The organism is Ideonella flava (genome assembly GCF_051857595.1).
Taxonomy (GTDB): Bacteria; Pseudomonadota; Gammaproteobacteria; order Burkholderiales; family Burkholderiaceae_C; genus Ideonella.
This window is the reverse complement of the sequence record NZ_JBPZHD010000008.1, coordinates 371,790-429,460: the sequence shown is the minus strand read 5'-3', so window position 1 is coordinate 429,460 and position 57,671 is coordinate 371,790. Positions and strand designations below refer to the sequence as shown.

The window sequence follows — 57,671 nt, the reverse complement described above, 5'->3', positions numbered from 1 at the left end:
TCTTGAGCCTGGGGCTGCCGTTGCCGTAGTAGCCGGCCGGGTTCTTGGGGTTGGTCTTGAGCTGGTACAGGTCGGCCGGCGACAGGTAGATGCCCAGCTTCACGCCGGCTTCCTTAGCCGCGTCGGCCACCTCGCGAACCAGGTCGCCCTGGCCGCCGCGCCAGGGGCTGGCGGCCGACGAATGCGCGGTATAGCGCGTGGGCCACATCGAGAAGCCGTCGTGGTGCTTGGCCACCAGCACGATCATCTTGCCGTCGAGCAGCTTGACGCTGCGCAGCCACTGCCTGGCGTCCAGAGCGCTGGGGTTGAAGATCGCCGGGTCTTCACGGCCCGTGCCCCATGTTGAAGGTATTGACGCCGAAATGCAGGAAGAAGGTGCGCTCCAGGCGCATCCAGTCGACCTGGTGGGCGCGCGGCAGCACCTTGGCGGCCTTCTCGGCGATCACGGCGGGGCTGTCGCCCGGCTCGACGATGTGCTCCTGCGCGTAGGCAAGCGGGGCGGCCGCCTGGGCGGCGCCCAGGCAGAGGCTGAGGGTGAGTGCGCTGAGCACGCCGGGATGGAAATTCATGTCAGTTGCAGCGCAGCAGTCCCCGTCCCGAGGCGGCCCCCGCGAACACCAGGCCATAGGTGCCCTGGTCCGCTGCCAGCAGGCTCATGCCGCCGTACTGGTGCTGGTCGTCGTTGATGCGGGTCCAGCTGGCGCCGGCATCGTCGGAGCGATAGACGCCCCACACCCCGCCCACGGTGCCCACCATGTACACCGCGGCGGTGTACGAGCCCCCCGCCTTGGCCTTGCCCAGCGCCACGGTCGACGCACCGAACAACTGGGGCGTCATGTAGCTGGGATTGCTGCCCCAGACTGACGCCATCGTGGTGAGCTTCGTCCAGCTCACACCGCCGTCCACCGAGTGATAGAGGTTGCTGCCGTCGGCCAGCCACACATCGCCCTCCGCATAAGGGTTGACCGCGATCGACGAGGAGTAGAAGGTGTTCCTGCGCAGGTCGGCGAGCACCGGGTCGCTGCTGGCCCTGAAGCTGTGGCCCCCATCGGTGGAGTAGTACACCCTGGGAGCGTCGTTGCCCCACCATGCGCCGCCCGAGTCGTAGGCGTAGACCCGGTTCGGGTTCCGTCGGTCGGCCACGACCCGGTAGCTGCGGTTGAGGGTCAGTGCGGCCAGGGCCGGCAGGTTGGTGGCATGCCAGGTGGCGCCGTTGTCGGTGGTGTAGCAGGGCACCGAATTGGCGGGCGCCCAGACGGCGTTGTTCTTCTGCGTGACCGCGATGTTCGATTCGCCGCTGAGCTGCGCCATCGCGTCCGGGTGGCTGCTCGCGAAGCCCGTCCAGGTCCGGCCGGAATCGGTGGAGTACACCCCGGCCGCCTGGGTCGGCCGGCCGATGGCCACGATGTAGCTCGGGTCGGACCAGGCCATGTCGGCCGAGAAGCCGCTGCCGAACGCCAGGTTGTCCTTGGGGCCCAGCGTGGGGCGCTGCGCGAGGTCGGTGTGGACCATCACGCCCACGTCGAGCGAGCTGCTGAGCAGCTTGTACGAGGCGCCAGCGGGCGGTGTCATGAGCGCGGTGGGAGCGATCTCCTCGATGCCTTCGACGATCATGGCCCACGCTGGAGCGGCCGCCGATGCGTTCGTGGTCTCCCACACGCCCCCGCCCGACACGTAGAGGATGCGGTCGGGGTTGGCCGGGTCGATCTCGACATCGTCCGGCCAGCCGGCGTCCGACGTGGTGGTCAGCTCGCGCCAGGTCACGCCGGCGTCGTCCGACAGAGCCACCGTGGGTCGATCCTTCCAGGTGCCCCAGGAGTTGGTGACACCGAGCGCGATGCGCGTGGCGGCACCGGAGCCCGAGACCGAGAGTCCGCCCATGCCGAAGTTGGTCCACTGCGTGGGCGAGTAGCTCTTGAGCAAGGTCCAGTGGCTGCCATCGAACCGGTACAACGAGCATGGGCCATTGGCGCCAGGCCCGGCACTTTCGGTGAAGGCCAGGTAGAACAGGCCGTCCGAGGCACGCACCATGTGCGGGATGTGTTGGCCCGTGACGGGCGTGGCAACGCCGCTCCAGCTGCCGCCGCCATCGGTGGACTTGTAGAGGCTGAAACTCAGCCCCGCCGCATTCGCGTAGTCGGGTGCCACCGTGGCATAGAGGTTCTGCGTAGCTGTGCCACTGCCCTGGGTGGGGGTGTCGAAGACCAGCTGTTCTATGCCCTTGGTGCCATTGTTGGTGTCGGTGGTGACGGTGGCGGTCAAGGACGACACCTGGCTCCAGGTCACGCCGCGGTCGCCGCTCTTCCACAGGCCGGCGGTGCGGGTGGCGTAGTAGAGGGTGGAGGGCAGGTTGGGATCGACGACCAGGCGTTCGCCGATGGCCCGGCCGTCGTGATTGGCGCCGGCGGGGAAGGGCAGTTCGATCTTCTGCGGCCAGTGGTCGCCACGGTCGTTGGAGATGTACAGGCGCGCGTTGCCGGCCCAGGTGTACAGACCCGTGGCCATGTAGACCAGGTGATCGTCGTTGGGATCGAGCGCGATGCTCTCGACCCCCATGAAGCGATCCTCGAGGACGCCGAACGCGTCGTTCAGAGGCAGCCAGGTCCTGTTGGCCGCGTTCCAACGGTAGGCACCGCCAATGTCGGTGCGGGCATACAGCAGTTCGGGCGTGCCCGGATGGAAGATCAAGCCGGGCACGTAGCCGCCGCCACCGTACTTCACGCTGGTCCAGGTGTTGGACAAGGTGCCGGATCCATCGCCGCCACCGCCGCCGCCGCCATCACCGCCGCCATCACCGCCACCGTTGCCGCCACCGTTGCCGCCACCGTTGCCGCCACCGCCACCGCCGCACCCGGGCAGCAGGCCCACCAGAGAAGCGGTGAGTATCGAAAATGCTCTTCTATCCATTCGTATGTCCTTCGGCGTGGCCGGTCCAGGTTGCGCGGTGTGGTTTCGAGGGGCCCGCGCGTCACTTCACAAAGCGGGCCAGCAGTCGGATGTAGTTGACTTGATAGCCATTGGAGGGCTCGCTGATCGGCCAGGAGTTCAGCGGCCATCCGTCGTTGAAGTCCTTGTAGGACTTCTGAGGCGGCTGGCCGTAAGGCGGGGTCGGCCGCGCGTCGCCGCAGAGGCTGTCGACACCAGGGCAGCGCTCGTCCCAATCCCACTGGCCGTAGTTCGGCCCGCCGGTGAGGAAGCCCGGTGGAGGGCCGTAGGTGGACGTCGCCACGCTGCCCCACTTGGCGTTGCCATGGAAGAACCAGGTATGGAAGATCTCGTTCACGGAGTTCTCCGCGCCGAAGCTGGTCATGTTGGTCAGGTAGACCTTGCCCAGCGGGTTCACGCCATGCAGGTAGTGCAGGTAGTCGGCCGCAGCGTTGGAGACCTGGTCCGGCGTGTGCCGGCTGATGCCGTAGTAGGACTCTTCCGTGAACAAGGTGCCTGAACCGGCAATCGCGCCAGTGCTGCCCCAGGTGTACTGGCCCATGCGGGCCCGGTAGGGACTGCGCTCGGATTCGATGGCGCCCCATCCGTCATAGTCGGCACGGCCCCACATGTCGAGGAAGCGCGAGCGGATGGCGTCCCGGACGCTGGCGGTCGCGGTCGGCTGGCCGGCGTAGTACAGCAGGTTGCGCGTGATGCCGGCATTGAAGCCCGAGACGTACCACTGGCTGAACATCGGCGCCTCCTGGTAGTGGGCGTCGACGTACTGGCGATAGACGTCCTCACCGGTGGCGCCGAACAGCTTGATCGCGGCGACCAGCTTGCCCTCGCGGCGAGCGCCGTCGTCCTCGCTGTCCTGCTTGCCGGATCCGAGGCCCTGCGTGCCCACGCTGGCGTCGTTGTTGACGAAGATGGTTCTGGGGTTCTGCTCGGCCCATGCCCAGGCTCGCCTGGCCCGATCGAGCAGGTCGGCTCCGTAAGCCTTCATCGCCATGCTGTTCAGGCCGCTGTAGACCTTGGCTCCATGCGCGAAGGCCGCGGCCGCGCCCAGCGCGGAAACGGTATTCGGTTCGCCGTAGTAGCTCGGGTCGGTGGCGGCCGAGGGCGGGCTGGCATGGCCGATGCCGAGGATGGACTGCACGGAGCCGTCCGGGTTCTGCATGCGCACCAGCCAGTCCATGCCCCACTTCACTTCGTCGAGCAGGTCAGGCACTCCGTTGCCGGATTCGGGCAGGTTGAAGTCGTCCGTCCAGGCCGAGGGGTACTGGATGTAGGCGTCCAGCAGTTCCTGGACGTAGCTTGCGGTCCAGGGGGTGTACTTGTTGTAGTCGCCGGCGTCGAACCAGCCGCCGCGCATGTTGCGCGAAGTGCCGGCGTTGTTCTTGTCGTACCAGCGCCGCGCCTGCGTGTCCTGGCCCGCCTTCAAATGGCTCGCCACGTCAGCCCAGCCGGCGCCCGCCTGGGCCGCGTTCTTGTCCTGGCCGGCACGCTGGTAATAGAACATGCGTACCGCCTGGATCAGCACATTGCGGTAGATGTTGTCGCCAATCTCGAAGCGGGCCGAACGCTGGTTGGACGCGACGTCGACGAGCTCGTAGGTACCCGGTGCCGTGATCTGGCTGAAATCGACCGTCCACGCCTGGTCACCCGACCAGCCGCCATCGTTCGCCAACTGGTCGATCTGCCCGTTCTTCCAGGGCTGCGCAGAAAGGTTGTCGAGGACCACGGCTCCGGTGGCCGAGTTCACGACCTGCAGCCGGCCCGGCTGGTAGTACTGGCCGGCGTCGTAACCCACGCGCGGGTAGCGCAGCACGGCCACCTTCTTCATGGTCGGCAGGTAGCCGAACTGGTCGACCATGATGAACTTGGCGGTGTTGGCCGTGGGAGCCGGCCACACCGTGAAGGTATAGGCCTGCGGCGTCCTGGCACCGCAGCTGTTGGTGTAGACCGCCGTGGCGGTGCAGCTGCCACTGAGCTTGAGCGTCTGCTCACGCGACGTGCCCGAAGTGTCGCAGCCGCTCCATGACCAGTTGCCCGTGATCGGCTGCGGGCCCAGAAGAACGCGCGAGCCGGCGTTGAGCGAAGCCGAAGCCTTGGCGGACCAGCTGTTGGTGCCGTTGAGATTGAGGTAGGGCGTGACCGTGCTGGGTACGCAGGCGCTGCCCGACATCACCGCGGAGGCGCCCGAGTTGAAGCTGCCGGCAGCGTTGAAGAACTTGATCCAGTACCAGTACGAGGTGCCCACGGTGGCGCTGTCATCCGTGTACGCCAGTGTCCCGACCGGAGGCACTGCGATGCGGACTCGCCCATTCGGGTTGGGATCGATGTCGCGGTAAACCTCGATGCGGCTGACCGCACTGCCGGCGACCGTCCAGCTGAGCTGGACCTGCCCGTTGGCGGTGGTGGACGAGCTCAGGCACACCTCGGTGCCTCCGCCGCTGCCGCAGCTCTGTGCGTGGGCACTGGCGCAGAGCGCCAGCAGCAAGGGGGATAGCCAGTTCTTCATCGCTTGCTGTCTCCTTCTCATGGACGCTGAAAGCATGGGGTCGCAGGAACGCCGGAATGCCGCGGGCACCGGCATGGCGCGCCCGGCCCCCGGTGGGGCCAGGGCCTTGCCGTGGCAGGACAGGCTCCAGGCCGGCTACTTCGTGGCGCCGACGATCGCGCTGATCACGTCGGGGGCGGACTGTGTGAGGGTGCCGCGATTGATCAGCCCGCCGGTGTGGTTGCCGACACCGCCCTCGTCCCACCACACCGGCACCAGGCTGCGCTGAAAGGCCGAGCGGGTGACGTACTGCGCCCAATACCTGCGCCACGTGCCGGCGGGGTCGAGGTCGGTCTTCGAGATCGCCCCGTACTCGCCCAGGATCACGGGGGTGCCCTTCTTGACGATGAAGTTGGTGTTCATCTTCTGGAACTGCCCGTCCATCCACGCCTCGGTGGCCCACTTGCCGTCAGGGTCGGTGGAGCCGGAGCCCCAGGTGTAGGTGGGGCTCTTGTCGTCCAGCGCCATCTTGTAGGGATCGTAGAAGTGCACTTCGACGAACAGCTTGTTGACGGCGCTGTCCCTGGGCATCACGAAGTACTGGTCGGCGATGTCGATGTTGGTGGCGTAGGCGGGCGCGATCAGGTAGCGCTGCGCGTTGTTGCCGCCCGTGTCGCGCACGGCATCGACGAACACCTGGTTGAAGGTGTTCTGCACGTCCAGCCATTCGGCCGAGGGCGTGCCCCAGGTGTCGGGCATCGCGGTCTCGTTCTGGGCCGCGAACAGCAGATGGTCGTCGTAGTCCTTGAAGGCCGTCGCGATCTGCGTCCAGAACAACCTCAGCTTGGCGTTGCTCGCCGGCTGGGCGGCATAGGTCGGGTTGTACATCCACCCCCCGTCCCAGTGGATGTTGATCATCACGTCGAGGCCTGCGTTGCGGGCATAGCCCACCACCTCCTTGACGTGATTCATCCACAGCGGGCTGATGATGTTGTCGCGGTTGGCGTACTGGCTCCAGGACGCGGGGATGCGCACGAACTTGAAGCCCGCAGCCTTCACTGCGTTCATCAGCTCCTGCGTGGGAATGGGATTGCCCCAGTCCGTTTCCTTGAACGTCGTGCTGCCCCACTTCCACAGGTGGTCCGGCCGGATCTCGACCGCTTCCAGCGTGTTGCCCAGGTTCCATCCGGGCGACATCGTCTTGGACGCCTCGAGGCTGCTGATGTTGCGCATGCCCTGCGAGACGGTGATGGGGAAGGCCTTCGTCGTCTGGGCTCCGCAGCTGTTGGTGAAGGTCACCTTGGCGGTGCAGCTGGTGCCTATGGTCAGCCACTGCTCGCGCCCGCTGCCGGTGGCGCCGCAGGTGCCGCTCCAGGACCAGCTGCCGTTGTCAGCCGCCTGCGGGCCCAGGCCGATCGTGGTCCATGGAGCGACCGAGTTGGCGGAGGATGGGGTCCACACGCCGCCCTGGTTCATGTACGGGGTCACCTCGGTCGCCGTGCAATTGCGTGCTGCCGTGGCCGGGTTGGTGGTGAAGGTGCCGGCGCTGTTGGTGAACTTCACCCAGTACCAGTAGGGCCGGGCGCTGGCCACGCCGCTGTCGGTGTAGCTGCGAATGGTGCCGCCGAGCTGGGCGACCCGGACACGGCCGTTTGGATCGCTGTCGGTGTCTCGATAGACCTGCACCGCGGTGACGGGGCCGTCAGCGGCCCAGGTCAGCTGGATGTTGTCGGGCGTGCCCGTGGCGGTGAGGCAGATGGTGGCGCCTCCGCCGGTGCCGCAGCTGGTCTGCGCCTGGGCGTTCGCCCCGGCTCCTAGGGCCAGTGCGCAGAGCACGGTCGTTGTCAAGGACTTCATCGATGGATCTTTTCTGGCTGAACGATGGCCCGTTGTCTCTCTGCGGGCCCGCTGACGGCAAGTGAACATTTGGTCAGTCCAGTACGGTCATGTACCGATAAATGAACGCCAAAAACAAAAAGCGGTCAGACCACTTGCGAAATATAGAGGCGATGGGCGGCGATGAAGCTAAGGGATCACCCTAGCCACGGCAGCGGACAAAAGCGAACGCATTCAGGCGATGAAGAGCGGCGAGCGCCTGGGTTCAGCCAGCGTCCCGCCCGAGATGGTTTCGGGCGCCAGCACGATGTTGGACGGCCCCCCATACGGCTCCCCGCGGCGGGTGGCCTCGATGAGATGCATCAGCACCTCGACGGCTTGCCGGCCCATCTCATGCAAAGGCTGGCGGACCGCGGCCATGTGCAGCGTTCGAGCCAGCAAGGTGTAGTCGAAGCCCACGATGGAAATGTCTGCAGGGATGTGCAGCCCACGCGCTGCCAGCACCTGCATGCAGCCCGCGGCAATGCCGTCATTGCCGCCAAACACGGCGTCGGGCAGCGGTTGGCCGCGGTGACACTGCAGCCAGGACTCCATCGCCTCGCCGCCGCCTTCAGCGCTGAACGACGCACGCTGCACATAGTCGGGTGGGGGCGTCACGCCTGCCTCGGCAAGCGCCCGGAAGTAGCCGTCGACCCGCTGGTCGGCCCCCGGGTAGCCCGCCGGTCCGCCCACATGCAGGATGCGGCGATGTCCCAGGGCGAGCATGTGACGCACCATCTCGTAGGCGCCGGCTTCGTCATCGGACTCCAGGTTCACCCCGCCTATGCGCCAATCCCGACTGGCATGCACGGAGACCATCGGCGTGTTCTCGGGCAGCCAGGTCTCGCCGTCGTCCTCCAGCCGCGGTGCAAGCACGACGAGGCCATCGACGCGCCCGTCGCACAGGGCAGGTATGCGCGTCGGCGCTTCATCCCAACTGCCAAGCGTGAAGACTGAGGTCGTTTGCCCGGCCTCTGTCGCGCCCTGGACGACGCCATCGAGCACTTCCATGCAGTACGGGTTCGGCACCTTGCCCATGAGGTTGGTGACGAAGCCGATCGCGTTGGTGCGCCGGTGGATAAGGGCAAGCGCATTGGCGTTCGGTCGGTACCGCAGACTCGCCGCTGCCGCCATGACCCGCTCCTGCGTCTCAGCCGAGACGCGCGACGAACCCTGGTTGCCGTTGAGCGCCGCCGAAGCCGCCATCTTGGAGACTCCCGCTTCGCGCGCCACGTCGGCCAGTGTCGGCGCGCTGCCGGGACGACCGGTCTTCAGGGGAGCATCGGCCGACTTCGACGTCGAGGTGGACAAGGACTGGCCCGGCGGAGCGATGAGGGGCGAGCACTGTAGCATCGGCCTCGATTCCAACGTCGTCTGCGCATCTGGGCGCCAGCAGGGCTTGCTTCGATGTCCGGAGCCTCGCGGGCTGATGCCGAAACGATGTTGGGCGTCCGCAGCGCGCGTCGCCACTGAGCGATGTCGGATGGCAAAGCGAGCGCATCCGCGAAGCGCAGACGCTGGGCCAGGTCGATGCCGGGAAAGCGATCGCCATCCAGTGCCAGTGGATTCGGCTTTGTCTTCTCAGCCTGGTACCAGACAACAAGCTTAGAGACCCGCTTGGAACCGGTCGGGAGCATCGCCTGGTTGTAGACCGTCTCGTGACTATCAAAGTCCGGCAATCCCAAGGGGCCGAGCATCCATGCCCGCAACCACTGCGACCTCACGCCGGCAGCCGCCTCGAGTTGCGCCAGGTTTGCTTGCCAATCCTGACCCTCCTTCAACTCGGCCTGCGACAACAACTCGACCACGCGCCCGAGGACCGGCGGTTCTCCGACGTGACGAATGACGCCGAGCCATTGCTGACCCTCAGACACGAGGAGCTGCAGGAACGCCCACTCAAAGTAGATGTCGTGAACAAATCGAACGGTTTGTCCGACTCGGACGTCACGGACAATTCCATCTGCCTCGAGTTCAGCGACCGATTGAGGATCAAGGTTCAGCGAGGGAATGCGCCGACCAAGTGCTGCGGCCCCGGACCGCGCGAGTTCAACTAGGGCGCTGCGTCTTTGACAGGCCCGCGCTGCTTCCGCACCATAGCCTCCACCGATCCACCACGCGGTCGCCAATTCGACTTCGGACCTTGGGGCTGTCGTTTCATTGGCGTATCGCTTCGCCAGCACACTGGCAAAGAACGGACGCCGAACAATCGCCCTGACCTGGGCAGACCCGAACAAGAGGTCCTCAAGGGCCGGCCTTTGGACTGCAAGGGCCTTGGCCTCCTGCTCTTCGAGTTCCATGACCTCCACCGTCTTCGCGCCGGCGGCGAAAAGGCGGACGGGTAGCCAAGTCCTCACGTGCTCCATACCGGTGTCCCTGACCGTGACGAGCATCCGCAGACTGCCAAGTAGAGGTGAGTCCAGCATGGTGTTGACCACGTCCTTCACGACGCCGCGATACCGCATCTCCACTCTGTCCAGGCCGTCAATGAAGACAGTGGACGATCCAGCAGCCATCACCTCGACCAGCAGGTCCTCAAGGACAGCCCCGCCCATCCCGGTGTTCGTGGCGTACTGAGCCCAAGTCGCGCCTGTGAGGCGGTCGGATTTTAGAAATAGCGCTGTGCCCTTCTCCAACGTCTCATGCACCATCGTTCGCAGAACGGCTGACTTTCCGGTCCCCGGCAAGCCGCCAATCTGGACGAAACGGCACTCCGCCAGTGCTTCGCGGATGCTCAGGACAATCCGCTCTCTCGGGACGGCGTAACCGTCAATCGTGTTGCCGATCTCCGCCGCAGCCAATCGCGCCTCGTCCCCCAACGCCGTCAGCGCGCCCTGCATGGACGCGGCTCCTTTGAGTCTGACGGCGCCGTTGACCCTGGCAACAAGCGTCTTTCGGTCAAAGGAGGCCGCATGACCCTCTGCCACCCGCACCAGTGCAAGGAGTCGGCGCCACAAGTCGTCAGCCCGTGGCACGTCGGCCGGCGCCAGACAATTCGCCAAGCTGGCAACTGTGGTCGCTTCCGTCACCGACCCTTCATGAAGCATCTCGAATCGCATGAGCACAAAGTGCGACAGCAGCGACCAGGTCGCCTCGTCGAGACCTTGCTCATCGACGACGCCCGACAAAATGCTGCGGACATCGTCGAAATAGGCTTGCTTCTGTCCGGCTACACCCTCCGCTCGGAGCTTTTCAACCAGTCCGGCCGCATTACTTTCCGAGCGCGCCCACTCGCACAACGTCTCGAAGCTGCGCTTGCTTGCGTCCGAAATCTCGCCGGTGACTACGCCAACGCGGTCGACATCCAGGTTGAACTGCGAACCAACGTAGGTGGCGTAGGCTCGCAGGACGGCATCTCTGAGGTCAGTGTTGCTGGTAGCGTGACTTATCACCAAACTGCGTTTTACTTGGAGACTCAGACGCATTCGATTTGCGTCCGCTCCTTGCGCTTCCACGATCAGATCGTCCAGTGGATGGCCCAACGCCCCACGTTGGACGGATAGGCGCGTCACCTGCCTGCTTGGCAACCCCGGCGCCGTCGACTCACCGAGCAAGGCAGCTGCATAGACAGCAGCAACCGCATCCTCGAATGTGAAACCCGCGCCCCCAGTGAGCTCGGGGCTAGCCGCGGCTGAGCTGCCGGCTGTAGCCCCGAGATCGGAGCCCTCAGGAGTGCTCGCGGAATTGGTATTCATCGCGTCAGGATATCTTGCGGCGCCCCTGAGGCGAAGGTTGCCAACGTAGCCGTCTTCAGGGTTGCTGCAGTGCCGTCGAACCCTACGCTTCGGCCAGAGGTCACCGCACCATTGCGACGCAGGCGCGAAGCACGGCTGTATTCGTTCCGAACGCCCGCTTACGGCGCAAGATCGAACGCCTGCTCATGGCCGGTCCCGGTGGCCGCGAGTGGCTGCTTCGTGGATGCGAAACGCGTTGGGCCGAGGTCTGGCTATCGGGCAGCTTTGGAGCGCCGCGAAGGGCAGCTGAGGGTCGAGTCGAGCCCGTCGCGTAGAGAGGGACCGGTCGTTCACAGCCAGAGCCCCTGCGATGACGCCGCGGGCGTCGGCGTTGCTACGGTTTGCCGACGCTCACAGCATTGCCGGCCGTGGCAGTGAAGGTCAGGTTGTTGCAAGTGACCGTGAGTTCACCCGATGACCGCCACCGGCTGCAACCGCTGCAGACCTGCCGCTGACCTTCGAGGTCAGGCTTAGACTGAGTGCGGTCGGTCAGGCTCATCGACTTGAGCACCAGCAATCGCCTTGAACCTGCCATTCACCGTCCCACCAGGCAGATGACGGCTGCACTCCAAGCTGCCGACACTGATGACCAATCCGGCCTGCAGCGAGCACCGGCTGGCGGCACGGTCACTCGGTGCTGACCGAGTCTTTCGGGCATACGGCTCGGGCTCGGTAGAGTACGGCATGCGGTACACCTTCACCATGGCGTCGTTAGTCGTAGCGGTTACGGCGGCTGCGACAGAGTCACGCGACGCGTTAATGACCGAGTCCGCGCGTTGGCGCGACTTTGCCCGGCGAGTTGAGCAGAACTATTTCCGCGTCATCGACGTGAATGCTCTGGTCGCCACGTGCAGAAATGTTCTTGGTTCCACAGCTAACCGCTCCGAAGTCGATCCGGTCGATCTGTGCATCGAGACAGCGCTAACGACGCTTGACCGGGAGTCTTCCTACGTGCCGCCCAAGAAGTACGCGGACGCAAAGGCTGCACAGCCACTCGTCGGCATCGGCCTCGAGCTCGCAACTACGAAGCCGATCGGCCAGCCGCTGACTATCGTCACTGCTATCTCGGGCAGCCCCGCCGACCGAGGAGGCATCAGGCCTGGGGATCGGATCCTCGAGATCGACGGGTTGGACGTGCGCGCTCTGAACTTTGACGACGCGTACCGGGCGCTGCGCGGGGCCGCGGGGTCACACCTTGTGCTCAAACTGGAGCGCCGAGGGGAGCCCGCCCCCATCGAACTGTCGTTCACCCGTGAAGCGATCCAGATTTCTCGGGTTCGGGCCAGGCGGCTACCCGATAACAACGCTTGGGTGCGGGTGAGCTTCTTCGCCGAGAACGCAGCGGCGGAGTTCCTCAAACGACTGGATGCTGTGGCAGGTCCAGACACTTCCGGCTTGGTGATTGACCTGCGCACGAACCCAGGTGGCAGCTTCGATTCCATGATAGAGATTGCTTCACTCTTCTGCGAGCCTGGCTTTCAATTGCTGAAGGTGACGAGCCGCGGGGAGCAGAAGCCAGTCCTGAGCGTCGACGCCGGTTCACACAAGTGGCTGCGAAATGTGCCAGTCGTCGTTCTCGTCGATCGACTGACCGGCGGAGGTGCTGAGGCGCTGGCGCAGATTCTGCGCGAGCGACGCAAGGCAAAGCTGGTTGGGGAAGCAACCGCCGGGGCGGCGTTGATCACAACCCGATTCGACCTCGGCGGTACTTCGGCCGTGAGATTGGCGACTGCCCGCATGGATTCCGGGTTGGGGATGGCTTGGTTGGGGGAGGGCCTGCAAGTCGATGTTCCGGCTGCGGACACCAAGGGCATGGAGTTCGGGGATTCAAACGATGTGTCCATTGCGGCGGGGATGCGACAGCTGCTGGCGTACCGGCTTGATGCGCACCGATAGTTGGTAGTCGCACTTCCGGCGCCAGGACTGATGGAAGCAGGCGATCTAAGAGATGCAAGCAACCCAAGAATGGAACGCCAACCCTTAGCAGCGGCCTCTTGGCTCTGCGCGCCTCGCGCGGTCGAACGACTGCAAGGTGGCATGTACCGTACGTACGGCCACCCGGCGGCCAAGGACCGCTACCGCTGCATTGCAGCCCGTGGGAGCCTCAACTTGACCGGCAGCAAGGGGTCGACTCGAGCTGATCGCGGCCTGATGGAGCAGCCGTTCGGACCAGCGGGCGGTCGACGGCAGCTACCTGCCGCCTCCACGTCCTCACGGTCCCGGCCAGAAGCCGTCCGACGCGACGCATTCCAAATTCTTGCCGCGGCGACCCTGCGAACGGCAGGTTTCGGTCGACGAACAAGAGCCGCTCTTCGGCCCGACGCGGCCAACTCCAGTCACTGGCGACCGGCAGCTTTCCGGGCACCGGAAACCATCACCGACTGGGGTGCCACGACTGGCTGACTTGCGTGTACCCGTTCCAGCCCGACTCAAAGGTCCAGCACCAGCCGCGGTGTTCGTGCCCGCGAGCAGCAGGGTGTGAAGCGGTCATTGGCAGCCCACTCGGCGGGCGTGAGGAAGGCATCGCGGTGGTCCGGCGTGCCTTCGAGCACGCGGACGACGCAGGTGCCGCAGATGCCTTGCTCGCACGACAGGGGCAAGTCGATGCCGCTGGCATGCAGCATGTCTGCGACGGATCGGTCTGGCGGCACTCGAATGACGAGCCCCGACGATGCGATCTGCACTTCGAAGGCGCTCGCATCCGTGTTGTCGCTTGGCCGGACCGGCGCCGCGAAGTGTTCACGATGCAGGCGCGCTTCCGCCCATCCCGCTGCGCGGGCGGTCGCCAGCACCCACTCGATGTAGGCCCCCGGGCCACACACGTACAGATGCGTCGTCGCATCGCATCGAGCGAGGACGTCCGACAGCGGGAGACGCCGATCCGGCCCGTCTTCGTCGAAGTACAGATGAGCCCGCGTGCCGAACGATTCGCGGACTTCGCCCACGAACGCGGCGCGGTCCTGCGACCTGGCGCTGTAGTGCAGTGCGAACGATGCCCGCTGCCGCGACAGCCAGTGCGCCATCGCGAGCAGCGGTGTGATGCCGATGCCGCCGGCCAGCAGCAGGTGATGGCCTGCGTCAGGCGAAAGCTCGAAGTGGTTGCGAGGTGCACCGACGGCCACCACGTCGCCTTCGCGAAGCGCATGCACCGCCGCCGATCCGCCGCGCGAGGCCGTCTCGCGCAGCACGGCGATCCGGTAGCGCCTGTGCTCGCCCGGCGCATCGCACAGCGAGTAGGAGCGCACCAGTCCGCCGCGCAGGTGGACGTCGACGTGCGCACCGGGAGTGAACGCGGGCAGCAGGCGCTTGTCAGGCGCGACCAGTTCCAGCGAACAGACATCCGCCGCCTCCTGGCGACGGCGTGCGACCCGCAGTTCCAGCAAGTCCACCGTCAGCGGCCTTCCTGCTGCACCAGCGCATCGACGCGTCGCCGCGCCTTCACCGATGCGACGTCCGTCTGCAGCAGCACCGGCTTCAGCGAGAACAGGTCGGTCGTGCCCATCTGCTCCTGGCAGGCGGCGATCATTGGCTCGTCCTCCTCTTCGAAGGCGCGGCGCGCGAATTCCATCATCGCCTCGTGCGCCGCCGGCACGTCGATCGCGACATTGCGCGCGAGGGCGAAGAAGTAGTGCGTGTGGGATTCGTCGATCGGCGTCAGCAGGTGCAGCAGCGGCAGCACGACCCCGCTGCCATCGGGCTGGCCGGGCGGCGTCATCGTCAGGCGCATCGCGAGGGCGCTGCTCGGCTGCCAGCGCATGTGGATGCGGAAGTCGCCCGCCGGCAGCGGAAACAGCGGCTGCAGCTGGGGCGTGGGCGGCATGTCCGGCACGAAGTAGGTGGAGGTGACGCTCTGCTCGTCTTCCTCGAAACCGACGTGCATGCCACCCTGGATCGAGTCCTCCGGCCTTCCGCCCACGGTGTTGGGATGCACGTAGGGCGCGTGCGTCAGGTCCAGCAGGTTGTCCATCACGAGCAGGTAGTTCGCCTTGACCTGCAGGTCGCCGAAGCCGACGGCAAAGGTCTTCGCATCGCGCACGAAGGCCGTGTACTGGCTGTCGAGCACCGTCGCAGGATCTGCGCGCTCCGGGTCGCCCATCCAGATCCACACGATGCCATCGCGCTCGAACAGCGGGTAGGACTTCAGCTGCGCGGCCTTCGGAATGTGGCCGTCGCCGTGCGGGTTGTGGACGCAGCGACCGGTCGCGTCGAAGCGAAGCCCGTGGTACGGGCACTCGATGTCGTCGCCCTTCAGGCAGCCCTTGTGCATCGGTGCAAAGCGGTGCGGGCAGCGGTTGCTCAGCGCCACCGGATCGCCGCGCTCCGTTCGGTACAGCACGATCGTGTCGCCGAGGAACTTGCGTTGCATGGGCTGGCGCGTGAGGGTCTCGGACCACGCTGCGCAGTACCACGCGTTCTTGATGAGGGGCATCGCCTTGTCTCCAGACTGGTGCAAGGCCCGATTGCCCTGCGGATGGCGGCCGAGCATAGTGATCACGATGCGCGCCGGGATCGTCCATCTGCACCATTGGATTTCATGAGTGACCTGACCCTTGCCGAGCTGAGCGTGACGATCCGCCAGATTTACGCCGCCTCGCGATGCGGCGATGTCGCCGACTACCAGCGTCGCGCGCTCGAGGTCCTCGCCAGGCACATCGCGTTCGATGCGGCGTGGTGGGGCCGCGGCTCGTTCGGGCAGGGGGTGCACCATGTGCACTGTTCGTTCCCGTATCGCCTGCCGGTCGACATCGCCGAGCGGTTGAACCTGTCGGACCCCGACAACGTGGTGGCGCGGCGCGTCGTCGCCGATCCGGGGCGTGCGCACTACTTCAGCCAGAAGGACCTGCGGTCCCAGCCGAGCACGGCCACGCTGACCGACTACATGGGAATCGCGCAGTCGGTCTGCATCGCCGACGTCGATGCAGCGTTGGGCGTGTCCGGCTTCGTTTCGCTCGCGCGCAAGCGCGCGACACCGCGCTTCTCGTCAGGGGACCTGAAGGCCCTCGAGCTGTTCGGGCCGCATCTGGCCGCGGGGCTGGACATGGCGCTGGCCGACGAACTGACCCTGCAGCGCAATCCGGAACGCACGGCACTGCTGGCGACCGACACGATGGGGCTGCTGAGGGTCGGCGAGGTGTCGGCCACGGAGCTGCTCACGCTCGAGTGGCCGGGCTGGACGGGCCCGCGGCTGCCGGCGCCGCTGGTCGAGCGCATCGTCGCCAGAAAGCCGGATTTTCTCGGCCGTCAGCTGCACGCGGCCATCCACTGGATCGGCGACCACGTCGTCGTGTCGATGCGCCGGCGCGAGCCGCGCGACATGCTCACCCGCCGCGAGCGTGACGTCGCCAACGCGTTCGCCGCCGGCAACTCCTACCGCGAGGTGGCGACGGCGCTGGGCCTGTCACCGGCGACCGTGCGGCATCACCTGCGTTCGGCCTACGTGAAGCTCGGCGTCACCGACAAGGCCGCGTTCGCGACGCGCCTGGGCGCGTCCTAACGTTCAGGTCATCTCCAGCACGCGCAGCCCGTTGGTGGCCACCGCGATGCCCGGGGCGCTGAAGTCGATCATCTCCGCGCTGAGGTACTCCACGATCGGCAGGTCGGCGACGCCGTTGACCACGTGGTAGGTCGTGGGCAACTGCTCGAAGGTGGCGCGGTGCCACTGCACCGACCCCGAGGTGGCGCGCCACTTCCGGTAGCGGGCCTGGCCGAACGTGATCGTCTGGGGGCTGCGTTCCTCGCCGGGCAGCGGGTGCGGGCAGGTCACGTACGACACGTCGCAGCCGCCGCTGCCGAAGGGGCCGGTGCGCGGCATGTACTTGTAGAAGATCGGACCGCCTTTCGGACCGAGCAGGCGGCGGTCCTGCGGCGCGACCTCGACCTCCTTCAGCCCCTGCATCTGCATCTCGAAGAAGGTGTGCTCGAACCACGACGCGCGGCCGCCGATGCGGCCGCTGTCGGCATCGAGCCGCACGTCCGGGATGTCGGCATACAACTTCGGGAAGCCCAGTTCCTCGCGGCCGGTGGTGATGGCGTCCGGCCGCCCCTCCCACAGCACGAGGCACAGGCCGCCTTCGATGCGCTGGTCGCGCCCGGTGCACACGACGGGCAGCTCGACGTTGACGATGCCGTAGCCACGGCCGGCGAGCCAGTACAGGTCGCGGAAGAAGCCCAGCGTCACATGCACCACCGGCTCGGTCAGCGTGAAGCCGGGCGGCAGCAGTGCCTCCAGCCTGGCGGGGTCGGAGCGATAGGCGATCGTCGCCCACTGCACGTTCGCCGTGCCGCTTTCGTCGGCTCCCCAGGGCACGCCGTTGCCCTTCTGCCGCGGCCCGGGGGCCGGGCCGAACATCACGGGCATGCGGTAGCGCACGTTGGGCTTGAACTCGAAGCTCATGAGTGTCCTCGGTCGTTGGATCAGAAGGGGTAGTGGCGCGGCGTGGTCTGCACCGTCAGCCAGCGCAGCTCGGTGAACTCGTGCACGCCGGCGCGGCCGCCGAAGCGGCCGATGCCGCTGGCCTTCACGCCACCGAAGGGCATCTGCGCCTCGTCGTGCACGGTCGGGCCGTTGACGTGGCAGATGCCCGAGTCGATGCGGCGGGCGACCTCCAGGGCGCGCGCGGCGTCGCGTCCGAAGACAGCCGCCGAGAGCCCGTACTCGTTGTCGTTGGCACAGGCGATCGCGGCTTCGGTCCCTTCCACGCGCACGATGCCCTTGACCGGCCCGAAGGACTCCTCGCCGTAGATCTTCATCGCCGGCGTCACGCGATCCAGCAGCGTGGCCGGGAACAGCGTGTCCTGGGCCTTGCCGCCGCACAGCAGCGTGGCGCCCTTGGCCAGCGCGTCGTCGATCAGCGCGTTGCAGCGCGCCACGGTGGCCATGTCGATCACCGAGCCGAGGACCACGGGTGCCGGCCCGCGCGGGTCGCCGAGCGGCAGCGCCTTGACCTTGGCCACGAGCTTGTCGACGAAGGCGTCGGCCACCTTGGCATCGACGACGATGCGTTCGGTCGACATGCAGATCTGGCCCGAGTGCATGAACGCGCCGAAGGCCGCGGCATTCACCGCGGCATCGAGGTCGGCGTCGTCCAGCACGAGCAGCGGGGCCTTGCCGCCCAGTTCCAGGACCACCGGCTTGAGGTGCCTGGCGCAGGTCTGCGCGATGATGCGGCCCACGCGGGTCGAGCCGGTGAAGTTGACGCGGCGCACCGCGGGGTGGGCGACCATGGCCTCGACCACCTCCCCTGCATCGGCCGGTGCGTGCGTGATGAAGTTCACCACGCCGGCCGGCATGCCGGCTTCCTGCAGCGACTCGACGATCAGCTGGTGCGTGCGCGGGCACAGCTCCGAGCCCTTGAGCACCACCGTGTTGCCGCAGGCCAGCGGCGTGGCGATGGCGCGCACGCCCAGGATCACCGGCGCGTTCCACGGCGCCATGCCGAGCACGACGCCGACCGGCTGGCGCACGGCCATCGCCAGGCTGCCGGGCACGTCGGACGGGATGACCTCGCCGCTGATCTGCGTGGTCAATGCGGCGGCCTCCTGCAGCATGCCGGCGGCCAGATGCGCGTTGAAGCCGCCCCACATCGCGCTGGCGCCGGTTTCCGCGGCCACCGCTTCGATGAACTGCGGGGTCTTGGTCTCGACGATCGCCGCGGCCTTCAGCAGCAGGCTGCGGCGCGCGCCCGGGCCCTGGCGCGACCATTCGGGGAAGGCTGCGGCGGCCGCGTCGACGGCCGCGGACGCGTCCGCCGGGGTCGCCGCAGCGGCGCGCGTGACGATGGTCTCGGACAAGGGGTTGCGGCGCTCGAAGGTGGCGCCGGAGGACGCGGGGCGTGATTGCCCGGCGATCAGCAGTGGGACGTCGAACATGGTTTCTCCTTGCAGGGATGGAAGGGTCGGAGCGCGGTCGGGCTCCGATCGGGTTCTCGTCAACTCAGCCTTACGTCCGGCAGCGTGACGCAGAGGTCGCTTAGCACCACCGGCACCTGCGCCTGGCCGCGTTGTTCGTGGTGCAGGGTGAGGGTGAACGCGCCGCTGCCGGGCGCGAGGCCGTCGAAGCGGAAGTCGCCGAACGCGTCGGTGCGGGTCTGGGCCACGGTGCGCCCGCCTTGCGACAGGCTGGCCTCGGCGCCCTCCACACATTCGGTGCGGCCGCCGACGCTCGCGACGGCGCTGCCGGCGATGAACACGCGGTCGATGCGATGCAGGTTGCGGTAGTGCACATGCGGCCGCGTGCCGAGTTCGGGCTGCAGCACGCGCAGGCCGTCGCGCTGCGCGCGCTCGGCCATTGCCGCGTCGCTGGCACGCACGGCCTGCAGCGCACGCGTGGGGCACGCGGTGACGGCGCGTGGCGCGGTCCACCCCTGGTCCAGCAGATGGGCGTCGAAGAACCAGGTCTGCGGCAACTGCTGCTCTTCGTTCCACACCACGGCGCCATAGGGGCAGGCGTCGACGAGGTCGCGCCGGCCCCTGGCCTTCACCGGGTCGAAGATCACGATGCCGTCCTCCCGCTTGCGTACCGCGCCGTCGGCCCCGGCCTTCAGGCAGGGGCCGTCGTCGCAGTGGTTGCACAGGCGCGGCAGGTAGGCGACATCGCTGAGGTGGCCGCTGCCGCGCACGCGGCGCTCGATGCGGATCACCGCCGGGCCGTGGGCCGCATGCGGCGCGCTGTAGCCGGCGAAGGCGTTGCCGACGAATTCGTCCTTGGCCGACAGCACGCAGTTGTTGCAGTTGTGGCACTCGGCCACGTCGACGATCAGGTTCCACTTGTCCATGCGTCCGGCCTCAGGCGGTGGCTTCGACCAGGGGGTGGGCGGCCGACACCGGCTGCCCGAGGCGGCCGGTCCATTTCTCGACCTGCACCATGCAGGCGTTCGGCGCCATGCTGTGCGTGCCCTGCATCGCGGTGCGCGAGGGGACGAGCACGTTGAGACTCCCACCGATGTCGACCACGCCCTGGTCGGATTGCACCGGCGTGTAGCGCGCACTGGACTCGAAGGACTTCACCACGCCGGGCGCCACCAGGGGCGACACGTCGGCGGCGCACACCACCGCGCCGCGCGCGTTGTGCACCTTCACCAGGTCGTGGTGGGCGATGCCGCGGGCGGCAGCGTCGGCCGCGTTCATCCGCAGCACCCAGTACGGATGCCCGGCGATGCGCACGCGATGGTCCTCCACGTCGTCGAGGAAACCGCCCTTGCCGTCGACGTGGGTGTGGAAGCTGTAGCGCGAGTGCGTGGCGATGAGCTGCAGCGGCCAGGTGCGCGCATGCTCGCTGCGCGGCCCTTCCCACGACGGCATGTAGCGGTTGAGCACCGGCCGCTCGGGGTTGTGCGCATCGTGGCGTGCCAGCGTGGTGGGCATGAACTCCAGCTTGCCGCTGGGCGTCTGCAGTCCCTTGCCGAACTCGCCGGCCCACTGCGAGGGCAGCGGCTGCGCCTCGGCAATGTCCTTCATGCGGCCTTCGGCGAACCAGCGCAGCAGCACCGGCGAGCGCAGCGGCTCCTGCTCGGCCGGCACGACGTAGTAGCCCTTGCGGCAGAACTCCGCCCAGGAGATGTGCTGCGCGACGTCGGAGGATTCGAAGACACGCTTGCACCAGTCGAGCTCGCTGCAGCCTTCGGTGAACATCGCGCCCAGGCCCAGGCGCTGCAGGATCAGGCTGAAGATCTCGTAGTCGGACTTGGATTCGCCCAATGGCTCGATGCACTTGTGCTGCAGCGCGACGACGCGGTGGTTCACGTTGTTGAAGCCGTGCGGGAGGTAGCCGCCGCCGTTGCACCATTCGCCGATGTCGTAGCGCTCGAACTGCGTGCACGCCGGCAGGATCACGTCGGCGAACTGGGCTTCGCCTTCCATCCAGATCGACTGGTTGACGACGAACTCGATGCTCTCGTGGCGGTAGGCGGCCTCCATGCGCTTCGATTCGGTCAGCGTGCTGAACCACGAGCCGCCGTACTTGTAGATCATGTGGATGCGGGGGTAGCCCGGCATCGGGTACTCGAAGGGCGTGAACTGGATCTCGGTGGCCAGGCCGTCCCACAGGTAGCCGGTCGCGCGGCCCTCGAGGATGGCCTCGGGGAACTTCTGCTTGGGCACCAGCTGCCGCACTGGGTTGACGGTGATGACATGCGGCATCTTCTGGTAGTTGTTGACCGCGTTGCCGTTCCAGTTCAGTTCGCCGGAGATGCCGCCGTCGGCGTAGCCGGGGAAGTAGAACTCCAGGTCGAGCGGGGCCCCCGCCTCGAGGTTGCCGAAGTTGATGCCCGGCTTGCCGAGGCCGCGCATCGCCATCAGCATCACCATGCAGCGCGCCCACTGGGCGCCGGTGGCGCCGCGCCCGGCGCCGCCGAAACCGCCCCCGGCCGCACCCGCGGCGAGATACAGCTTCTTGCGCGCCATCAGGCGCGCCAGGGCGCGCGCGTCCTTGGCCGGCACGCCGGTCTCCGATTCCTGCCACTCGGGCGTCTTGGCCACGCCGTCGTCCACGCCCATCAGGTGGTCGCGCCAGGTGTCGAAGCCCGTGGTGCGCTGGGCCACGTAGTCCTTGTCGTAGAGGTCCTCGGCAACCCACACCTGCATGATCGCCTGTGCCAATGCGGCATCGGTGCCGGGCTTGATGGGCACCCAGCGCCCGCCCAGCCACGCCGCGGTCGGGTTCAGGTGCGGGTCGATGTGCACGAACTCGATGCCGAGCTCGCGCGCCCACTGGCGCCGCTCGGTGCCCTCGTGGGCCGAATACGCGCCGCGCGTCGATTCCGGGTCGCTGGACCAGAACACCATCAGCTCGGCTTCCTGCAGGCAATCCTCCACCGTGCCGTAGCTGCCGGCGATGCCCACGCGCTGCGCATGGCCCCAGTGGTGCATGGCGCCCCAGTACCAGCCTTCCCAGCTGTCGGGGTTGGCCGCCACGCGCGTGAAGCCGATCAGGTTGCCGAAGCGCAGCAGCGCGCTGAGGTAGTAGCCCACGTTGCCCCACTGGTGGTGCGAACCGTGGGCCAGCGTCATCGCGCCGGCGCCGTGGACCTGCTTCTGCCGCACGATCTCCCGGGCGACGAGGTCGAGCGCCTCGTCCCACGAGATCGGCACGTAGCCGCTCTTGCCGCGGTTGTGCGGATTGCGCTCGCCGTCGGGGTCGAAGTCGACGCGCTTCATCGGCGTGAGGATGCGGTCGGGCGAGTACACCGCCGACTTCAGCGCCAGCGCGTGCGAGGCGACCGTGGCGAGGCGGCGCGGCGTGAAGCGCCGGCCGCGCGCCGTCACGGACCAGCTGGCACCGTCCCGCGCATCGAACTCGATGGGCACCAGCCGCACGATGCGCCCCGCCTTGACGTGCACGAACAGCGGCCCGCCGTTGGTCATCATCGTGTAGCGGGTGCAGCCATCCGGCAGCGGCGTGCCCATCTTCAAGGCCGAGGTCTGCGACAGGTTCATCAGCTGCAATAACCAGGTGCACAGCGTGTCGGGCCCCATCACCATGACCTTGAAGTTCTTGGCCGCGTGCACCACCTCGCCCATGTCGGCCGCCGGCTTGAGCATGGCGAGTGCGGTGCGCAGGTCCTTGAACACCATGCGCACCGCGGGGTTCGGATGGGCGCCGGCGACAGAGCGCACCTTGCCACTTGCGATGACGAAGTGCCGCGCGACGCTGCCGTCCTTCAGGCCGATCTGGACCACCGCGTCGTGGCGCGACAGGAAGGCGCGGAACGCGGGGCGCCGCGCGGCGCGGTTGAGCATCGGCCCCAGCGCGAACAGGATGGTGCGGAGGACGGCGCGCTGCATCGCTCAGGCCTGCAGCGGCTCGCCATGTTGCGGTTCGGGCAGCACCGGGTTCTCGATGTGGCCCAGGCCCTCGATGGCCACCTTCACCACGTCGCCCGGCTGCAGGAACTTGCCCAGCGCGATGCCCACGTTGGCGCAGGTGCCGGTGGCGATCAGGTCGCCCGGCTCCAGCGTCATCACCTGGCTCAGCTCGTGGATCTGCTGCCAGATGTTGTAGATCATGCCGCCGGTGCTGGCCTGCTGACGCAGCTCGCCGTTGACCCACAGCTGCATCTGCAGCGCATGCGGGTCGGCGATCTCGTCGTCGGTGGTGATCCACGGCCCGATCGGGCCGTGGCTGTCGAAGCTCTTGCCCAGCGTGAAGGTCGGGCTCTTGAACTGCCAGTCGCGGGCCGTCACGTCGTTGCAGACGAAATAGCCGCCGACCACGCTGCGCGCCTGCTCGACGCTGACGTAGCGGCAGCGCTTGCCGATCACGACGCCCATCTCGGCCTCGTAGTCCATCTTGTCGGACACGCGCGGCTTGTAGATCGGGTCGAACGGGCCGGTGATGCAGCTCACCTGCTTGTTGAACCAGAGCTGGTTCTTGGGCACCGGCACGCCGGCGCGCGCGGCCTCCTCGGCGTGGTCGTGGTAGTTCATGCCGATGGCCAGGTACTTCTGCGCATCGGGAATCGGCGCTTCGAGCTTCACCTGCGCCAGCGGCGTGCCGCGCGGCGCGGCCTTCAGCGCCTGCGCGATGCGTGCGCGGCCAGCGGGCCCGGCAGCGAGCAGTTCGCGGATGCTGCGCGGGGCGGCGGGATCGAGCGTGGCGATCTCGATCACGTGATCATCGACGACGGCGCCGATCGTGGTCCGGCCGTCGCGGGTGTAGCGGGCAAGTTTCATGGAGTCGGTTGTCTCGTTCGAAAGGGGCCGGAGTCAGGCAAAGAACTCCGGGTCGAGGGGCGGGGCCCACTGGCGCAGTTCATCGGGCGTCACGGGGGCGTGACCGACCGGCGTGCCGTCGTTGACGAGGTCGCCGTCGGTCCAGTGTTCGATCTTGTGGCCGAAGGGGTCGCGCCAGTAGTCGAAGATCTGGCTGCCCTGGATGTGCCGACCCACGCCCCACGAATGCTTGTGGCCTCGCTGCTTGAGCCACTCGCCGCCCTGCACCACGTCGTCGAGGTCGATCACCTCGAAGGCGCTGTGGTCGAAGCGGCTCAAACCGTCCTGCGCGCCGATCAGCGCGAGCGTATGGTGGTCGGTCCACTGTTCGCCCAGGCCGCAGTGCATGAAGGCGGCGATCGTGTTGGCCTCGTTGCCGGCCCAGTAGGTGTCCGACGGCACGAAGCCGAGCACCTCGCGGTAGAAGGCCAGCGACTTCGGGAAGTCGGCCACCAGCAGCGCGACGTGGCCGAGCCGCATCACCGACGAAGGCTGCGGCTTCAGCCGAATCGGCTGGCCCAGTCGCCGGCGGCCGCTGGCGCCATTGAAGGCCAGCGGCTCGCGCACCGGCAGCGGCGCGTGCGTGGCCTGGCCGTGGATCACGTCGACGACGAAGCCGGCCGGATCGGTGAAGCGCACGCGCTGGCCGCCGCCCGGTTCCGGGTTCGTTTCCACGGGTCGGCCGGCGCGCGCCGCTACTTCGGCGAGCGCCTCTGCGCTGCGCGCCAGCAGGCCGAAACCCACCGTGGCGTTCTCGGGACCGAGCTCCGCGATGTGCACGTGATGCATGGCTCCGGCCGCGCGCGAGTACAGCGCATGCGGCGTGCGGGCGACGGTGTGCAGGCCGAAGTCGGCCAGGAAGGATTGCATCCGTTCCAGGTCGGTGACCTGGTAGCGGACGAAGGCGATGTCCTGGATGGGGCTCATGGGGCTCACGGCGGATCCTCGGTTCAGCGGCGGAAGCGGCCATCGGCCGCGAGGTAGGTCATGTCGACATAACGCGAGCCGCGGTGGTCGCCGGGTGCGAACTGCACGCGGTAGCCACCGAGGTCGATGGGGCGCGCCTCGAGCGCCGCGGCGATGCAGCGGCGGGTGACGTAGCGCGCGCAGCGATCCAGCGCCTCTTGCAGCACGCGGCCGTACACGTAGCCTTCGAGCCCGGCATAGCTCGGCGTGAGTTGGGCTGCGGTGGCGACACGCTGGTAATCGGCGACGACGGGCAGGTTCAGTCGCGTCGGCGGCGGCACGACCTGCGGCACGACCACGCCGGCGCCGGCCGCGCCGAGCCGCGTGCCGGCGTCGTTGGCGACATAGATCGCATGCGCGCAGCCGATGCGTCGCGCCTGCTGCACCGCGCCGGATGCGAGGCGGGCGTCGAGCATCAGCACGAGCGCTTGCGGGCGTTCGCGGCAGACGCTGTCGACAGCGTCGCGGACCGCGGCGGCGTCAGCGTCGGCGGAGAGCACCGCCTGGGCCACCGGCTTGATCGCCAGGCGCGCCAGCTCTGCGCGCAATCCCTCTCGGCCGGACCGGCCAAGTTCGTCGTCCCGGCTCAGGGTCGCGACGTCGGTGACGCCGGTGGTGTCCAGGTGCAGCACCATCGCCGCCGCTTCGTCTCGCCAACCGGCCCGCAGGTTGAACACCAGCGGATGCGCGGGCTCGCGCAGCGCCTCGGCTCCATGGGCCACGCCCACCAGCGGCGCACCCCCCGAGGCCAGCAGCGCCAGCAGGGCCGGCGGGGCCTCGTCGTAGCCGGTCAGCGCGAGCACGCCCGCGTCCAGCAGGGCTCGTGTGTGGGCCAGGCGACGCGCCGGGTCGCCCGCATCGTCGCGAACCAGCAGTTCGATCGGCCGATAGCCGACTGCACGGTGGGCCAGGCCCAGCCGCACACCGTCCACACGCTCGCGGACCTGCGCGCCCGCCGGGCCCGACAGTGCGGCGGACAGGCCAACCGGAATCGCCCCAGGCACCGGCTGCGCGGCCACCGTGCAGGCGCACACCAGCAGCGCAAGGAGCAGCGAGCGGCTTCTCACGCGGCGCCCCCCGCCCGCGGCGAAGGCCGCAGCACGAAGCAGGCGAGCGCCGGCAGCAGCACCAGCGCGCCGAGCATGTTCCACAGGAACATGAAGGCGAGCAGCACACCCATGTCGGCCTGGAACTTGATGGGGCTCGCGACCCAGGTGATGACGCCGATGGCCAGCGTCACGCCGGTCAGCATCACGACCTTGCCGGTGAACAGCAGTGCACGCTGGTAGCTCTGCGCGAGGCTGCGGCCCAGGCGCAGCTCGACCAGCACGATGGACAGGATGTAGAGCGCGTAGTCGACCCCGATGCCCACCCCCAGCGCGATCACTGGCAGGGTGGCGACCTTGACGCCCATGCCGAGCGCCACCATCAGCGCTTCGGCGAGGAACGAGGTGACGACCAGCGGCAGCACGGCCACGAGCACCGCCCGCCACGAGCGGAAGGTCGCGAAGCACAGCAGCACCACGGCGCCGTAGACCAGCCACAACATCGTGCGCCAGGCGTCGTGCACGACGATGTTCGTCGCCGCTTCGATGCCCGCCGAGCCGGCGGCGAGCAGGAACTTCGCGTCCGGACCGTCGTGCTTCGCCGCGAAGGCCTGCACGTGCTCGACGACACGCGACAGCGTCGCCGCCTTGTGGTCGCGCAGGTAGAGGTAGAGCGTCAGCAGGCTGCAGTCGTCGTTGTACAGGCCGCGGGGCGCATTGGCCGTCACGGTGTTGACCATGTCCTGGCTGGGCAGCATCTCGTACCACTTCGCGCTGCCTTCGTTCAGGCCGGTGGCCACGCGGCGGTTCAACAGTGCCAGCGTGTTCGTGCCCTCGACGCCGTCGAGTTGCCGCAGTTCCCACTCGAGTTCGTCCACCTGCTGCACGGTGGACAGCCTGGCGCACTGGCCGTCGGGCGTGCGCACCATCACCGCGAGCACGTCGCTGGAGGCGCCGTAGCCGGCGTTCATGAAGGCGACGTCGCGGTTGTAGCGGCTGTCGGCGCGCAGCTCGGGTGCACCGGGGTCGAGGTCGCCGATCGCGAGCCGCGTGCTCGTCGCGATGCCGCCGGCCAGCAGCAGCGCACCCGCGACCACTGCTGCTGCCGCCCAGCGCGGCTGCGTGAAGCGGCCAAGGAAGGCCCACAGCGGGTGGCGCGCTTCGCCGCGCCGGTCCGCCAGTTCGGCGCGCAGGCTGCGCTGCGCGGCCGCCGCGTCGACGCCCACGTAGCTCAGCAGGATCGGCAGCAGGATCAGGTTGGTGAAGATCAGCACGCCGACGCCGAGCGAGGCGGCGATGGCCAGCTCCCGGATCGCCTGGATGTCGATCACCAGCAGCACCGCGAAGCCGACCGCATCGGCCAGCAGCGCGGTGAGAGCGGCGAGGAACAGGCGGCGAAAGGTGTAGCGCGCGGCCACCAGCCGCGGCAGCCCGCGGCCGATGTCCTGCATGATGCCGTTCATCTTCTGCGCGCCATGGCTCATGCCGATCGCGAACACGAGGAAGGGCACCAGCATCGAGTACGGGTCGAGCGCGTAGCCGAGCGTGGGCAGCAGGCCCAGCTGCCACACCACCGCGACCAGCGAGGCGGTCACCACCAGCAGGGTCGAGCGGGCGCAGCGGGTGTAGGCGTAGACCATCGCCGCGGCGATCACCACCGCGAGCGCGAAGAAGCCCAGCACCGCGCGCACGCCGTCGATCAGGTCGCCGACGAGCTTGGCGAAGCCGGTGATGTGGATCGCGACGCCCTCGGCTTCGTACTGGGCGCGCAGCGCCTCGAGCCGCCGGGCGATGTTCGCGAGGTCCAGCGGCTTGCCTTCGGCATCGCGCGACAGCAGCGGGACGAAGACGATCGAGGACTTCGCGTCGAGCGCGACGAGCTGGCCGATCTCGCCTGAACGCGCGATGTTGTTGGCCAGGCGCTGAAGGTCTTCGGGACGGCCCTGCCAGCCGTCCGGGATGACCGGGCCGCCTTCGAGACCGTCTTCGGTGACGCCGGACCAGCGCGTGTTCGGCGTCCACAGGCTCTTGAAGCCCGTTCGGTCGACGCCGGGCATCAGGAACAGCTCGTCGCTGAGTCGCCGCAGCGTGTCCTGGTACTTCGCGTCGTAGATGCTGCCGCCGGGGTTGGCCACGGCGATGCGCACCGCGTTGCCCAGGCCCTTCAGCTCCTTCTCGTGCGCCAGGAAGTTGACGATGAACGGGTGCGAGCCGGGGATCGTCTTCTCGAAGCTGGCCGACAGTTGCAGCCGCGTCGCCTGCCAGCCGAGCAGCAGCGTCGCGAGCAGGCACAGCGCGATGATCCAGGCGCGATGGTTGAAGAGCGCGCGCTCGATGAACGATCCGGAGCGGGGGTCGAAGCGCCCGAGATCCACTAACCCGGGTTCGGTGACGGTGGTCGTCGCGCTCATGCTTTGGTGTCCAGGCGTGCGGCGCCGCCGAAGCCGAGCGCGAGCCGGGCTCCTCCGGGCAGCGGCAGCGCTTGCGAAAGCGGCGGCAAGGCCGGCGCGGGCACCGCCGTGAGCGGGCCGCCGGCGCCAGAGACGAACAGCTGCCCCGCCTGGTTGGCGAGCAGCACGCCGCCGTCGGGCAGCGCGCTGGCACTGACCAGACTGGCAGGCGGAGCGCCTTCCAGCCGCGTCCAGTGTTGCCCGTCATCGGTCGAGCGCCACGCGTGGCCCCGCAGGCCGGCCAGCACCCACTCGCCGTCGCGCGTGGCACAGGCCGCCAGCCAGGTGCCGTTGTACGGCGACGCGATGCGCACGAAACGGCGCCCCTCGTCGGTGGAGCGCAGCAGCAGCCCCTGTTCTCCGGCGAGCAGCCACGTCGACCCGCGCACGGCCAGGGCGTACAGGTGCTGGCCCTTCGGGTTGTCCAGCCGGTCCAGCGCCGCGGTCCAGCGCATCCCCCCATCGAGTGTCTCGAAGAACAGGCCGTAGGCGCCGGCCACGACCACGCGACGCGCATCGACGACGTGCAGATCCAGCAACGGCTTGTCCGGGCCGTCCTTGACGAGGAGCTCCGCCTCCTTCGCCAATGCGAGCCCCCGCGGGTCGGCCGCCAGCCCGGCGGCGGCGCTCGCGGCGGCCTCGGCCAGGCGTGCGCCGTCGGCCTGCAGCACCCAGTGCTCGCCGCCGTCGCGCGTCGCGAGAATGACGCCGCCGTGGCCGACGGCCCAGCCATTGGCGGCATCCGCAAACCGTACCGCGGTGAGCGTGACGCTGACCGGCACGCTGCGCGCCTGCCGCCAGCGGCCCGCGCCATCGTCGGACAACGCGATCACGCCGCGTTCGCCGACGGCGACCACGCGTTCGCCGGCCAGCGCGCCGGCCAGCAGCACGGCCCGCTCCGGCCGCACCACGGTGCGCGCGGCGCGCGAGAGGGCGCCGAACCGGTCCGTCTCGGCGGCCTGCGCCGGCAGCACGGCTGCCGCGGCGAGTGCCAGCACGCGGCGGCGCGTCGGCCAGAGCGCGACTGAGGACATGCCCTTCACGGTCGACAGTCGCTCAGCGCACACCTTCGCCGGCCATGGCGTCGGGCGTGAAGACGACATCCTTGTACGCAGGCATCGGCTTGTACGGCGTGCGGCGCTCGTTGAGCAGGCCGTTGATGTACGAGGCACCCGAGGTCAGGTCGTACACGCCCCAGGTGACGATGGCCGTGGCCGGCACGTCGCTCATGACGGTGGGCAGGCCGAAGGGCACGCGGGCCACCTGGCCGTTGGCGTCGTAGCGCTCGGCGATCACGGCCTGCCAGGAGTCCTCGTCGATGTAGTAGCGGCTCTTCGGCGACGTGTGGCGCTGGCCGGGCTTCAGCGTCGCCTCGACCACCCAGACGCGATGCAGCTCCCAGCGCACATGGTCGGGGTTCAGGAAGCGCGAGCCGAGCACGTCCGCATCCTTGGCCGGCGTGTGCGTGCGGTTGCTGTTGTAGGGGATGAAGACCTCCTTCTTGCCCACCAGCTTCCAGTCGAAGCGGTCCAGCCGCGTGGCGAACACCTCGACCTCGTCGAAGCTCGTGATGCCGGCGGAGAAAGGCGTCGGCGTGTCGCAGCACGCGTTGGGCAGCTTGCGCACGCGGCGCTGGCCGGTGAGGTAGACCCACGACGATGTCTTGCTCTCGTCGAGGTTGAGGCGGCCGGTGATCGCCTCGCCGGCGCGGATGGCGGGGCCTCGCGTCAGCGAGCGAACCATCCAGTACTCGCCGGCGAACTTGTCGGCGCTCGCGTCCTTGGCGTAGTACGGCATGGTCTGGTCGTTTGCGCTGTCGCCGGCGAGCACCCAGCGTCCGTCCGCGGACAGCTGGTAGCCGCGGAACTCCCAGCTCCAGGCCGTGCCGCGCCAGGCGAGCTTGTGGTTCCACATCACCTCGGCGCCGCTCTTGGGCAGCGGGAACGGCACGCCGCCGATGGCACCCTTGGGCTGGAGGCCGGCCTCGCCGTCGACCAGGCTCGCGGCCGTGGCGTTGCGTGCCGTCGCGTCGTAGACAGCCTGCGGCGCGATCGCGGTGCGATGGGTCTTGTAGACGTCGATGCGGAAGTCGGGGTACTTCTTCATCAGGGCCTGGGTGCCCTCGGTCAGGCGCGCCGCGTGTTGCGCCATGGACTTCGCGTCGACCGAGAACAGCGGCTTCTCGTCGGCGAACGGGTCCTGCCGGCGACCGTCGGGCGTGATGCCGGCCTTCGCGGTCGCGGCGCCGGTCCAGGCCGGAATCGTTCCGTCCTTGTTGCCGGCACGCTCGGCGCCCATCGGCGTGAGCATGGTCTTCAGCTGGGCCGCTTCGTCGGCGCCGACGCCGGCCAGCGCCGGCGCGGCGATCAGCGCGGCCGCTAGCGCCGCGGTCATGGAGTGCAGGGGCTTCGGGATCATGAGTCGGCTCCGGGTCAGAAGGAATAGCGCACCGAGGCGGCGACGAAGTCGCGGTCGCGCAGCGCCTGCTTCCAGGTGAAGGCGTTGGTGGCGGCGTCGTTGAAGGTCGCGAGCTCGCCGAAGAAGTGCGTGAGGCCGAGGCTGAAGCGCAGGCTGTCGCGCCAGCTGCCGTTCAGTCCGATCGTGAAGTCGCCGCCGCCATCGGCCACCCACATGTTCGGGTTGGTCATGGCCAGCGGCCGCGAACCCTTCGGTGCCCAGCCCAGGCCGATCGGCACGCTCAGATCGATGCCCGGCAGCACACCGCGGTACATCGGCTCCAGCACGAAGCGCAACGCGGTGCCGTCACGCGTGCCGTTCGGGTCCAGCGCGGCGGCGTTCTTGGTCACCTTGAGCACCCGGTTCCAGGCGACTTCGGCCACCAGCGTTGCCTCGCGCCACAGCGGCGTGGTCGGCAGCGTGGCGAGCGTCGACAGGTTGACGTGCGCGGTGCGGCCGACGGCGTAGCCGGGGTTGTCGGTGTTGTCCGTCGCCGGCGCCGGCGTGAAGCTGCTGGTGTCGGCGCCCTGGGTGCTCGCCAGGTCCTGGTTGTGCCGCAGGGATGCCTCGAGGGCGACGTTGAAGTCGCCGAAGGTGCGGCTTGCACTCGCGCCCAGCGCCGTGATGCCCTGGTGGTAGGCGAGGTAGTAGGAGCCCGGCACTGCGGTCGGTTCCGTCACCGCCGGCGGGGTCAGCAGCACGATGCGCGGCACGAGCTGCGGGGTCTTGTTGTGGAAGCGAATGGCGTAGGCGCCGAAGTCGGTCTCGTCGCCGCGCAGGCGCAGCTGCAGGCCACCCTGGCCCGAGTTGCTGGGGCGCAGGTCCGCTTCACGGGGCGCTGCGGATGCGGGTCCGGTGAGGATGCGCTCGGCACCGTCGATCGCCAGGTCCGAACTCGAGAAGTAGCTTCCGACCGCCGGCACACGGTTGGCGGCCCACGACGTCTGGACATACGCACCCAGGCTGACGCGGTCGGTAAGCTGCAGCTGAGCGGAGACCATCGGCACCGGCCGGATCGCCTCCTTGAACTGCGTGCCCGGGACCGAGACGAGCTTCACGGCATCCACCGGCATCTGCCCACCGGCGATGCCGTTGGCGCCGAAGAACACACTCTCTCCCCACAACAGCGAGTGGCGCCCGGCCCGCACGCTGGCGTTCATGTCGCCGAGTTCGAAGCGACCGAACACGAAGCCGTCCAGCACCTCGGCCTTACGGCCATGCACCTTGCGGGTGGCGTCGGTGAACTCGTCGGCCGGCACCGAGACCTGGTTCGGGAACGCCCCGCCGGGAAACCCAGGGTTGTCGTTGCTCGTGTTGTAGACGCTGTCGTACCAGGCGGCGGCACTGAAGCGCGCACCCCATTGCTTGCGCCAGGTCACGTCGGCCTCGGTGAGCCAGTCGAGCCGGTTCGAGATCGGACCCTTGTCGAAGTTGCGGTCGCCGTCGTCGTTGTTGGGGTTCGTCAGCAGCGCCGGGTCGGCGCGCTTGAGGCGTGTCGCCGTGCTGAGCTTGACGGTGTTGTCCCAGCGCAGCGCGACCTCGGGGTTTCCGACGTCGATCTCGCCGGCATGCGTCTGCGGCGCAGCGATCAACGCGGCGCATGCGGCGGCGATGGTTGTCGTTCTCCTCTTCATTGGCTTGTCTCCATGTGGGCCGGTGTCGACCGTGCTTCGAAAAATCGACGATCGAACGCGGCGCATCGTAGTGGCGCGATCGTCGACAAACCACGGTGAAGTCGACTGGTCCAAATGAACGATGCGCGCGGCCGGCGGATCGGATCGAATCGCGACCTTGCCTGCCGGTCGACCATGGAACCTCCGACGATCACCGCGTCCGCGCGCAGCCTCACATCGGTCGCCTTCGAGCGGCTGAGGGCCGACATCCTCGGCGGCGAGTTGCTGCCCGGCGAACGGCTGCCGATCCAGGCGCTGAGCGAGCGTTATCAGGTCGGTGCGACCGCGATCCGCGAGGCGCTCTCGCGGCTCGTGCCTGAGGGGCTGGTCGCCTGCGCGGACCAGCGGGGGTTCAGCGTCACGCCGGTGTCCCGAGCCGATTTGCTCGACCTCACGCAGACGCGCGTGCGCGTCGAGCAGATGGCGCTGCGCCTGGCGATAGCACACGGCGACATCGAGTGGGAGTCCCGCCTGCTGAGCGCCTTCCACCGGCTCTCTCGCACGCCGCCGCCGACGTCAGCGGACCTCGCGGCCTCCTGGTCGGCGGTCCACCGTTCGTTCCACGAGACGCTCATCGGCGGTTGTGCATCGTCGTGGACGCAGCGGCTGTGCACGCTGCTTTACGACAAGTCCGAGCGCTACCGGAACCTCGCCAAGCAGACGACCCATGAACGCGGGCGCGATGTGGCGGCCGAACACCGGGGGCTGATGGACGCGGCCATGTCGCGCCATGCGGACCTCGCGTGCCAACTGCTCGGCGCGCACTTCACCGAGACGACCGAAATCATACTGGCCGGAGGCTTGGTCGGAGACGAGTAGTCCGCGCCTTCCAGTCCGCGCCTTCCAACATCAATGGAGACAAGCGATGCGAACGACGACGACGAGCCGAACGGGCCGCCTCGTGCTGATGACCAGCCACTGCGCCGGCATGGTGGACATGGTGGCCCTGCCGCTGTGGGTGGGGACGCTGGTCGCGGCCTACATGTTCAACCCACAACAGGCGGGCGGTCTGGTCACGCTGTTCCTGCTCGGCGCGGTGGCGGCCAGCATGTTCTTCGCGCCGCGCTTCAACCGGATTGACGGGCGCCTGGCTGCATCGGTCGGATTCGCCGTCGCTTCCGTGTGCTTCTTCGCATCGGCGGCATCGCGGCGCTTCGAGTGGCTCGCGATGTTGCATCTCGTCGGTGGCGTCGCTGCCGGCGCTGGACTGTCTTTCACGCACGGCACCATCGGTCGCAGCGCGAATCCGCATCGACTGTTCGGGATCTCCGGCATGGCATTGGGCGTCTTCGCCGTGCTGCTGCTCGGGGCTGCTCCTCAGCTGATGGTGCACTTCGGCGGCGCGGCGCTCTTCCACGCACTGGGTGTGGCGATGGCGATCGCGGCGCTGCTGGCAACCTGGCGCTTTCCGGCGACCGATCCCGAGACACAGGCGTCACGAGCGTTCCGTGAATCAGGGGCGAAGCTGCCAGCGCGCGTTTGGTTCTGCATTGTCGGCGTCGGTGCCATGGCACTTGTGCAGGCAATGGTGTACAGCTTCGTCGAGCGCATGGGCTCGGACCGCGGCTTCGGCACCGCGACGGTGACGGCGCTGCTGGTCGCCATCGGCGTCGTCAACATGTTCCCGAGCGGCCTGGCGGCATTCCTGGAGCGCCGACTCAGCGCGACGATCGTGCTCTGTGCCGGACCGGTAGTGCAAGGCGTTCTGGCGCTCGCGATCACCCTCAGCGATGCCCTCGCGCCCTTTGCCGCGGCGGCTTCGGTGTTCGTTGCAGTGATGTTGTTCACGCACACGTTCGCCTTCGGTGCGCTCGCGCGGATGGACGTGACGGGCCGCGTGGTCGCTGCGACGCCGGCCATGGTGATGATCGGCTCTGCCGTCGGGCCGGTGCTGGGTGGCACGCTGGCGAAGCTGTACGGCTACCAGGCGATCGGGGTTGCGGGCGCCGTGTTCGACGTCGTGGCCCTGTTGTGTTTCTGGTGCCTGACGCGCGAACCGCGTGCCGCTGCCTTGGTGCTCACGCGCCATCCGGCTGAAGGGTCAAGCCATTCGTAGAGGGGACGACCGGCTGCTTCGAGGCAGCGATTTCCGAGCAGCGAATGTCTGTTGTGGGTCGAGACAAGCTGCGGGTCGCGGCCACGAGCTGCCAACCGCGACCGGCAGCTTTCGCGACCACTGTCTTCCGCGGTCCGGCGATGTCGGACTCGACGTTTGGGCGAGGCCGACCTGGATCAAGGATCTCGGCTCAGGCTCCGGCGCCGGCGAAGGTCAGCGGGGAGCGTTCATATCTTGCACAACATGCTGATGGCATTGGGGGCGGTGGCGGTGATCACGCCCAGCCGATAGGGCAGCTCGATGTATTCGTACTTCTTGTTTTCGCCGCGGCGCCGGCAAGTCGCGTGATTAACACGTCGTTCGAAGTTGAACGCGCAGTGCTGGAAAGCCTGTTCTAAGTGTTTTCATTAGTTAGTTCGGCCGTCGCACGAACTATTATCGCAAGCCACCGATATCAGGTGACCACCCTGCCTGCCAGCGCGCCGCGCATTGCTCCGGCTCAAGAATCGCACACGCGATTCAGCGCCTCGCGCAGTTGGCCAATGTCTGGGTGGGGGCCTGGGCCGCCCTGATCGGCGTCGCGTGCCTCCATGCCGCCTGTCATGACTTCGAGTTCCTTGTTTGAGTACTTCCATGAGAAAAATGAACCTGTTGTCCCTGTGCACGCTTTCCAGCGCATTCCTGGCACTGACGACAAGTGCTCCGTCGGCCATAGCTGCGTCGTCGCCCGAGATCCATATCGCGGCCGACCGGGTCAAGACCCGCATCAACCCTCACATGTACGGCCTTATGACCGAAGAGATCAATTTCGCCTACGAAGGCGGCCTCTACGGTGAACTGATCCGCAACCGCAGCTTCAAGGGCGAAGCGGGTTACGCCTATCATGCCGAAGAGCCGGTGTACTGGAACGCCGTCGGTGCGGCCGAGATGGCCCTGGACAGGAACAACAAGCTCAACGACGCCCTGGATCTGAGCCTGGCGCTGACCCTCACGAGCGCCTCGCCCGAGCAGCCGGCGGGCATCCGCAACGGCGGCTATTGGGGCATCGCCCTCAGGCCCGACACCACCTACACCGTGTCCTTCTATGCCAAGGCCGAAGGCGAGATCGGCCCACTGCTGGCCTCGCTGGCCAAGGCGGGCGGCGCCTCGGTCGTCTCCGGCAGGGTGGACGGCGTCGGGCGCGACTGGAAGAAGTTCGAGATCACGCTGCGCACCGGCAGTGACGTGGTGCCCTCCAAGGACAACGTCTTCACGCTTACCGCCAGCCGGCCGGGCAAGCTCTGGCTGCAGCAGGTGTCGGTGTTCGGCCCCACCTACAAGAACCGCCCGAACGGGCTGCGTCCGGACCTGATGGAGCTGATGGGGGCCCTGCGCCCGAAGTTCCTGCGCTTTCCCGGCGGCAACTATGTCGAGGGCGACACCTTCGGGCAACGCTTCGAGTGGAAGAAGACCATCGGCGACCCGGCGCAGCGACCCGGCCACCGCAGTCCCTGGAACTACTGGTCGACCGACGGCATGGGCATGATGGAGTTCCTGCTGTGGTGCAAGGACCTTGGCATGGAGCCCCTGCTCGACGTGTTCGCCGGCTACGCCCTCAACGGCGAGAGGTTGTCCTCCGAAGAAGACCTGGCGCCATTCGTGCAGGAAGCGCTGGACCAGATCGAATACATCATCGGCGGCACCAACACCAAATGGGGCGCGCAGCGCGCCAGGGACGGCCACCCCGAGCCCTTCCCGATGCACTACGTCGAGATCGGCAACGAGGACTTCTTCGACAAGTCGGGCTCCTACGACAAGCGCTTCTCGATCTTCCACAAGGCGATCAAGGCACGGTACCCGCAGTTGACGCTCATCTCGACGATTGCGGCCAGCGCGACGCCTTCGCAGCGCCCCGAGATGATCGACGACCACAACTACGCCTGGGGCGAGGCGCAGATGTACGAGCATCTGAACGACTACGACAAGCGCCCGCGCACCGACCCGAAGGTGTTTGTCGGCGAGTGGGCGACCCAGCAGGGCTGGCCCATGCCCAACATGAAGGCCGCGATCGCCGACGCCGCCTACCTGGCCAGCCTGGAGCGCAATGCCGACCTGGTGCAGATGGCGGCCTATGCGCCGCTGCTGGCCAATCTCAGCCAGGTGTCGGGCCACAGCCGCGACCGGTCCCTGCAATGGGCCACCAACATGATCGGCTACGACGCGCTGAAGTCCTATGGCACGCCGTCGTACTACGTTCAGACCATGTTCTCCAGCCACCTGGGCGACGTGGTGCTGGAGTCCTCCGGACGCGACATCCCGAACTGGACAAGCGATGACGGCAAGACCTTTCCGGCCTTGCACTGGGTGGTGACGCGCAAGGACGAGGCCGGCAAGCCGGGCCGCATCCAGATCAAGTTCGCCAGCCGCGCAGCCACCGATCAGCCCGTGCGCGTGAAGCTGGCCGGCGTGAACAAACTGGCACCGACGGCCCAGCTGACCGTGATGAGTTCGGCCAATCCCGATGCGGGCAACTCGCTGGACGAGCCGACCCGCGTCGCGCCGAAGACGCAGAGCCTCAAGGGTATCGCGCGCGAATTCACGCTGACGCTGCCCGCCTACTCGGTGGGCGTCCTGGAGATTGAGACGCGGTGATCGTCTCGGGGCGCAGCGCAGGGTAGGACGCCATCAGCTGCGCCGCCATCGCCGAGTGCCGACACGGCGCTCGTGGCGTTCGTCGTCGTGAATGGGCTATCGAGGGGAGGTTGTTTGTCCTCAGCAGATGCAGGCTGGGGATGCCGATCCCCCCACGTGCGTCCTTTCTTGCGTCGCCCCCTTCGAATACCAGGTGGAGCTTCAGGCCACGCAGGTTCCAAGGTTACCAACGTGCTGGTGTAGGAGCTGAGCCCGCCGTCCGGCGCAACGGGCAACCACGTAAGCGCTTTGCTCAAGTCGTCAGCGGCGTAGCATGGCCTGACGCTTTATGACCCATAGTCCGAGCGAGTTCACTACCCCGACGGAGAGCATCGGCAGAATCTAAGCCGTGGTGGAAGCTGTGGTGACGCCTATGCCCAAGCTTTCGCTCCAGCGGACGGCTTCACCGCCCTTTGTGCTTGCAGCTTGCCCGTGGAATGTCCGGTTTGCGGCGGCGCACTTCGCCTAGCTCTGGTCTGCTATGGGTCGGGTGCGCCCGGTGACGAGGGACTGCTTCCGGGTCGCCCAACCTCAAGGGCTGCTCTTCGGCAATGAACTCGGCAGAGAGTAGGTCATGTGCCGACCCGGAGCCGACTTAGCGGGTTTGAACCTGCCCACCGCAAAGCAGTCAGGTGGCCGCCGCAGACACCAGGCTCGCTTGCCCCGGCGTGCACTAACGAAGCTCACTTGCTCGTGTCTGCTCGGTTGCGCTAGACGCCGAGGCGCTCCTTCAATCCGACGCAATGCGGATTGTCTGGCTCAAGTTGAAGGCCGGCGCGTGTGAACTCCCCTGCCTTGAGTTGTTGCTCAGTATGAAGGGCAAGCCATGCCATTCGGGAGAGGTCATCTGCGGTAGCTTCGCTTCTTCTCCCCTCAAGAACCACGAGGAGTCGTTGCGCCAGATGTCGCTTCTCGTCCTTGTCGACATCCAGTTCATGTTCGCGCAGAAGTGCATTCAAACGATTCGCGGTATTCGAAACGTCATAGAACGGAACCGACGCGAGTTGTGCGCGCTCGATGAACGCATGAATTTCTCCCAGCCTGTCGGCCAATCTGTAGCACGCATGACCGAGCAAGCGCCAAGCTTCCGCTGCATCTGCCTCGGCCGGTTGCTGCTCAAGATATCGTGTGAGTTCCGCTTTGGCCTTTTCGCAGTCTTCAGGCGCGCCAGTACCTAGGTGCCAGCGAGCCAGCATCAACCAGCCCGGTGCATAAGCCCTACAGATCATCTCAACAATCGGAGCATAGTCGTCGAAAGACTGACCATCGTCGACTCGACGGGCGATGTTAGAAATGAACTTCTCGAGCTTGTGGGCAAGACCCAGGTGAATGTCATCACTTCGACTCGGGCCGAGCATCTGGAGCAATTCGACGTCACTCAGGATCGACGTCCTCAGTGGGCTGACGGTCAACTTCTTCTTGCCGAAAGCGCTAGCCACAAGCGGCAATCGAATGAACACCTGTTGATCCGCTGGTGCGGTGTGCAACTCAGCCATCGAGTACTGAACAAGAGCTTCTACGCCGGACTCGACTTCCATTCGCTCAGCAGTGGAACGCATAAGCACCGCCTCAAGCGCAATGCGCGGCACCGAAGAGTTCCATGCACACATTGTGAGAAATGCGCGCTGTGCGCACGGAGCCAGCGAAGCGTAGGTCCGCTCAAAGAGAGCCGTTAGAAGCTCGTCGTTGCCTGCAATCACCTTGGCGACGTTCGCAACCCGCCCCGTTCTAGCAAGTTCGCCAAGCAGGATCTTCATGACATACGGGTGGCCCTCGGCTGTCTGAACGATTTCATCGACGCGGGCGCGGTCAAGAGTCCCAGAGATTCCCAGCGACGCGCCAGCGCGAGCGACCAACTCGCGCGATTCAGCGTCTTCCATCCCTCTCACTTCGAGCGGGTAGTCACCCTTAAAGTCGCGCAAGCGAGTCGTGATCAGAACCTTGTTCGGGGATCGTATGAAGGTGTCGATCCAGTTGAACATGTCAATCGGGTTCTGCGTCGTCTCGAAATTGTCGAAGACGTACAAACACGCTCCCAGTTCATTCTTCTCGAGTTGCTTCTCAAAAAAGGCTCTTGCGTTGAATCCCTTCGCCTTAACCTGATTCGTAGGAAGGACTAGGCGCGCATAGAGTCGCCCCATGTCATCTGGAGAAACTACGTCCGGCCGCACGGGCTTCGGTCCAGTCAGTTTTAGGTCGACATCGCGAGCACTCAGCCAGACGACGGCCTCGTATCGGCCAGTGTCATACAGATCGTGGATAACCTTCAAAGAGAGCGATGTCTTCCCAATCCCCCCGCGGCCCACAAGCGTCACCACAGGGCGACGGTCATCAAGTAGCAGCCGGCGAAGATCGCCTTCGAGCGCCGGTCGCGGTACGTAGTCCTCCAGCGCATCGGGGACATTGGAGAAGCACCGGCCACACGGGATCAATTCGCCCTGTCCTTCTGTCTCGCTAGCGGGGAGGGTGCCCGGAGGTGCAGCGTAGTCGCCTGCGTCACCGTCGAGTCTGTCATCCGTTAGGTATGACAGCATCTCGAACCGCTTCGCACCAAGTCCACCGTTGGCGAAATAGAAGTCTCTCAACTCCGGGCCTGCGCATAGCAGGGGCACCCGTCGGAAGCTCCCAAAGTAGACGTAGACGCCATTGCGCAGGGTGTGATGTGATTGCTTCCGCAGAGACTCGAACGGTGTCGGGTCGTCCGTCATGGGCAAGACGCGGTACTTGCCAGAGTAGTTCCTAAATAGGTCTGCCCATGGGCGACGCAGCAGCGAAAAGTTCGCGCAGATGCAATCAATGCTCGTCTGGAGGTCGCCGGCGCCGCGACCTACTTTCGCCGGTTGCATCGCGCCGTGGCCCCTCGTCTTGTTCCGCAAAGTCACGAAGAGCCTGAACCATCGCCGCAGATCGGTCCTGGCGGGCAACTCTTCGCCTTCAATGCCTAGCGCATTCAGCGCGGCTTTCATTGACGCCACGGCTTCATACTGCCAGTCGCCAGGGCCGCAAACGCGCGCGAGCTCTGCCTGTTCGGTTCGAGCGTCTACTAAGAGGTACTGCGAAGCTGGCCCGGAGAGCGCGTCTTCTAGAGCTCGACCCCACTCACCCAGACCATCAGCGCGAGCGAGAGCGTGCTCAAGTCGATAGCGATTGCGATCCTTGTCATCTTCGAGTGCGGCGATCATCCCCAAGGTCACTGTCTTAAACAGCGCCTCACCTGCGAGGAGCAGCGAGAAGAAGTAGTTGAGGTCAGAGTCTGCCCTTGCGTCCCGAACTCGCTGGAGGACTTGATCGATCGCACGATGCATCGCTTACCTTTCTTCCCTGGGGCCTCTGCGTCATCCCTCCACGACAGTAAGGGATGAAAGCCGCCGCGGCCGTACTCGCGGTCGTATGGCTAGATTTTGCACCGCAAAGTTCTTCGGACGCGATGCGCAACGCATAGTCGCGCGCACGTCGCAACCGCGCCGCCAACTGATTGTCAGTCGCAGGTCGGGCCGGAAAGCTGCCGATCGCGAGAGACGGCTCCTGGCCGGGACCTCCAGTTCGCAGCCGTTACCGACGCCGGCCGCTGAAGGGCACGTCCGTCAGTGCGAGGGTCAACTGTCGTGCCGGGCCTCGGGCTCACGGTCTCGGCCATCAGCTGTCATCGGTGAACGGCAGCTTCCTGGCATCCTGACACGATCGCAATAAGGGGTTATCCACGTGGGATAACCGCAGTGGAATGCTCCAGCGTGAGCGGTGGACGCCCAACGCGCTACTAAGTCAGGCTGCCTGGGTAGGCGCCGACGCAGACGTAGCCTTTTCCCTAGGGAAGGTCTTATATGGGCGCCTCCCGGATCGCAAGGACGTTGTTCGAGTGCTGAAGCAGGAGGCAGGGCTGCAGTCTTATATCCGGCCTGTGGTGCAGGCGGCGAAGCCTGCTGGCCCTGATGGCATTCGCTGACGAGGCTCCCATCTGAACATCGAGCGCTGAGCTCTGTTTCCCTATCGGAGTGCCCCCGTCCCGGTCCGACCTGTCTGACCCATCACGCGGTTGACGTCGCTTGCTCTCCTTCAAAAGCGGCTGTTCGGTCTTCGATTCTTCAAGCGGCCTGCCAGGCTGATGCCCGCCAAGTCTGGCCTTTGGCAAGAATCGCCCAGATGGTCCTGGCAAGCTTGTTAGCCACAGCAGCGACCGCGACGTTGTACGGCCTGCGCTTGAGCAGTTCGGCCAGCCATGGCCAAGTCGTTGCGTGACTTGAGCGAACTATGGCGCGGGCGCCATGCATGAGCAGCGTTCTCAGGTAGGCATCACCTCGCTTGCTGATCCCGAGTTGCCGGACGCGACCACCGGTTCCGGTCTGTCTCGGCGCCAGGCCGATCGAGGCTGCAAACTCTCGACCGTCGTGGTACGCGGCAGGTGAACCCATGCTGGCGACGACTGCGGTTGCAGTCATCAGGCCGACGCCGGGGATGTCAGCCAGCGTCTTGCATGCCGCTGTCTCGCGTAGCTGCTGCGCCAGGCGGCGTTCGATGCCAGCGATGTCGGCATCCATCGAATCAATCCGGCGGACCTGCTCCTGCAGGGACTCAACAAGCATCGATGGAAGCCGCTCGCTGGCCACGACTAGCGCGGCCGGTAGCTCCTTGAGCAGCGCGCGATGCCCTTCTGGCAGGATGATGCCGAACTCGTAGAGCAGACCGCGCAGCTCGTTGGTTTGCATGATCCGCATCTTCATCAGCTGAGCCCGCAGCCGGTGCAGTGAGAGGACAACCTGCTGCCCGAGCGTCTTGATCGCCACGAACTTTGCGCCTGGCTGCTGTCCTGTCGTCCAGATGGCGTGGGCGTCGGCGGCATCGGTCTTGTTGCGTTGGACGAAGGGACGAACGCTCCGCGGCGAGAGAAGCCGCACCTGGTGCCCCATCCTGAGAAGCTGCCGACCCCACTCATGCGCTCCGCCACAAGCTTCCATCAGCACGAGTGCCGGCTCCCGATTCGCGAACCAAGCCAGAACTTGCGAGCGTCGAAGCTTGCGGCGCTCGATGCTGCCCGTTTCACTATCAACCCAGTGCAGCTGAAACACCTGCTTGGCGATGTCGATCGCGATAACGTTAAGCTCCATGGCGGATCCTCCGGTCAGTGGTTGAGTTGCATCTCCACTCTGGCACATTGATGCCGTCATCGGGGGATCCACCGCCGATCACGAGTTACGGCCTACCGTCGCCAGAGGGGGAGGCGCCCATACCATCTGAACAACTCGCCATCCAGCAAGTCCAGATGGCAGTGATACGTCCGATGGGCGCAATTGATGGCTCAACTCGCCGATAGATTGCGAGTGCGGGCTCCCAGGCGATTTTTCGGCTCGGAATCATGCTGTTCTTGTCGTCATCAGACGGACTTGTCCATCCAGTGCCATCAACTGCCGTCGCGCCATCCACAGGTTCGTCAGCGCGAACAGCGTGTGCAACTGCGCGGTGTTCTTGGCCAACCCGCGGTAGCGCACCTTCGTGTGCTCGAACTGGCGCTTGACCACCCGGAAGGCATGTTCGACCTTCGCGCGAACACTGGCCTTCAGGTGCTCGATTTGGTCAATGATTTCTCCGAGCTTGCCCTCCTTCTGGAAGGGTTTGCGCGAGCTCGGGCGACGCGCGACGTGCCAAGTCACGCCCGGCGTCGCGTCGGGGCGCTTGTTGGCACCGCGGTAGCCCGAATCGGCGAAGACGACATCCTCTTCGCCATGCAGCAGGCTGTTGGCCTCGACGACGTCGTTGACGTTGCCCGAGGTGCCCCGCACCGAGTGCACCAACCCCGAACCACTGGTTGCCCTTCTTGCTCTGCTTCATCTCTTGGGTCGCGCTCGCCCGAAGCGTTCTTCGTCGAGCTCGGCGCCGAGATCAGCGTTGCGTCTACCGCCGTGCCGGTCTTGAGCATCAAGCCCTTGTTCTGGAGCAGTTGTTTAACCACGCGAAGCATGTCGACCGCCAGGTCGTGCTTCTCGAGCAAGTGGCGAAAGCGCAGGATCGTCGTCTCGTCGGGGATGCGATTGGCACCGCTGCTCAAGCCCGCGAACCGCAGGTACAGCGGCACGTCGTGCAGCGCCTCTTCCATCGCCGGGTCACTCAGGCCGAACCAACTGCTGCATGTAGTGGATGCGCAGCATCGTCTCGATGGCGAACGGCGGGCGGCCCGTCTTGCTCTTCGGCCAATACGGCTCGATGATCTCCACCAGGACCTTCCACGGCACCACCCGTTCCATCTCTTCAAGGAACTCCCGCTTGCGGGTCATCTTCGTCGACAGGTTCAGGCCCAGACTGGCTTGCTTCATGACCTCGATGTTCGTCGCTCGGGCCGCCGCAGGCAACGCGTGTCAGCCCGGGGTTGTGCAGACCTTCCTTAGCACCGAACCAGCCGGGAATAGGTGCAAGTGGATGCGGAGATGGCGCGGGCTGCACTCCTTGGCGGTCAATGAGGTTTCGCCACGAGCGACGGCCTCGTCCGGGGACCGTCCGATGTTCGATGACTTAGGTGGGTGCTGTAAACGATGGAGCGGGCGCTCGCCACCGGCAGCGTCGTCAGATTAGAGTTGCTACATGGGCAAAGAATTTCCCGACCACCGTGAGCGCCTGTTCGGCCGCGAACCTGACATTCATAGGCTGCTCGACCGTGCGCGAAAGCCCGGGCTAACGGCGCTGGTCGCGCGCCCGATGATGGGTAAGACTTGGACGCTTCAGGAGCTAGCCCGTCGGCTGCTGGAGGAGGGGCGCTTTCTCGTCGGATACCACCAATCGACAGGGGCAGAAACGAGCAATCTACTCTACGCGGTCTCGAACCTTTACGCGCGCTGGCTTGCGGACAGCACGATGCGCGACCAAGCGTTGAGCCTTTGGCAGCGGCACAAGGCCTCATTGGTGCCGCGCGTCGGGCAGATGGTCGGGCTTCTGTTCGACAAACTGGCGGGCAAGCAGTTCCCTGAAGGCGTTGCGGCGACTGTGCGGAGTGCGTTCGATGGCTTGGCCGAAGCGCAAAGGGACTTGCTCATCGGCGGACTTCAACTTGCACCCTTGCCGTACGACCAAGCTCAGTCACTGGTTGACCTGGTGGTGAAGATCAGCAACCGACGCGTCGTGCTCATCCTTGATGCATGGGAGAAGTCACTGTCGCTGCGCGCTGAGCATGCGACGTTGGAGAACATCCTCAAACAGATTGTCGAGTGGCACTCCACGCATGTTCTGATTGCGATCCGAAGCCCGCAGCAGGCCGTTGGCGTAAAGTTCGCCGACGAAGCGTTGCAGCATGCGGAGAACCTGTGCCAACTCAGCGCATACGCTGCAATCCAGCGACTCGAAGCCACCATCGGCAGTGAGCAACGCGAACGCCGGCGAATGCTCGAATATGTCCGGTCGATCGTGCCTGCGGCAAGTTCCGAATCTGATGAAACGCTGCTGCTTTGGATTGATAACTACCCCGGCGTGCTGGATCGTTGGACAGCTTCTGCATCCACGGGATCGTCACTGGCGAGCGAGGACCTTTCGAGGATTGCCGCCGACGCACACGCGCTCCGCTACACCGACCTTCATCAAGTGCTGAACGGCTTGTCTGACTCGAGACTCGCATTTGCTGCGGCGCTCGCATGCTTCCCAAGCCTTGACGCTGAGGCATGGGAGATTCACAAGTCGATCCTGTTGAACGGACATGACCAGTCGTCAATCGACGCGCTCGTCGATGCTTCTGTCCTCGACCTTCAGGACAGTTTTCCCAGCTACGGCCACGATACGCGCCACGCGGCAGCGCGTCGCTGGTTTGAGCAGCACAAACTGGCACTGTGGCGTCGCACGGCTGCGGACTTAGTTAGATCTTTGGCCACAGGCATCACCGGCGTCAACTCCGCCAGCCGTCCTCGCTTCGAGGCACTGGTGGCCCTCGACGAAGTTGCATCAGAGGCGGGTGTGGACTCGACGACACGATGCTTCATCGGGGCCGCATGGGCGGCGTTTGACAACTACGAGCCGGTGCATGGCGAACCGTTCAATCGATGGTATTTGGAGGCTGCGCGGCGCACGCCCGCCGCGGCGGACTTGCTCGCACTGGCGCTATGCCTACGTGGTCTCACTGTTGGCGAGAGCGGGGACAGTGCGGCAGCGATCGCTGACTACACCGCTGCGATCGAACTGCCCGGCGCTTCGGTCAATCAGGTCGCGAAGGCGCTCCTGCATCGAGGCCACTCGCGGTATGGGCATGGTGACGGCGACGCGGCAGTTGCCGACTGGACCGCCGCGATCAAACTGGCCGGGGCTTCGTCCGAACTGGCTGCGAGAGCACTTGTCTGCCGAGGCGCGGTGATGGGCGAGCGCGGTAATAGTGAAGCAGCCATCTCCGATTGCACCGCTGCCATCGAACTATCCGGCGCTCCTGCAAAGCTAATCGCGAACGCGCTCTTAATCCGAGGAATCACGAAGAATAGGCGACGCGACACCAACGCAGCGATTGCCGACTGGACCGCCGCGATTGAGGTGCCTGGCGCTCTGCCCGAGGAGGTCGCGATGGCACTCGTCTACCGAGGCATTGCAATCGGCAAGCTCAACGACAGTGAGGCAGCGATTGCCGACTTCACTGCAGCTATCGAGCTACCCGGCGCACCGGTTGATCAGGTCGCGGAGGCACTGGTCGAGCGAGGATTGAGGATGAGCGAGCGTGGCGACATCGACGCAGCGATTGCCGACTGGACCGCTGCGATCCAGGTACCAGGCGCACCGGCTGAGAAGGTTGTGGCGTCGCTCGTCAATCGAGCAGAGGCGCGAGGACAGTATGGCGACAGTGAGGCAGCGATTGTCGACTACACCGCCGCGATACGTTGGCCCGGCGGCCCAGCGGATTTGGTCGCAAAGGCACTCCTTGGTAGAGGCGTTGAACGCAACGAGTTGGGCGACAGCGAAGCAGCAATTGCAGACTGGACCGCAGCGATCGAGCTACCTGGCGCGCCGGTTGATGAGGTCGCGGTGGCGCTTGTCAACCGAGGCTTCTCGAGAGAAGAAGGCGGCGACAGTGATTCAGCGATTGCCGACTACACCGCAGCGATCATCTTGCCCGGAGCGCCTGCCTATCAGGTCGCGAAGGCATTCATTGTCAGAGGCGTTAGGTGGGAGAAGCGAGGCGACGGCAGGGCAGCGATAGCCGACTGGACCTCCGCGATCGAGCTACCCGACGCGCCGGCCGATCAGGTATCGCATGCACTCGTCTGCCGAGGCGGTGCGAGGGACAAGTGCGGCGACACTGAGGCGGCGATTGCTGACTTCACCGCTGCGATCGGGTTGCCCGGCGCGCCGGCCAGTCAGGTCGCGAGTGCACTCTTCCAGCGAGCTGTCACGAGTAGCAGGCGCGGCGACCATGAGGCGACGATTGCCGACTACACTGCCGTTATCGACCTACCAGGCGCGTCAGCGGATAGGGTTGCGAGGTCCCTTCTCGGACGAGGCTTCGCCAGGTCCAAGCGCGGCGATGGTGGCGAAGCGATCGCCGACTGGTCCGCCGCGCTCCAGCTACCCGGAGCCCCGGCGGACGTGGTTGCAGTGGTGCGCTTCAGCAGGGGCTTTGCGAATCGGGAGCGTGGTGACAATGAAGCGGCGATTGCCGAATACGCGGCGGTTGTCGAAATGCCCGGCGCCCCAGCGCAGCTCGTCGCCTTAGCCCGCGAGGCCCTCAAAGAATTGCTTTCGTCCGGTTCCAGCGGTGCGTAGCCGGACAAGCGCAACCACTACGTCCGCCCGTGGGCTCAACCATTGAGCGACGGATTTGGGTTGCCGAGTTTGTGCGACCCAAAGACCGCAACGGGTCGAGTCCACCCGTTAACGAAGGGCTGCGTCCTGGCGGTCCAACTCGAACGACTGCTCAGCGGCGGCTAACCCGGCCTACGGTCGGGCATGTCTCGACCCAGAGCCGTCGTAGCCCGATCGAGATTGCGGTCCTCATAGCAGTCATTTGGGCGCCGGATCACGAGCAATCCGTCGGTGCCTCGCCAACGTCCGCAGCGCTTACCAAACATCTACTGTGCGAGGGACTTCGCCCTCAGTAGGCCTGCTTCCGTGAGGTGCAGGACTCCTGCTGCCTCGTGGATCGGAAATCAGTCCTTCTGGCGAACAAGGCTTCGACTACGTCGAAGTCGAAACGATTCCAAGTGCGCCCGTTTTTTAAACTCAAAGAACGCCGAGCAGCGCCAGCACTGCGTCCTCAACCTTGGCATCGTCATACTGCATGGCCTGACCTCCGGCATTTGCTCTCCTCCATCGAAAGCAAGACTCCCGGGCCTGGTGGCGTGCCGTCGGGCGCCGCTTGAGCAAGAGGTTAGGCTTCACTGCGATAAGAATTATTCGATCTCAAAATTCGTAATGTATTCGCCACTGAACGCGCCTGCAAAGTTAAATCGAAACGTGTACTGAGGCCCAAGATTGAAATCTTGACGCCAAACTCGATCATTCATGACGATGTACTCGTCGTAAACAGTTATTGTCAAGAAGGCAACTTTTATCATTCGTACGAATTTAAACTTGCCTGCGCGAAAATCGGTCAACAATCCTTGGCGAAGGGCGCGCTCAAGGATATGCTGCTGCAGCATTCGTCGGCGTTCAGGATAATGGAAAAGCGCAGCTTCAGTAAAGACGGTGATCGCGATCATGGGAGCTTCCGCGGCAATCTCCACCGTCGACTTACGATCAAGCGAGATAAGAGGAATTGAGATGGGATATCTGTACTCTCGAAATCCGATTCCCAGCAGAAGCTGCCTCTCCCACGGCTCAAGGCCTAGGGACCGGCCCACATCCTCTTGAGCAGCTGTTCCGCAGCCTAAATCAAGCCACCACCAGAAAGTTGCTGACGAAAAATGCTTGCGGCAATCCTGAGGCAAACCCGGAAACATCGCGTCGTAGCGAGCAACACGAGACTTAAGTTCATCTCCGATATAGATTGGTCTATGAGTAGCATGGGCCTTGGCGAAGACCGAGAGTAGTACTATTGTGGCCGCCAACGCTACTGCCGCTGCCACTGCGACAGACTTCCAAAGGAGCGGAGCCGTCTGCCGGGAGTATTCCGCGGTCGTTCCCGCGCTGACTACGGACAGTCCGGCCACTACGTCATGAATTCCCTGCTTGCCTTTGCCGATGACTACTGATAACGGAATCAGTGCTGATGCGAAAGCTGCGGAGAAGACGAGGAGCGGAAATAACGCAAATCGACCGTCGTCATCGCCAAAATATAGTCCGGCAATGCCAATCGACATCAAGTACAACATCGCTACCGGTGTGAAATAGAGAAGTGCCAGCTTTATAAGGACGCGGATTGCGCGGGGTTTGGTGCCGTCGATCGCCACCTCTTCGAGTTTTAACAAATGTTTGAATAGCGGGGGAAGCGTTCCCTTTCCCATACTCCCCAGGAAGGAGAAAGCAAAGGTGAAGGTAACGATCGCCCATCCCAAGTGAAGCTGCTTTACACCAGGCTTGAACCAAAGTACGACGATTACTGCGAATAGCGCAGCGCAGACAATGACGGAGACAAGCAGCGCTGACAGCGCGGCTGAGAGTACTCTGCGTACTATTAGGGCTGCAGTGGTAAGCATCTGTGATGGCGTGTCGCAGTTCTATCGCCCCATGTAGGACGCTAGGCTTACAGCTCTTGACCCGAGGGGAGGGTTAGGCCGTGGTTAGGCCGCACTTCTGTGCAGTTGGCTATTGGCTGGCAACACACGGCTGCAAAGAATGGTGCGATCGTCGGATCGGTGGCTTTCAACCGGCCGAGCGCAATGCGCAGGCGAGCCGACATCGGTCCGCCCTCGGCAAAGCTGGCGCCGGCGAGCAGCGTGTTGTAGGCGTAGTCGGTCATGCGCTGATGGACCGATTCGTTGTGGCTCCACCATCCGGTCGCGGTCCCACGACCAGCATCAGGCCGCTGGCGCGTCGGCGCAGGTCGATTCGGATCATGGCACGCTCCATCCGGCGAGGTGCGCGAGTATTGGCACGGCCGAGCCCAGGGCGCAATCCCCGAAGCCGGAGAACTCTTGCAGGATCGCCCTACGAGGCAATGCGTCGCCTGGAGTCCACGGGTTCGCTTCTCGCGCTGAGCGCAGCAACCATCCAGACGTCCTACAGCGACGAGGACGAAGTGCGCTTCCTGTTCGACAACGGGATTTCGCCTCAGGTCTCGACCAGATTGAGTCGAGACTTGATTCGCTTGCCTTTCAATTGGAACGGATTCGTCGACAACGGCGTCCGGCATCCGTGGTGACGGTCTGCCCGACAGCGAAGTGGGCAATTGGATCTCAAACCTCGCTGCATCCGTCGCCCAGACCAGGTGCGGGGCCGCCCGGCAACCGGGCCGAAAGCAGACCTTCCTTGAAGACTCCTTGTGGCCGGCTGCCGGAGGCCGCATGCGGCCGCTTCATAGATGCGAAACGCGAGGAGCCGGAGCTTAGCTGTCGGGCAGCTTTGGAGAATCTCGACCGGCGGCTCAGGGTCGGGACTGTAAGTTCGCGGCTGCGCCAGACAGCGGGCCCTCGGCGGAAGCGCCTTGGTTGGCTAGAGGCAATGGCCGCTTCTATCCATCGTTGACGCACGGCGAAGCGTCAGCGACCAGCCGCGCAACCGACTGTCATGATTTTGATTGTTTAAATGGCTCGCGTCATCCGCCATCGTAATGATTCAGCGATTGCGTATCTGCTCTAGACTCTTAAGCAGGCGAAACACACCGGGTCGTTGCAGTACAAGAGCCGGTTGCAGACTTCATACTTTTGCTGGGCTAAGACCATGATGTGGAGGAAGCTTTTACGGCGGCGGTTGCCGTTCCGCACTGTGGGGCGAAGTCTTGCCAGTCTTGGGCGGCCAGACGTGGATCGGGCGGCTGGCAAGCATTGTTGAGCAGTCTGGCCTAGCGGAGGGAAGCATGGGCGCGCGCTTCGATCTCAGCCATATCAACCTTGTGGGGTACCTGACCGACGAAACCGGTCTCGCCGCACCTCGTTCGGACCTAGGCACGATCGGGACATTTCTAATGTCACTGGCCTACGGCCAGAACCTCATCAGTTCAACGCAAGGATCACCAGATGACTGGACGCGGAAAGTCGAAGATGCAGCGGGTGACCAGTTCCGGCGCTTGAATTTCCAGTTCGGTGAGCCCGACAATGATCGGCCGGTGGATTCGAGGCGTTACCTGGATCCTCTTAAGACCTATTTCACTGGTTACGACTTCTACGCCCTCGTCCTACCGGCTGACGACCATGGCCACGACGACTCCACACTGCGCTTCTTCAGGGAGGCCGGTTTCAGCTCGGGCGCTAACGGACTGGTTCTCCTCCCCTCACAGCGGTACGAACCCGGACTCGCCCAGTTTGTTGACCCCTTTCCAGCGCTGCGAGTCCTGGCAGATCAACCGGTCGCACCGCCCGGTGTCCTATTTTGGACGCGACTCGGGGGGGCCTGCGCTCTTTCTCTGGGGGACGCCTTCGACTTTCTGCGTCATCAGTTGCTGGACGCGCTATCGGGCGGACTGAGGGCGGCGAACGACGTGATCGCCGCCCAAGCGTCCCGGCGGCGCTCCAAGCGTGTTCTTCATCTCAGCGACCTTCATATCGGCCTCGGGGAAGCGACACAACGTAGGTCTTACCTCAAGCGACATCTGAGGACTATGCTTCCATCTATTGATCGAGTGGCGGTGACCGGAGATTTGTTTGACACACCTTCAGAAGACCTCCGTGCTTCGTTCGACGAATTTCGCCGCGACGTCGAAGACGGTACCAGCAAGCGATTGCTAGTCGTTCCAGGCAATCACGACATGCGGGCCAAGGGCAATGCGATCGGCAGGCTCGGAAGAAGGGCTGAGTACGTCACCGACCTTGATTGGTCCCCGATCGACGTTGATCACGATATGCAGACCGTGTTCTTCTCGTTTAATTCGAGCGAGACCGGAGATTTCGCTCGTGGCGCCGTGAGTTTGCGCCAGCGTCTTTCGCGGTCCGAAAGGCACGATGATGAGATCTATCGCAAACAGCAGGTGCGCGATTACTTCAATATCGCGCTTGTCCATCACCACCCGGTGGACTATGGGTCGCAGCCAACTGCACTGTACGAGCGCATCCTCGCCAAGTTTGGGGGGGATGACCGATTCCTGGCCTTCGAGGAGTCGGAGGATTTCGTCAAATGGTGCGCGAGTCGACGGGTCGGCCTAGTACTCCACGGTCACAAGCATGTTCCACACTTGGCGACGGTTCAGCTGGCACAAGGGTCGGAGGTGACGATCGTGGGATGTGGATCCAGTGTCGGCGCCGAGGGAAAACCGATGTGCTACGACCTCGTCACGATCGAGCCCGCAACGCAACGCTGGAGCGTAAGCTTCTACCAGGACATGCAGGGCGACGGAAGTGGCTTCACTCTCCAGAACGTCGCGCTTGATCTTCGCGTTTCACATTAAATGCCCTCGAATCAACTGCTTGAAGTCGAAAAGCAATGCCATTTGCTGTCAGAGGCAAGCGTCTACGCACCGGACCTATCACTTGTCGAGGTTGAGGGCGGGCATTCGATTCCAAAATTGCACGATGACTCCTTCCGAGAAGGCAACCTCGCGATGCAGACCGTCGCCGATGGGTCGAAAGGGAAAGTTTGCGACCTGTCGGATCCAGTCATTCGACCTGCCAGTCAAGCAACGGCTACCCTGTTCGTCTCGACGATCGATGCCTCGATGGCGCGCTTGGATTCGAGTAGGGCGTTTATCTGCTCGTCGATGGTCCTCGCCACCAACGGGGTGATGACGAAGACGTCGTGCGTGTTGCCGCTCCGGTAGGCCCTGTCCTCGGCCTGACGCTTGAGCGCCGGTGTCCAAGGCAACGATGCGAAGAACACGTAGTTCGCGGCCGTGAGCGTGATGCCGACACCAGCGGCCATGGTCGTGCCGATGAACGCCTGGATGGCCGGATCCTGCTGGAAGGCATCGACCGCCGCCATGCGCTTTCTGGGCGCGTCAACGCCGACCAGGCTGACGCAGCGGATCCCGGCGGCCGTCAGTCCCTCCTTGAGTTGGTGCACGGTGTCCATGTACTCGCAGAAGATCAGCGCTTTGCCGCCCTGTGGCAGTCCCCTGACCGAGTCGATCAGGAAGTCCACCTTCAACGACTCCAGATGCTGACGCAGCTTGGTCAACTTGGGCATCGTTTGCAGGGTCTGATCCGCCAGGATCTTGCGGTATTCAGCGAGGTTGTCTGGGGCCTGCAGCGTGCGCACCTGGTGCAGCTTGTCCCCCAGATCCTTGAGCACGTCCTTGCCGCGCCGCAGCATCCACTCGCTGAGCCGTTGGGCCAGCTGAGCACGCCTACCTGCATCGCCCGCGAACTGGCGGCGAAAGTCGGACAGCGGCATCTGGCCGAGCGGGTGCCCGGATAGCCGAAGGAGGGTGTGGACCTCGATTTCGCGGCTGAGCACCGGCGTGCCAGTGATCAGAAACCGCCGCGGCACGCGCTCGGCCAGGAGGAACGCGTTGCGCGTGCGGCCGGTCTGGTGCTCCTTGAGGTAGTGCGCCTCGTCGACCAGCATGACAGCAAGGCGGAGCGACGCCTCGCGCACGAGGCCCCCCAGGCGTTCGTAATTGGCGACGATCCAGTCGGCCGCGCGTACGTCCCCCATCGAGTTCTGGCCGATCAGCGCCACCTTGGCGTTTGGATAGGCCGCGTGGATTTCGCGCTCCCAGTTGAGCGCAAGGCTTGTGGGGCAGGCCACGAGCACTTGGTCCGGGCCGGCGGCCAGCCGGCCGGCTACCACCGCTTGACGCGTCTTGCCAAGCCCCATGTCGTCGGCGAGGAGGGCGCTCGACAAGCCGAGCAGGTGGCGAACGCCGCTGACCTGGTAGTCCCGCAACCCACACTCGCGTGCGGCGCAGGCGAGGGCGGCTTCGTCGACTTCCAGGCGCCGCAAAGGGGTGCCAAGCGCCGACAGAAAGCCCGATCCCTCTTTGTCCGTGGGCTTGGCCGCGCCGGCCTGCGGCGGCGGCGCCCCGAGCACAGTGATCGGTACCTCGCTCTTTGGTCCCGCGACCAGGTTTTCCAGCAACAGTTCGCCGTCATGGAGGAACACGAAGGTCTCATCGACCCCTGCAACGCGCCCCAATCCCTCCAGAATCGCATCGCGCGGCTGGTGCACCTCCCACGCCTGAGCGTGCTTGTGAAAACGCCCCCCAAGCTGTTTGAGCGCCCGCACGATCAGCGTGTCGAAGGCAGACGAGACAGCGAAGCCGCCTTGTGCCAGGGGCAGGATCTGCACGTCCAGGAGCGAGGTGAAGTAGTCGCTTTGCGGGTTCTGCCAAGCGGTGGCCGCAACATCGCGGGCCTCGTCGAACGAGAAGGCGGATAGCCGGGCAGCAGCGCGCTGCAGGCCGCCCAGCAACTCCCGCATCGCACTCACCTCGCACACCCACATCCGGCGGTAGGGCGTCCAAGTGGCGCCAAGCGAGCGCATCAGCTCGTTCACGTCCTGCCCGAAAGGCGTGGCCAACCCCATGCGCAGGCCGTCGCAGGCGGCGCGCTGCACGAACGGACGCAGGGCGGGCGCGACCGGTTCGAAGGCTGGCTGGGTCACTGCCTTGGCTCGAAGCGTGTCGTGTGCAGTCGGCAGAATCGGCCGCTTCCGCAGATGTGGCGCACAGCCGAGCTTGATCGGGGAGTTCTCCAGGCCCTACCGTGTCGGCTTCATGCACTCCACGCCAGCTCAGCGCGGGCGGCTTCCAGTGCGTTGACGAACCCGGCTAGATCATCGGAATCTGCGTCTAGCGCGCCGTCAGCGATGGCGACGTCTGCGGCGTCCACGAGCCGCTGCAACGTCACGCGAATGAAGTTCGGAGCGTCGTCAGACAGGAGTTCGTCGGGGGGCGCATCTTCGGAGGGGTCGTCGCGCTCGTCGGAGTCGGCCTCGGTCGCATCGTCATCGGGCACTTCGTCGTTCATGGTGTGATCTCCTGCTGAAGGGGGTGGCCGTTGCCGAATGATTCGGTGGCGAGGTAACTCGGACCGGCTCGCCGTTGACACACCGTTCGATCGGCGCGGTCTTGATCACCACATCGCCAAAGCGCCCATTGCCATACCAGTGATCCCGTCACCTGAGCGCTTCGTTGTTGATCTCACTGGTCGAGGGCCTTCGTTCCGCCGGCGGCAAAGACGAACACCACTTCGGCCGGCGCCGTGCCGCGCCGCACGCTGAGCTGTACGAACGCCGGCAGAGGCCTCCCCGCGACGGACGCAGCTAACTCGCTGCTTTCACGGCAAAGTCGCTTTGCCGTCAGGTGAACGCCTTGCACGCGCATCGAGACGTGGCCTACGCGCGCCGCCTGCTGCACGGCATCCAGCGCGGACGCACGCACTGCGCGCCATGCCGGGAGCGCAAGGTCTGGAAGGCAAGGGTCGAACATGGCGGTCTCCGTTTGAAGAAGGCGTCGCTCGTCATTGCGGGCGACGCCGAGACAGGTCACCTTTAAGAGCTGACCATCGCAGGCTCTTCGGCGTCCAGCGCGCGCCGCGGCGGCGCGAACGAGATCGAGTCGATGCGCGACAGGACCAGCGTCACGCTGTCGGCGTTCATCTGCAGGCCAGCGCGTGGCTCGCCGGTTTCGCGATCCTTGTAGCGGTGCAGGTGCATGGTGCCGGAGGCCTCCACGCGGCTGCCCTTGCGCAGATGGGCCACGACTTGGTCTCCTAAGCGCTCCACCCAAATGGTGACGTCGACGCCGGCGCAGCGGTCGTCGTCCTGGACGAGTTGATCACCCGCACGCCGATACTCATCGGAGAAGATCCGGATGTCGACCACCCGGCGGGTTTCGCCGTCGACTCTGATTTCTCGCGCTTCGGGGTCTTTGGTCAGGTTTCCGCGAACGATCGATTGGATAGACATAGCGCTTCTTTCATTGAGGACGCTTCCCGATGTCATGTCCGATGGCTTCTGAATCTCTTTTTGCGCGAGGCGCTGGGTCAGTGCCCGCCGTCACCACCGCCACAGCCTGCGCCACCGCAGCCATCCACGCCGGGCGAAGAACCATCGCCGCCGCCGGCGCTCTGCGAGCCTTTGCGCCCGTTGACTTTGTTATTGCCCAAAAACAGCCAGAACGCGAAAGCTGGGACGAAGAGCAAGGCGGCAAATAGCAGGCCTCCGTCGAATAGGTCAGTTCCGTTCATTCTCGTCTCCTGAAATTAACATGATCAGGTGCCCGCATTGGGAATCAAAAAGCGAACTGCGGCGCGGGCAGTCAACCTCACGAATCGTAATTCCAGTTTTGGCCACGTCCTGCCCGGGGTCGGCCTTCGAGCAAACGGGTAATGGTTTTCAACTCGTAGCGCGCAACCTGTTCTTTGTGATTGAGTATTTGTGCCATTTCCTCCGTTTCGCGATACCACTGCGCCAAACCAGGCGCCAACAGTGATAGCTCAGGCTCTATGCGCTCCCACAAGCTGTGGCGACGGCCAATTCCGGTTTCACGCCAGCGAAGCTGGTGAGCCTTGGTCCGCAGCTTGTAAACGTTCAAGTTCCAGCGGCGTCCCTTCACTTCCCGCACAGATTGCGCCAACGCATCCATGGCCCGGTGCACCGCGGCCAGCTTCTCCCCGGCCTCGCGATGCCACTGCGCCAGGGTTTCGCCCTTACCCTTTAAGGGCCCTTTCCGGTCAATCATCTGTTTGACCATCTCATCCCATCCCATCGTCCCATCGCGAGACAGCCCCACTGGCGCAGTGTTCCTGCGTCTGGCGCAGCCAACTCCACCACTGAATCCACCACTGCCACAGCCCTTTCCGCTTCACATCCCCTCCGCAGGCGCAGCCCTATTCGCCCCGGGCGCTTGCCATTGCCGCAGCGTCCGTCATTGCAAACCGTCCGTCGCAGTCGCCAGCTGGGCCTCGTCGCCTGCCAGCGGCACCTCGTTCAGCAGGCGCAGCTCCTCGGCCGATACATCGAGCTGCCGGCGGCTGTGGCGGGGTGCCAGATCCCCGTTGAAAACGTCCCTGGGCAGCTCACCGAACAGGGCCACTGCGGCACGCAGTCTTTTCTTGGCTTGTTCATCGGCAGTCGGCAGCCAATCCACTCGCGACAACTGGCGCAGCTCCTCCTTCATCAGGTAGCGCTGAAACCAGACCACCCGCTCGAAAATTCGCCGGCAGGACCGCGTGATCGTGAAGATGTCCTGGTATCCCTCTTTATCCGAAAGCAGATCCTTGCGCACGAGCGTCTTGATCAGCCGCACAAAGTAATCGAAGGTTGAAATCAACCGGACCACTGCGTAGCCGTAAGGCGACCGAAATCCGAGCTCGACGCTTACTGGCGGGTCAGCACGCACGACCGAAAATGTTAGCCCGCGCCTTTGAATCTTCTCCAGACGGGCTTCCATCGCGGTGATCCGCTCCTCGATGGTAGCTATGGACGATTCAATCGAACCATGGGCCTCGATGAGGGCGAAATCGGCGTATGGGTTGTCGTTGCCGGACAGGTACCAGATGGCTCGCAGCGAAGCGCCAACCTTCTTGCCACCCGACTGCCCATACCCCGACTCACCGGGCAGCTTGGCCCGTCCGATGAAGAGCCGCGAGGCCTCCCGGGTGTGGATGGTCATCGAATCGTCGGCCTCGTCGGTCAGCTTGCCAAGGTCGTTTTTGACCTTGATTGCCTCCCGGTACGTAACCTCCTTTTCAGCTCCATCCATGGCGCTGTGCTCGGACTTCATCTGACGCAGCAAAGTTTCGCGCCGTTCCAGCTCCGCGTAACGAGAAAACCGGGGATCGGCCATATCCAAGTCATCGGCCTCCACCATGTCCTTTAGCGCAATCCGCTCGGCCTCGATATCGTATCCATCCGGAAATGGTGAGGTTTTGCTCACCGGAAATGGCGGGGGCAGTTTTGGTTTGCGCGGAGCCTTCTTGCTGGCCTTCAATGCGTCACTGATGCTCATTATGGGTCTCCAATATTCAAGTATTTCAGATGATTGATGCGCGCGCAATATCTGGCGCAATACTCAAGCTGGTGATTTTCAATTCCAAATCTCCAATCTGGCGCTGAAATCCGCCGCGCGTGGTTCGGCTTTCCTCATTCTTTGCCTTGGCGGTTTCACTGACTTTGGAATCCCCATTCCGCACGCGCATGACGCTGGTTTGCGTAATCGTTGGCGGCATGAGCCATCGCCGGAAACTCCGGGAAGAGCTCGGTGACGAATGAGTCGAATAGGGAGGCTCTGATAGCCCGCCCGGGAGCCCGGTGAGGCGCCGTTCGTGGCTCGGATTACGGGTCCCTCCTGGACCCGTTCCGTCTTGTTCAACCGAGACAACTGTGGAACCAGTCGCGGATGGAAATGCCCGACAAAATTAGTCTGTCTAACGGTTAGACAGATGAAGACCTTCGGGGATTGACGGAGGTTTGCGCTCATGCCGAGCCAACCTTGCGTCGCAATTCGGCGCTCATGGTGCGCAGCCTTTCCCTCGCCGCGGCTGGATCGATTGGCCGCTCAGACCCGCCCGCAGGCGCAGCCTCGTGACGGGCTTGCGCCTCCTCCTGCGCCTTCAGTGCATGCTGGCGTCGGCCAGGAAGTGCTTCTGCGTGGCCATCGACTGGTCCAGCCGCATCAGAAGCACTTCCT

Annotated in this window: 40 protein-coding genes and 1 pseudogene (1 of these 41 only partly in view); 8 read left to right on the top strand and 33 right to left on the bottom strand. The window is 65.3% G+C overall.

Annotated elements, in window-relative coordinates; genetic code table 11:
• The 7 genes from ACS5PM_RS19615 to ACS5PM_RS19585 form a co-directional block, all read right to left on the bottom strand.
• On the bottom strand, positions 1-262 hold the 5' portion of the coding sequence (locus tag ACS5PM_RS19615) for an alpha-L-fucosidase (protein ID WP_439389377.1). Its footprint begins 167 nt before the window's first position; 262 of the gene's 429 nt are visible here — the first part of the coding sequence; the start codon lies at positions 260-262; the stop codon falls past the left edge of the window.
• Between the two features lie 61 nt (positions 263-323).
• Complete coding sequence (locus ACS5PM_RS19610; RefSeq protein ID WP_439389359.1) at positions 324-569, bottom strand: hypothetical protein; 246 nt, start codon at positions 567-569, stop codon at positions 324-326.
• A 1-nt stretch (position 570) separates the two neighbouring features.
• The gene (locus ACS5PM_RS19605; protein ID WP_439389358.1) at positions 571-2,907 is read right to left on the bottom strand and encodes a beta propeller repeat protein; all 2,337 of its coding nucleotides are present in this window, start codon (positions 2,905-2,907) and stop codon (positions 571-573) included.
• A gap of 61 nt (positions 2,908-2,968) precedes the next feature.
• Positions 2,969-5,449, bottom strand: a complete 2,481-nt coding sequence (locus ACS5PM_RS19600; protein ID WP_439389357.1) for a glycoside hydrolase family 9 protein — start codon at positions 5,447-5,449, stop codon at positions 2,969-2,971.
• A 135-nt stretch (positions 5,450-5,584) separates the two neighbouring features.
• Positions 5,585-7,285, bottom strand: a complete 1,701-nt coding sequence (locus tag ACS5PM_RS19595) for a glycoside hydrolase family 5 protein (protein ID WP_439389356.1) — start codon at positions 7,283-7,285, stop codon at positions 5,585-5,587.
• A 213-nt stretch (positions 7,286-7,498) separates the two neighbouring features.
• Positions 7,499-8,656, bottom strand: coding sequence for a LacI family DNA-binding transcriptional regulator (locus ACS5PM_RS19590; RefSeq protein WP_439389355.1), 1,158 nt, complete (start codon positions 8,654-8,656; stop codon positions 7,499-7,501).
• Entirely contained in the window at positions 8,575-10,725 is a 2,151-nt protein-coding gene (locus tag ACS5PM_RS19585; protein ID WP_439389354.1) for a hypothetical protein, read from the bottom strand. The genes ACS5PM_RS19590 and ACS5PM_RS19585 overlap by 82 nt, the downstream gene beginning before the upstream one ends.
• Before the next feature lie 894 nt (positions 10,726-11,619).
• On the opposite strand from ACS5PM_RS19585, the gene ACS5PM_RS19580 reads away from it, so the two are divergent.
• A complete protein-coding gene (locus tag ACS5PM_RS19580) occupies positions 11,620-12,930 on the top strand; it encodes a S41 family peptidase (RefSeq protein ID WP_439389353.1) in 1,311 nt (436 codons plus the stop codon).
• 533 nt (positions 12,931-13,463) lie between these two features.
• On the opposite strand, the gene ACS5PM_RS19575 is transcribed toward ACS5PM_RS19580, so the two are convergent.
• The gene (locus ACS5PM_RS19575; protein ID WP_439389352.1) at positions 13,464-14,423 is read right to left on the bottom strand and encodes a PDR/VanB family oxidoreductase; all 960 of its coding nucleotides are present in this window, start codon (positions 14,421-14,423) and stop codon (positions 13,464-13,466) included.
• Positions 14,424-14,425: 2 nt separating this feature from the next.
• Complete coding sequence (locus ACS5PM_RS19570) at positions 14,426-15,463, bottom strand: Rieske 2Fe-2S domain-containing protein (protein ID WP_439389351.1); 1,038 nt, start codon at positions 15,461-15,463, stop codon at positions 14,426-14,428.
• A 105-nt stretch (positions 15,464-15,568) separates the two neighbouring features.
• Between ACS5PM_RS19570 and ACS5PM_RS19565 the strand changes: the two genes are divergently transcribed.
• Entirely contained in the window at positions 15,569-16,528 is a 960-nt protein-coding gene (locus tag ACS5PM_RS19565; RefSeq protein WP_439389350.1) for a helix-turn-helix transcriptional regulator, read from the top strand.
• Positions 16,529-16,531: 3 nt separating this feature from the next.
• On the opposite strand, the gene ACS5PM_RS19560 is transcribed toward ACS5PM_RS19565, so the two are convergent.
• Genes ACS5PM_RS19560 through ACS5PM_RS19510 form a run of 11 tightly spaced genes read right to left on the bottom strand, consistent with a single transcriptional unit; the run spans position 16,532 to position 32,295 of the window.
• Positions 16,532-17,428, bottom strand: coding sequence for an acetoacetate decarboxylase family protein (locus ACS5PM_RS19560; protein WP_439389349.1), 897 nt, complete (start codon positions 17,426-17,428; stop codon positions 16,532-16,534).
• Positions 17,429-17,448: 20 nt separating this feature from the next.
• Positions 17,449-18,903, bottom strand: coding sequence for an aldehyde dehydrogenase (locus ACS5PM_RS19555; protein ID WP_439389348.1), 1,455 nt, complete (start codon positions 18,901-18,903; stop codon positions 17,449-17,451).
• 59 nt (positions 18,904-18,962) lie between these two features.
• Positions 18,963-19,808: a 4Fe-4S dicluster domain-containing protein gene (locus ACS5PM_RS19550; protein WP_439389347.1), complete on the bottom strand. Its 846-nt coding sequence runs from the start codon at positions 19,806-19,808 to the stop codon at positions 18,963-18,965.
• 10 nt (positions 19,809-19,818) lie between these two features.
• Positions 19,819-22,815: a molybdopterin-dependent oxidoreductase gene (locus tag ACS5PM_RS19545; protein ID WP_439389346.1), complete on the bottom strand. Its 2,997-nt coding sequence runs from the start codon at positions 22,813-22,815 to the stop codon at positions 19,819-19,821.
• A 3-nt stretch (positions 22,816-22,818) separates the two neighbouring features.
• Positions 22,819-23,703: a fumarylacetoacetate hydrolase family protein gene (locus tag ACS5PM_RS19540; protein ID WP_439389345.1), complete on the bottom strand. Its 885-nt coding sequence runs from the start codon at positions 23,701-23,703 to the stop codon at positions 22,819-22,821.
• A gap of 33 nt (positions 23,704-23,736) precedes the next feature.
• The gene (locus ACS5PM_RS19535; protein ID WP_439389344.1) at positions 23,737-24,669 is read right to left on the bottom strand and encodes a VOC family protein; all 933 of its coding nucleotides are present in this window, start codon (positions 24,667-24,669) and stop codon (positions 23,737-23,739) included.
• Between the two features lie 23 nt (positions 24,670-24,692).
• Positions 24,693-25,775 carry an ABC transporter substrate-binding protein gene (locus ACS5PM_RS19530; protein WP_439389343.1) on the bottom strand — a complete coding sequence of 361 codons (1,083 nt, stop codon included), beginning with the start codon at positions 25,773-25,775 and terminating at the stop codon, positions 24,693-24,695.
• Entirely contained in the window at positions 25,772-28,165 is a 2,394-nt protein-coding gene (locus ACS5PM_RS19525; protein WP_439389342.1) for an efflux RND transporter permease subunit, read from the bottom strand. The genes ACS5PM_RS19530 and ACS5PM_RS19525 overlap by 4 nt, the downstream gene beginning before the upstream one ends.
• A complete protein-coding gene (locus tag ACS5PM_RS19520) occupies positions 28,162-29,238 on the bottom strand; it encodes a WD40/YVTN/BNR-like repeat-containing protein (protein ID WP_439389341.1) in 1,077 nt (358 codons plus the stop codon). Before ACS5PM_RS19520 ends, ACS5PM_RS19525 begins: the two co-directional genes overlap by 4 nt.
• 22 nt (positions 29,239-29,260) lie before the next feature.
• The gene (locus ACS5PM_RS19515) at positions 29,261-30,622 is read right to left on the bottom strand and encodes a DUF1329 domain-containing protein (RefSeq protein ID WP_439389340.1); all 1,362 of its coding nucleotides are present in this window, start codon (positions 30,620-30,622) and stop codon (positions 29,261-29,263) included.
• Between the two features lie 14 nt (positions 30,623-30,636).
• Positions 30,637-32,295 carry a DUF1302 domain-containing protein gene (locus ACS5PM_RS19510; protein WP_439389339.1) on the bottom strand — a complete coding sequence of 553 codons (1,659 nt, stop codon included), beginning with the start codon at positions 32,293-32,295 and terminating at the stop codon, positions 30,637-30,639.
• A gap of 114 nt (positions 32,296-32,409) precedes the next feature.
• On the opposite strand from ACS5PM_RS19510, the gene ACS5PM_RS19505 reads away from it, so the two are divergent.
• The 3 genes from ACS5PM_RS19505 (at position 32,410) to ACS5PM_RS19495 (ending at position 37,021) form a co-directional block, all read left to right on the top strand.
• Positions 32,410-33,153: a GntR family transcriptional regulator gene (locus ACS5PM_RS19505; RefSeq protein WP_439389338.1), complete on the top strand. Its 744-nt coding sequence runs from the start codon at positions 32,410-32,412 to the stop codon at positions 33,151-33,153.
• A 46-nt stretch (positions 33,154-33,199) separates the two neighbouring features.
• The gene (locus ACS5PM_RS19500; RefSeq protein WP_439389337.1) at positions 33,200-34,390 is read left to right on the top strand and encodes an MFS transporter; all 1,191 of its coding nucleotides are present in this window, start codon (positions 33,200-33,202) and stop codon (positions 34,388-34,390) included.
• Positions 34,391-35,032: 642 nt separating this feature from the next.
• Positions 35,033-37,021: an alpha-L-arabinofuranosidase family protein gene (locus ACS5PM_RS19495; RefSeq protein WP_439389336.1), complete on the top strand. Its 1,989-nt coding sequence runs from the start codon at positions 35,033-35,035 to the stop codon at positions 37,019-37,021.
• Positions 37,022-37,770: 749 nt separating this feature from the next.
• On the opposite strand, the gene ACS5PM_RS19490 is transcribed toward ACS5PM_RS19495, so the two are convergent.
• From ACS5PM_RS19490 to ACS5PM_RS19480, 3 genes and pseudogenes are all read right to left on the bottom strand, one after another.
• Complete coding sequence (locus ACS5PM_RS19490; protein WP_439389335.1) at positions 37,771-40,365, bottom strand: NB-ARC domain-containing protein; 2,595 nt, start codon at positions 40,363-40,365, stop codon at positions 37,771-37,773.
• Between the two features lie 777 nt (positions 40,366-41,142).
• Positions 41,143-42,162, bottom strand: a complete 1,020-nt coding sequence (locus ACS5PM_RS19485; RefSeq protein WP_439389334.1) for an IS110 family RNA-guided transposase — start codon at positions 42,160-42,162, stop codon at positions 41,143-41,145.
• 246 nt (positions 42,163-42,408) lie between these two features.
• Positions 42,409-43,365 (bottom strand): annotated as a pseudogene (locus tag ACS5PM_RS19480) (IS5 family transposase).
• Positions 43,366-43,630: 265 nt separating this feature from the next.
• Here ACS5PM_RS19480 and ACS5PM_RS19475 point away from each other — a divergent pair.
• Positions 43,631-46,774 (top strand): hypothetical protein, encoded by a 3,144-nt coding sequence (locus ACS5PM_RS19475; RefSeq protein ID WP_439389333.1) that lies wholly within the window; start codon positions 43,631-43,633, stop codon positions 46,772-46,774.
• Positions 46,775-47,400: 626 nt separating this feature from the next.
• On the opposite strand, the gene ACS5PM_RS19470 is transcribed toward ACS5PM_RS19475, so the two are convergent.
• Positions 47,401-48,504, bottom strand: coding sequence for a hypothetical protein (locus tag ACS5PM_RS19470; RefSeq protein ID WP_439389332.1), 1,104 nt, complete (start codon positions 48,502-48,504; stop codon positions 47,401-47,403).
• Positions 48,505-48,692: 188 nt separating this feature from the next.
• The gene (locus ACS5PM_RS19465) at positions 48,693-48,908 is read right to left on the bottom strand and encodes a hypothetical protein (protein WP_439389331.1); all 216 of its coding nucleotides are present in this window, start codon (positions 48,906-48,908) and stop codon (positions 48,693-48,695) included.
• A gap of 198 nt (positions 48,909-49,106) precedes the next feature.
• On the opposite strand from ACS5PM_RS19465, the gene ACS5PM_RS19460 reads away from it, so the two are divergent.
• The gene (locus ACS5PM_RS19460; protein ID WP_439389330.1) at positions 49,107-49,310 is read left to right on the top strand and encodes a hypothetical protein; all 204 of its coding nucleotides are present in this window, start codon (positions 49,107-49,109) and stop codon (positions 49,308-49,310) included.
• Between the two features lie 654 nt (positions 49,311-49,964).
• The gene (locus ACS5PM_RS19455) at positions 49,965-51,488 is read left to right on the top strand and encodes a metallophosphoesterase family protein (RefSeq protein WP_439389328.1); all 1,524 of its coding nucleotides are present in this window, start codon (positions 49,965-49,967) and stop codon (positions 51,486-51,488) included.
• A gap of 224 nt (positions 51,489-51,712) precedes the next feature.
• Here ACS5PM_RS19455 and ACS5PM_RS19450 read toward each other — a convergent pair whose 3' ends face one another.
• The 8 genes from ACS5PM_RS19450 to ACS5PM_RS19415 form a co-directional block, all read right to left on the bottom strand.
• Positions 51,713-53,641, bottom strand: coding sequence for a DEAD/DEAH box helicase (locus ACS5PM_RS19450; protein WP_439389327.1), 1,929 nt, complete (start codon positions 53,639-53,641; stop codon positions 51,713-51,715).
• Positions 53,642-53,751: 110 nt separating this feature from the next.
• Positions 53,752-54,006 carry a hypothetical protein gene (locus ACS5PM_RS19445; protein WP_439389326.1) on the bottom strand — a complete coding sequence of 85 codons (255 nt, stop codon included), beginning with the start codon at positions 54,004-54,006 and terminating at the stop codon, positions 53,752-53,754.
• A gap of 173 nt (positions 54,007-54,179) precedes the next feature.
• Complete coding sequence (locus ACS5PM_RS19440) at positions 54,180-54,467, bottom strand: hypothetical protein (RefSeq protein ID WP_439389325.1); 288 nt, start codon at positions 54,465-54,467, stop codon at positions 54,180-54,182.
• Positions 54,468-54,529: 62 nt separating this feature from the next.
• Positions 54,530-54,946: a single-stranded DNA-binding protein gene (locus ACS5PM_RS19435; RefSeq protein WP_439389324.1), complete on the bottom strand. Its 417-nt coding sequence runs from the start codon at positions 54,944-54,946 to the stop codon at positions 54,530-54,532.
• A 77-nt stretch (positions 54,947-55,023) separates the two neighbouring features.
• Positions 55,024-55,227, bottom strand: coding sequence for a hypothetical protein (locus tag ACS5PM_RS19430; protein WP_439389323.1), 204 nt, complete (start codon positions 55,225-55,227; stop codon positions 55,024-55,026).
• Between the two features lie 77 nt (positions 55,228-55,304).
• On the bottom strand, positions 55,305-55,733 hold the full coding sequence (locus ACS5PM_RS19425) for a hypothetical protein (RefSeq protein WP_439389322.1): 429 nt from the start codon (positions 55,731-55,733) through the stop codon (positions 55,305-55,307).
• 174 nt (positions 55,734-55,907) lie between these two features.
• Positions 55,908-56,990: a PFL_4669 family integrating conjugative element protein gene (locus ACS5PM_RS19420; protein ID WP_439389321.1), complete on the bottom strand. Its 1,083-nt coding sequence runs from the start codon at positions 56,988-56,990 to the stop codon at positions 55,908-55,910.
• A 25-nt stretch (positions 56,991-57,015) separates the two neighbouring features.
• A complete protein-coding gene (locus ACS5PM_RS19415) occupies positions 57,016-57,210 on the bottom strand; it encodes a hypothetical protein (protein WP_439389320.1) in 195 nt (64 codons plus the stop codon).
• Between the last annotated feature and the right edge of the window lie 461 nt (positions 57,211-57,671).

Coding starts and splice junctions, on each gene's coding strand:
- ACS5PM_RS19440 (WP_439389325.1), bottom strand. CDS start 54,467: ATGTTCGACCCTTGCCTTCCAGACCTTGCGCTCCCGGCATGGCGCGCA.
- ACS5PM_RS19490 (WP_439389335.1), bottom strand. CDS start 40,365: ATGCATCGTGCGATCGATCAAGTCCTCCAGCGAGTTCGGGACGCAAGG.
- ACS5PM_RS19550 (WP_439389347.1), bottom strand. CDS start 19,808: ATGGACAAGTGGAACCTGATCGTCGACGTGGCCGAGTGCCACAACTGC.
- ACS5PM_RS19500 (WP_439389337.1), top strand. CDS start 33,200: ATGCGAACGACGACGACGAGCCGAACGGGCCGCCTCGTGCTGATGACC.
- ACS5PM_RS19455 (WP_439389328.1), top strand. CDS start 49,965: ATGGGCGCGCGCTTCGATCTCAGCCATATCAACCTTGTGGGGTACCTG.
- ACS5PM_RS19590 (WP_439389355.1), bottom strand. CDS start 8,656: ATGCTACAGTGCTCGCCCCTCATCGCTCCGCCGGGCCAGTCCTTGTCC.
- ACS5PM_RS19535 (WP_439389344.1), bottom strand. CDS start 24,669: ATGAGCCCCATCCAGGACATCGCCTTCGTCCGCTACCAGGTCACCGAC.
- ACS5PM_RS19585 (WP_439389354.1), bottom strand. CDS start 10,725: ATGCGTCTGAGTCTCCAAGTAAAACGCAGTTTGGTGATAAGTCACGCT.
- ACS5PM_RS19560 (WP_439389349.1), bottom strand. CDS start 17,428: ATGAGCTTCGAGTTCAAGCCCAACGTGCGCTACCGCATGCCCGTGATG.
- ACS5PM_RS19515 (WP_439389340.1), bottom strand. CDS start 30,622: ATGATCCCGAAGCCCCTGCACTCCATGACCGCGGCGCTAGCGGCCGCG.
- ACS5PM_RS19445 (WP_439389326.1), bottom strand. CDS start 54,006: ATGAACGACGAAGTGCCCGATGACGATGCGACCGAGGCCGACTCCGAC.
- ACS5PM_RS19465 (WP_439389331.1), bottom strand. CDS start 48,908: ATGACCGACTACGCCTACAACACGCTGCTCGCCGGCGCCAGCTTTGCC.
- ACS5PM_RS19570 (WP_439389351.1), bottom strand. CDS start 15,463: ATGCCCCTCATCAAGAACGCGTGGTACTGCGCAGCGTGGTCCGAGACC.
- ACS5PM_RS19565 (WP_439389350.1), top strand. CDS start 15,569: ATGAGTGACCTGACCCTTGCCGAGCTGAGCGTGACGATCCGCCAGATT.
- ACS5PM_RS19520 (WP_439389341.1), bottom strand. CDS start 29,238: ATGTCCTCAGTCGCGCTCTGGCCGACGCGCCGCCGCGTGCTGGCACTC.
- ACS5PM_RS19605 (WP_439389358.1), bottom strand. CDS start 2,907: ATGGATAGAAGAGCATTTTCGATACTCACCGCTTCTCTGGTGGGCCTG.
- ACS5PM_RS19545 (WP_439389346.1), bottom strand. CDS start 22,815: ATGCAGCGCGCCGTCCTCCGCACCATCCTGTTCGCGCTGGGGCCGATG.
- ACS5PM_RS19495 (WP_439389336.1), top strand. CDS start 35,033: ATGAACCTGTTGTCCCTGTGCACGCTTTCCAGCGCATTCCTGGCACTG.
- ACS5PM_RS19425 (WP_439389322.1), bottom strand. CDS start 55,733: ATGGTCAAACAGATGATTGACCGGAAAGGGCCCTTAAAGGGTAAGGGC.
- ACS5PM_RS19595 (WP_439389356.1), bottom strand. CDS start 7,285: ATGAAGTCCTTGACAACGACCGTGCTCTGCGCACTGGCCCTAGGAGCC.
- ACS5PM_RS19510 (WP_439389339.1), bottom strand. CDS start 32,295: ATGAAGAGGAGAACGACAACCATCGCCGCCGCATGCGCCGCGTTGATC.
- ACS5PM_RS19525 (WP_439389342.1), bottom strand. CDS start 28,165: ATGAGCGCGACGACCACCGTCACCGAACCCGGGTTAGTGGATCTCGGG.
- ACS5PM_RS19505 (WP_439389338.1), top strand. CDS start 32,410: ATGAACGATGCGCGCGGCCGGCGGATCGGATCGAATCGCGACCTTGCC.
- ACS5PM_RS19540 (WP_439389345.1), bottom strand. CDS start 23,703: ATGAAACTTGCCCGCTACACCCGCGACGGCCGGACCACGATCGGCGCC.
- ACS5PM_RS19610 (WP_439389359.1), bottom strand. CDS start 569: ATGAATTTCCATCCCGGCGTGCTCAGCGCACTCACCCTCAGCCTCTGC.
- ACS5PM_RS19580 (WP_439389353.1), top strand. CDS start 11,620: ATGACCAATCCGGCCTGCAGCGAGCACCGGCTGGCGGCACGGTCACTC.
- ACS5PM_RS19415 (WP_439389320.1), bottom strand. CDS start 57,210: ATGCCGCCAACGATTACGCAAACCAGCGTCATGCGCGTGCGGAATGGG.
- ACS5PM_RS19420 (WP_439389321.1), bottom strand. CDS start 56,990: ATGAGCATCAGTGACGCATTGAAGGCCAGCAAGAAGGCTCCGCGCAAA.
- ACS5PM_RS19600 (WP_439389357.1), bottom strand. CDS start 5,449: ATGAAGAACTGGCTATCCCCCTTGCTGCTGGCGCTCTGCGCCAGTGCC.
- ACS5PM_RS19475 (WP_439389333.1), top strand. CDS start 43,631: ATGGGCAAAGAATTTCCCGACCACCGTGAGCGCCTGTTCGGCCGCGAA.
- ACS5PM_RS19460 (WP_439389330.1), top strand. CDS start 49,107: ATGCGTCGCCTGGAGTCCACGGGTTCGCTTCTCGCGCTGAGCGCAGCA.
- ACS5PM_RS19435 (WP_439389324.1), bottom strand. CDS start 54,946: ATGTCTATCCAATCGATCGTTCGCGGAAACCTGACCAAAGACCCCGAA.
- ACS5PM_RS19555 (WP_439389348.1), bottom strand. CDS start 18,903: ATGTTCGACGTCCCACTGCTGATCGCCGGGCAATCACGCCCCGCGTCC.
- ACS5PM_RS19430 (WP_439389323.1), bottom strand. CDS start 55,227: ATGAACGGAACTGACCTATTCGACGGAGGCCTGCTATTTGCCGCCTTG.
- ACS5PM_RS19485 (WP_439389334.1), bottom strand. CDS start 42,162: ATGGAGCTTAACGTTATCGCGATCGACATCGCCAAGCAGGTGTTTCAG.